The organism is Mesorhizobium sp. M7A.F.Ca.US.008.03.1.1, from assembly GCF_003997495.1.
Classification (GTDB): domain Bacteria; phylum Pseudomonadota; class Alphaproteobacteria; order Rhizobiales; family Rhizobiaceae; genus Mesorhizobium.
Window position 1 is genome coordinate 1 of record NZ_RZRU01000026.1, and the last position, 53,922, is coordinate 53,922.

At 62.9% G+C, this 53,922-nt stretch carries 59 protein-coding genes and 1 pseudogene (1 of these 60 only partly in view); 25 read left to right on the forward strand and 35 right to left on the reverse strand.

From position 1 onward, the window contains the following. Positions 1–137, forward strand: a pseudogene (locus EOA16_RS33380) (peptidase); the annotation flags it as partial. On the opposite strand, the gene EOA16_RS27235 reads toward EOA16_RS33380, so the two are convergent. The 5 genes from EOA16_RS27235 to EOA16_RS27250 all read right to left on the reverse strand — a co-directional run bounded on the left by EOA16_RS27235 (position 107) and on the right by EOA16_RS27250 (position 1,609). After that, on the reverse strand, positions 107–433 hold the full coding sequence (locus EOA16_RS27235) for a hypothetical protein (protein ID WP_245456036.1): 327 nt from the start codon (positions 431–433) through the stop codon (positions 107–109). The pseudogene EOA16_RS33380 and the gene EOA16_RS27235 sit on opposite strands and share 31 nt — an antisense overlap. Before the next feature lie 98 nt (positions 434–531). Further along, entirely contained in the window at positions 532–669 is a 138-nt protein-coding gene (locus EOA16_RS32765) for a hypothetical protein (protein ID WP_164482279.1), read from the reverse strand. 38 nt (positions 670–707) lie between these two features. Continuing rightward, a complete protein-coding gene (locus tag EOA16_RS27240) occupies positions 708–989 on the reverse strand; it encodes a hypothetical protein (protein ID WP_127260894.1) in 282 nt (93 codons plus the stop codon). Further along, entirely contained in the window at positions 986–1,255 is a 270-nt protein-coding gene (locus tag EOA16_RS27245) for a hypothetical protein (protein ID WP_127260895.1), read from the reverse strand. Before EOA16_RS27245 ends, EOA16_RS27240 begins: the two co-directional genes overlap by 4 nt. Positions 1,256–1,399: 144 nt before the next feature. After that, positions 1,400–1,609 (reverse strand): cold-shock protein, encoded by a 210-nt coding sequence (locus tag EOA16_RS27250; protein ID WP_127260896.1) that lies wholly within the window; start codon positions 1,607–1,609, stop codon positions 1,400–1,402. Between the two features lie 624 nt (positions 1,610–2,233). Between EOA16_RS27250 and EOA16_RS27260 the strand changes: the two genes are divergently transcribed. After that, complete coding sequence (locus tag EOA16_RS27260; protein ID WP_245456037.1) at positions 2,234–3,850, forward strand: sulfotransferase; 1,617 nt, start codon at positions 2,234–2,236, stop codon at positions 3,848–3,850. A gap of 134 nt (positions 3,851–3,984) precedes the next feature. On the opposite strand, the gene EOA16_RS27265 is transcribed toward EOA16_RS27260, so the two are convergent. Then, positions 3,985–4,338: a DUF1428 domain-containing protein gene (locus EOA16_RS27265; RefSeq protein WP_127260899.1), complete on the reverse strand. Its 354-nt coding sequence runs from the start codon at positions 4,336–4,338 to the stop codon at positions 3,985–3,987. Positions 4,339–4,412: 74 nt separating this feature from the next. After that, entirely contained in the window at positions 4,413–4,841 is a 429-nt protein-coding gene (locus tag EOA16_RS27270; RefSeq protein ID WP_127260900.1) for a glyoxalase/bleomycin resistance/extradiol dioxygenase family protein, read from the reverse strand. A gap of 236 nt (positions 4,842–5,077) precedes the next feature. Here EOA16_RS27270 and EOA16_RS27275 point away from each other — a divergent pair, with 236 nt between their 5' ends. Beyond that, positions 5,078–5,692 (forward strand): glutathione S-transferase, encoded by a 615-nt coding sequence (locus EOA16_RS27275; protein ID WP_127260901.1) that lies wholly within the window; start codon positions 5,078–5,080, stop codon positions 5,690–5,692. A 56-nt stretch (positions 5,693–5,748) separates the two neighbouring features. Here the strand turns inward: EOA16_RS27275 and EOA16_RS32770 are convergent, their stop codons facing one another. From EOA16_RS32770 to EOA16_RS27305, 7 genes are all read right to left on the reverse strand, one after another. After that, entirely contained in the window at positions 5,749–5,922 is a 174-nt protein-coding gene (locus EOA16_RS32770) for a hypothetical protein (RefSeq protein ID WP_164754406.1), read from the reverse strand. Between the two features lie 143 nt (positions 5,923–6,065). Continuing rightward, entirely contained in the window at positions 6,066–6,365 is a 300-nt protein-coding gene (locus EOA16_RS27280; protein ID WP_127260902.1) for a HigA family addiction module antitoxin, read from the reverse strand. Positions 6,366–6,376: 11 nt separating this feature from the next. After that, positions 6,377–6,658 carry a type II toxin-antitoxin system RelE/ParE family toxin gene (locus tag EOA16_RS27285; protein WP_127260903.1) on the reverse strand — a complete coding sequence of 94 codons (282 nt, stop codon included), beginning with the start codon at positions 6,656–6,658 and terminating at the stop codon, positions 6,377–6,379. A 125-nt stretch (positions 6,659–6,783) separates the two neighbouring features. After that, positions 6,784–8,310 carry an ABC-F family ATP-binding cassette domain-containing protein gene (locus tag EOA16_RS27290; protein WP_127260904.1) on the reverse strand — a complete coding sequence of 509 codons (1,527 nt, stop codon included), beginning with the start codon at positions 8,308–8,310 and terminating at the stop codon, positions 6,784–6,786. 335 nt (positions 8,311–8,645) lie between these two features. Then, positions 8,646–11,732 (reverse strand): excinuclease ABC subunit UvrB, encoded by a 3,087-nt coding sequence (gene uvrB / locus EOA16_RS27295; protein ID WP_127260905.1) that lies wholly within the window; start codon positions 11,730–11,732, stop codon positions 8,646–8,648. 128 nt (positions 11,733–11,860) lie between these two features. Further along, positions 11,861–13,465 carry a tlde1 domain-containing protein gene (locus EOA16_RS27300; RefSeq protein ID WP_127260906.1) on the reverse strand — a complete coding sequence of 535 codons (1,605 nt, stop codon included), beginning with the start codon at positions 13,463–13,465 and terminating at the stop codon, positions 11,861–11,863. A 432-nt stretch (positions 13,466–13,897) separates the two neighbouring features. After that, entirely contained in the window at positions 13,898–15,163 is a 1,266-nt protein-coding gene (locus EOA16_RS27305) for a hypothetical protein (RefSeq protein WP_127260907.1), read from the reverse strand. Between the two features lie 107 nt (positions 15,164–15,270). Here EOA16_RS27305 and EOA16_RS27310 point away from each other — a divergent pair, with 107 nt between their 5' ends. From EOA16_RS27310 to EOA16_RS27335, 6 genes are all read left to right on the forward strand, one after another. Then, positions 15,271–16,329 carry a CapA family protein gene (locus tag EOA16_RS27310; RefSeq protein WP_127260908.1) on the forward strand — a complete coding sequence of 353 codons (1,059 nt, stop codon included), beginning with the start codon at positions 15,271–15,273 and terminating at the stop codon, positions 16,327–16,329. Positions 16,330–16,412: 83 nt separating this feature from the next. Next, complete coding sequence (locus EOA16_RS27315; RefSeq protein WP_245456038.1) at positions 16,413–17,363, forward strand: hypothetical protein; 951 nt, start codon at positions 16,413–16,415, stop codon at positions 17,361–17,363. A gap of 385 nt (positions 17,364–17,748) precedes the next feature. Next, the gene (locus EOA16_RS27320) at positions 17,749–17,991 is read left to right on the forward strand and encodes a DUF1344 domain-containing protein (RefSeq protein WP_127260910.1); all 243 of its coding nucleotides are present in this window, start codon (positions 17,749–17,751) and stop codon (positions 17,989–17,991) included. Between the two features lie 233 nt (positions 17,992–18,224). Further along, entirely contained in the window at positions 18,225–19,847 is a 1,623-nt protein-coding gene (locus EOA16_RS27325; RefSeq protein WP_127260911.1) for an FAD-binding oxidoreductase, read from the forward strand. A gap of 15 nt (positions 19,848–19,862) precedes the next feature. Next, positions 19,863–20,495 carry a hypothetical protein gene (locus EOA16_RS27330; protein WP_127260912.1) on the forward strand — a complete coding sequence of 211 codons (633 nt, stop codon included), beginning with the start codon at positions 19,863–19,865 and terminating at the stop codon, positions 20,493–20,495. 95 nt (positions 20,496–20,590) lie between these two features. Beyond that, positions 20,591–21,121 (forward strand): dihydrofolate reductase family protein, encoded by a 531-nt coding sequence (locus EOA16_RS27335; protein ID WP_127260913.1) that lies wholly within the window; start codon positions 20,591–20,593, stop codon positions 21,119–21,121. A gap of 33 nt (positions 21,122–21,154) precedes the next feature. On the opposite strand, the gene EOA16_RS27340 is transcribed toward EOA16_RS27335, so the two are convergent. The 3 genes from EOA16_RS27340 to EOA16_RS27350 all read right to left on the reverse strand — a co-directional run bounded on the left by EOA16_RS27340 (position 21,155) and on the right by EOA16_RS27350 (position 23,466). Continuing rightward, on the reverse strand, positions 21,155–21,676 hold the full coding sequence (locus EOA16_RS27340) for a hypothetical protein (protein ID WP_127260914.1): 522 nt from the start codon (positions 21,674–21,676) through the stop codon (positions 21,155–21,157). 218 nt (positions 21,677–21,894) lie between these two features. Then, the gene (locus tag EOA16_RS27345; RefSeq protein ID WP_127260915.1) at positions 21,895–23,025 is read right to left on the reverse strand and encodes a hypothetical protein; all 1,131 of its coding nucleotides are present in this window, start codon (positions 23,023–23,025) and stop codon (positions 21,895–21,897) included. A gap of 6 nt (positions 23,026–23,031) precedes the next feature. Next, on the reverse strand, positions 23,032–23,466 hold the full coding sequence (locus EOA16_RS27350; RefSeq protein WP_127260916.1) for a hypothetical protein: 435 nt from the start codon (positions 23,464–23,466) through the stop codon (positions 23,032–23,034). Positions 23,467–24,205: 739 nt separating this feature from the next. On the opposite strand from EOA16_RS27350, the gene EOA16_RS27355 reads away from it, so the two are divergent. Then, complete coding sequence (locus tag EOA16_RS27355; RefSeq protein ID WP_127260984.1) at positions 24,206–25,144, forward strand: diacylglycerol kinase family protein; 939 nt, start codon at positions 24,206–24,208, stop codon at positions 25,142–25,144. 79 nt (positions 25,145–25,223) lie between these two features. On the opposite strand, the gene EOA16_RS27360 is transcribed toward EOA16_RS27355, so the two are convergent. The 3 genes from EOA16_RS27360 to EOA16_RS27370 are packed head-to-tail and all read right to left on the reverse strand — an operon-like array spanning position 25,224 to position 28,962. Then, a complete protein-coding gene (locus EOA16_RS27360) occupies positions 25,224–26,141 on the reverse strand; it encodes an NAD(P)-dependent oxidoreductase (protein WP_127260917.1) in 918 nt (305 codons plus the stop codon). After that, positions 26,138–27,349, reverse strand: coding sequence for a mandelate racemase/muconate lactonizing enzyme family protein (locus tag EOA16_RS27365; protein WP_127260918.1), 1,212 nt, complete (start codon positions 27,347–27,349; stop codon positions 26,138–26,140). Before EOA16_RS27365 ends, EOA16_RS27360 begins: the two co-directional genes overlap by 4 nt. Next, complete coding sequence (locus EOA16_RS27370) at positions 27,346–28,962, reverse strand: GMC family oxidoreductase N-terminal domain-containing protein (protein ID WP_127260919.1); 1,617 nt, start codon at positions 28,960–28,962, stop codon at positions 27,346–27,348. Before EOA16_RS27370 ends, EOA16_RS27365 begins: the two co-directional genes overlap by 4 nt. A gap of 258 nt (positions 28,963–29,220) precedes the next feature. Here EOA16_RS27370 and EOA16_RS27375 point away from each other — a divergent pair, with 258 nt between their 5' ends. The 3 genes from EOA16_RS27375 to EOA16_RS27385 all read left to right on the forward strand — a co-directional run bounded on the left by EOA16_RS27375 (position 29,221) and on the right by EOA16_RS27385 (position 31,119). After that, the gene (locus EOA16_RS27375) at positions 29,221–30,162 is read left to right on the forward strand and encodes a phosphoribosylaminoimidazolesuccinocarboxamide synthase (RefSeq protein ID WP_127260920.1); all 942 of its coding nucleotides are present in this window, start codon (positions 29,221–29,223) and stop codon (positions 30,160–30,162) included. Positions 30,163–30,403: 241 nt separating this feature from the next. Next, on the forward strand, positions 30,404–30,799 hold the full coding sequence (locus tag EOA16_RS27380; RefSeq protein ID WP_024504171.1) for an acyl-CoA thioesterase: 396 nt from the start codon (positions 30,404–30,406) through the stop codon (positions 30,797–30,799). A gap of 116 nt (positions 30,800–30,915) precedes the next feature. After that, the gene (locus EOA16_RS27385) at positions 30,916–31,119 is read left to right on the forward strand and encodes a hypothetical protein (RefSeq protein ID WP_127260921.1); all 204 of its coding nucleotides are present in this window, start codon (positions 30,916–30,918) and stop codon (positions 31,117–31,119) included. Positions 31,120–31,269: 150 nt separating this feature from the next. Here EOA16_RS27385 and EOA16_RS27390 read toward each other — a convergent pair whose 3' ends face one another. After that, complete coding sequence (locus tag EOA16_RS27390) at positions 31,270–31,638, reverse strand: helix-turn-helix domain-containing protein (protein ID WP_164754407.1); 369 nt, start codon at positions 31,636–31,638, stop codon at positions 31,270–31,272. 89 nt (positions 31,639–31,727) lie between these two features. Here EOA16_RS27390 and EOA16_RS27395 point away from each other — a divergent pair, with 89 nt between their 5' ends. Next, entirely contained in the window at positions 31,728–32,333 is a 606-nt protein-coding gene (locus EOA16_RS27395) for an NADPH-dependent FMN reductase (RefSeq protein WP_127260923.1), read from the forward strand. Between the two features lie 59 nt (positions 32,334–32,392). Here EOA16_RS27395 and EOA16_RS27400 read toward each other — a convergent pair whose 3' ends face one another. Continuing rightward, on the reverse strand, positions 32,393–33,376 hold the full coding sequence (locus EOA16_RS27400) for an MBL fold metallo-hydrolase (protein ID WP_348630372.1): 984 nt from the start codon (positions 33,374–33,376) through the stop codon (positions 32,393–32,395). Continuing rightward, entirely contained in the window at positions 33,280–33,672 is a 393-nt protein-coding gene (locus EOA16_RS27405) for a helix-turn-helix domain-containing protein (RefSeq protein ID WP_127260925.1), read from the reverse strand. Before EOA16_RS27405 ends, EOA16_RS27400 begins: the two co-directional genes overlap by 97 nt. A gap of 97 nt (positions 33,673–33,769) precedes the next feature. Between EOA16_RS27405 and EOA16_RS27410 the strand changes: the two genes are divergently transcribed. Further along, positions 33,770–34,750, forward strand: a complete 981-nt coding sequence (locus EOA16_RS27410; protein ID WP_127260926.1) for a zinc-binding dehydrogenase — start codon at positions 33,770–33,772, stop codon at positions 34,748–34,750. Between the two features lie 108 nt (positions 34,751–34,858). Further along, positions 34,859–35,785: a DMT family transporter gene (locus EOA16_RS27415; RefSeq protein ID WP_127260927.1), complete on the forward strand. Its 927-nt coding sequence runs from the start codon at positions 34,859–34,861 to the stop codon at positions 35,783–35,785. Between the two features lie 10 nt (positions 35,786–35,795). Here EOA16_RS27415 and EOA16_RS27420 read toward each other — a convergent pair whose 3' ends face one another. Next, on the reverse strand, positions 35,796–36,704 hold the full coding sequence (locus EOA16_RS27420; protein WP_127260928.1) for an alpha/beta hydrolase: 909 nt from the start codon (positions 36,702–36,704) through the stop codon (positions 35,796–35,798). Between the two features lie 175 nt (positions 36,705–36,879). Between EOA16_RS27420 and EOA16_RS27425 the strand changes: the two genes are divergently transcribed. After that, positions 36,880–37,419, forward strand: a complete 540-nt coding sequence (locus tag EOA16_RS27425; RefSeq protein ID WP_245456040.1) for a CGNR zinc finger domain-containing protein — start codon at positions 36,880–36,882, stop codon at positions 37,417–37,419. 37 nt (positions 37,420–37,456) lie between these two features. Here EOA16_RS27425 and EOA16_RS27430 read toward each other — a convergent pair whose 3' ends face one another. Continuing rightward, a complete protein-coding gene (locus EOA16_RS27430; RefSeq protein ID WP_127260930.1) occupies positions 37,457–38,965 on the reverse strand; it encodes a winged helix-turn-helix domain-containing tetratricopeptide repeat protein in 1,509 nt (502 codons plus the stop codon). 128 nt (positions 38,966–39,093) lie between these two features. Here EOA16_RS27430 and EOA16_RS27435 point away from each other — a divergent pair, with 128 nt between their 5' ends. Then, positions 39,094–39,336 carry a DUF1127 domain-containing protein gene (locus tag EOA16_RS27435; RefSeq protein WP_127260931.1) on the forward strand — a complete coding sequence of 81 codons (243 nt, stop codon included), beginning with the start codon at positions 39,094–39,096 and terminating at the stop codon, positions 39,334–39,336. 27 nt (positions 39,337–39,363) lie between these two features. On the opposite strand, the gene EOA16_RS27440 is transcribed toward EOA16_RS27435, so the two are convergent. Together EOA16_RS27440 and EOA16_RS27445 are read right to left on the reverse strand one after the other, a co-directional pair. After that, positions 39,364–40,674: a hemolysin family protein gene (locus EOA16_RS27440; RefSeq protein ID WP_127260932.1), complete on the reverse strand. Its 1,311-nt coding sequence runs from the start codon at positions 40,672–40,674 to the stop codon at positions 39,364–39,366. 75 nt (positions 40,675–40,749) lie between these two features. Next, a complete protein-coding gene (locus EOA16_RS27445) occupies positions 40,750–41,664 on the reverse strand; it encodes a LysR family transcriptional regulator (protein WP_127260933.1) in 915 nt (304 codons plus the stop codon). 126 nt (positions 41,665–41,790) lie between these two features. On the opposite strand from EOA16_RS27445, the gene EOA16_RS27450 reads away from it, so the two are divergent. Continuing rightward, entirely contained in the window at positions 41,791–42,813 is a 1,023-nt protein-coding gene (locus EOA16_RS27450) for an NAD(P)-dependent alcohol dehydrogenase (RefSeq protein ID WP_127260934.1), read from the forward strand. A 13-nt stretch (positions 42,814–42,826) separates the two neighbouring features. Here the strand turns inward: EOA16_RS27450 and EOA16_RS27455 are convergent, their stop codons facing one another. Then, positions 42,827–43,534: an LssY C-terminal domain-containing protein gene (locus EOA16_RS27455; RefSeq protein WP_127260935.1), complete on the reverse strand. Its 708-nt coding sequence runs from the start codon at positions 43,532–43,534 to the stop codon at positions 42,827–42,829. Positions 43,535–43,644: 110 nt separating this feature from the next. Between EOA16_RS27455 and EOA16_RS27460 the strand changes: the two genes are divergently transcribed. Then, the gene (locus EOA16_RS27460; protein ID WP_127260936.1) at positions 43,645–44,358 is read left to right on the forward strand and encodes a gamma-glutamylcyclotransferase; all 714 of its coding nucleotides are present in this window, start codon (positions 43,645–43,647) and stop codon (positions 44,356–44,358) included. 12 nt (positions 44,359–44,370) lie between these two features. On the opposite strand, the gene EOA16_RS27465 is transcribed toward EOA16_RS27460, so the two are convergent. The 3 genes from EOA16_RS27465 to EOA16_RS27475 form a co-directional block, all read right to left on the reverse strand. Beyond that, positions 44,371–45,177: an extensin family protein gene (locus EOA16_RS27465; protein WP_127260937.1), complete on the reverse strand. Its 807-nt coding sequence runs from the start codon at positions 45,175–45,177 to the stop codon at positions 44,371–44,373. A 116-nt stretch (positions 45,178–45,293) separates the two neighbouring features. Then, positions 45,294–46,385 carry an extensin family protein gene (locus tag EOA16_RS27470; protein ID WP_164754412.1) on the reverse strand — a complete coding sequence of 364 codons (1,092 nt, stop codon included), beginning with the start codon at positions 46,383–46,385 and terminating at the stop codon, positions 45,294–45,296. A 132-nt stretch (positions 46,386–46,517) separates the two neighbouring features. Then, on the reverse strand, positions 46,518–46,943 hold the full coding sequence (locus tag EOA16_RS27475; protein ID WP_127260939.1) for a DUF3775 domain-containing protein: 426 nt from the start codon (positions 46,941–46,943) through the stop codon (positions 46,518–46,520). A gap of 143 nt (positions 46,944–47,086) precedes the next feature. Between EOA16_RS27475 and EOA16_RS27480 the strand changes: the two genes are divergently transcribed. Next, the gene (locus EOA16_RS27480) at positions 47,087–47,626 is read left to right on the forward strand and encodes a tetratricopeptide repeat protein (protein ID WP_127260940.1); all 540 of its coding nucleotides are present in this window, start codon (positions 47,087–47,089) and stop codon (positions 47,624–47,626) included. On the opposite strand, the gene EOA16_RS27485 is transcribed toward EOA16_RS27480, so the two are convergent. Beyond that, positions 47,613–47,900, reverse strand: coding sequence for a hypothetical protein (locus EOA16_RS27485; RefSeq protein ID WP_127260941.1), 288 nt, complete (start codon positions 47,898–47,900; stop codon positions 47,613–47,615). The genes EOA16_RS27480 and EOA16_RS27485 overlap by 14 nt on opposite strands. Between EOA16_RS27485 and greA the strand changes: the two genes are divergently transcribed. Then, a complete protein-coding gene (gene greA / locus EOA16_RS27490) occupies positions 47,899–48,372 on the forward strand; it encodes a transcription elongation factor GreA (protein WP_127260942.1) in 474 nt (157 codons plus the stop codon). The genes EOA16_RS27485 and greA overlap by 2 nt on opposite strands. A gap of 71 nt (positions 48,373–48,443) precedes the next feature. Here greA and waaC read toward each other — a convergent pair whose 3' ends face one another. Genes waaC through rfaD form a run of 3 tightly spaced genes read right to left on the reverse strand, consistent with a single transcriptional unit; the run spans position 48,444 to position 51,366 of the window. Further along, the gene (gene waaC, locus EOA16_RS27495) at positions 48,444–49,421 is read right to left on the reverse strand and encodes a lipopolysaccharide heptosyltransferase I (RefSeq protein WP_127260943.1); all 978 of its coding nucleotides are present in this window, start codon (positions 49,419–49,421) and stop codon (positions 48,444–48,446) included. Then, positions 49,418–50,425, reverse strand: coding sequence for a lipopolysaccharide heptosyltransferase II (waaF, locus tag EOA16_RS27500; RefSeq protein ID WP_127260944.1), 1,008 nt, complete (start codon positions 50,423–50,425; stop codon positions 49,418–49,420). The genes waaC and waaF overlap by 4 nt, the downstream gene beginning before the upstream one ends. Further along, a complete protein-coding gene (gene rfaD / locus EOA16_RS27505; protein WP_127260945.1) occupies positions 50,398–51,366 on the reverse strand; it encodes an ADP-glyceromanno-heptose 6-epimerase in 969 nt (322 codons plus the stop codon). The genes waaF and rfaD overlap by 28 nt, the downstream gene beginning before the upstream one ends. A gap of 162 nt (positions 51,367–51,528) precedes the next feature. Here rfaD and EOA16_RS27510 point away from each other — a divergent pair, with 162 nt between their 5' ends. The 3 genes from EOA16_RS27510 to EOA16_RS27520 all read left to right on the forward strand — a co-directional run. After that, complete coding sequence (locus EOA16_RS27510) at positions 51,529–52,161, forward strand: LysE family translocator (RefSeq protein WP_027039329.1); 633 nt, start codon at positions 51,529–51,531, stop codon at positions 52,159–52,161. 140 nt (positions 52,162–52,301) lie between these two features. Beyond that, complete coding sequence (gene rfaE1, locus EOA16_RS27515; protein WP_127260946.1) at positions 52,302–53,795, forward strand: D-glycero-beta-D-manno-heptose-7-phosphate kinase; 1,494 nt, start codon at positions 52,302–52,304, stop codon at positions 53,793–53,795. A gap of 7 nt (positions 53,796–53,802) precedes the next feature. Next, positions 53,803–53,922, forward strand: partial view of an SIS domain-containing protein gene (locus tag EOA16_RS27520; protein ID WP_013530074.1) — the 5' end (the start) only. The gene runs 453 nt beyond the window's last position; only the first 120 of its 573 coding nucleotides appear in the window; its start codon is at positions 53,803–53,805; the stop codon falls past the right edge of the window.

Sequence of the window (53,922 nt, forward strand, 5' to 3'; positions counted from 1 at the left end):
GCGGTGAAGAGCAGACGTTCTGCACCCGCGAATATGCGCCGGTGTGCGCTCGTCGGCATGGCGAGATGCGCACCTTCCCCAATTCCTGCGAAGCCCGCGCCGCGGACTATCGCGTCGTTGGCGACGGGCCGTGCTGAGGGGCAGAGCGATATCCGCAGGACATGATCAGATCGGCAAAGGCAGCGCGTGAGGATTGAAGCTCGCGCTGCCGGTCATGGTGCCGGATACGCCCCGTCGGCCGGGCCGGCGTAAAGCTCGCTGCCGGTGTCGTCACAAATGCGCAGGCGATCGGGATTTGCGGCATGGCCAGCGTGTGGAACAGTGCCGTGGTACCCTGCAGCGCGGCGCGCAAATTCGGCGCTTCCAGCGACACCTTGTCGAGCGTGGCTTCGTCGGTGTCGCGCGACCGGTAGAACTCGATGACGAAATTCAAGCGCGCCTCCGTGGCAGAGCATTGCGCGGGCCTGTTCTGTCAATTCGCCGCCTCATACAGGGACGACCGAGAGGGCGCACGAGGCGCCCTCCAGTTTGTCAGCCCTTCGACTTCGGCTTCAGGCTGCTCTCCGCCTGCTTGACCGACGAGCCGAACGGGGAGGCGGGCTTGGCCACGACCTTGTCCTTCTTCGGCTTGCGCGTCTCGCGATTGCTTCGCTGTTGACCTTTGGACATGTCGTGCTCCTGCTTTAGTGTTGGCTTGGCGGTGGGGCTCAGATGAGCGGGTTGCTGGCAACAACCGGGTTGTCGGTAACAACCGGATCTGCCGGTTCGAGATTGTCTTCGGTGGTGACCCGCTCATAGGTCTCCTGCTCACTGCGGATGCGGTATTGCGGCGAACCATCCTTGACCGGCAGCCTGCTCTTGATCTGGAACAGTTCGGCGGTCTTCTGGACGAGGCCGGTGCGGCTCTTCATGCGCACGGTCTGACCGATCGCAAACTGATGCGCGGGCGTGTCGGTGCGCGGGCGCGCATTCTGCTGGAAACGGATCATGCTGCATTCTCCCTGTCGCGCTTCAGCGCTGTTTCGAGTTCGAGGTGATCGATGGCGACAAGCTGGCTGGTGGGCGGGTTTTTCGCTGCCCTTGCCGGCAGATGGATGAAAGTGGCGACGCGGCGCCAGGCAAGCCGCGACATGCCCTCGATCAGTTCTTCGTCGTGGTCGATGTCGTAGTCGCCGGCCGGCAGCTGCCCTTCCAGTCCGCCGAGCACGAAAGGTGCCGCGAAATGCGCGATGGAGTGGGTGGTGCGGTCCGGCATTGTCCTACCTGTGCAAAGCAGCGGTCCTGAAAACAAAAAAGCGGGGACGAGCCCCGCTTTCCTATTTCCGGCAGTCGCTGGAAATAAGCCGCTTTCGAGAGGTGCCAGTACATCCGTGGTCAGCGTTCATCGAATTCGGCCGGATCAGATCAATTGCAAATTGGCGGCCGACTCGCGGCCCTTGGTGTCACGCTCCAACTCGAACTGCAGCTTCTGGCCTTCGGCGAGGCTGGGGAAGCCGGCGCGCTCCAGTGCGCTGACATGGACGAAAACGTCCTTGCCGCCATCGGTCGGCTGAATGAAGCCGAAGCCCTTCTGGCCATTGTGGCGGGTCGAGAACCTCTGACGCCGCAAGATGCCAATTCTGGCCCAAAGCGATCTTGTACAGATAGGCCTTTGTCGCAATTTAATCAAGGCGTTTTAAAATAAAATTGGACCGCACTCAAAAAATTGCGCGCTGTAATTATTAGAAAGATGATGATACAAATCCATACAATTCAGAAAATTGTTTGAAACTTTGCGGGAACAATTCTCCCAGTATCTTAAATTTTATTTTAAATTCAAGAATAAGATCTCGTGATTTCCGTAATGACGCCAACAGGAACCCCCGTAACGGTCAACCCGATCGCAAAACCGCTAATGGCAAAGCCGACCGATATCCAGTCGCCCCGGCTGACCGTCAGGAGTGACGAGGCGGTAAAGCGAAGGATCGCCGACACCGATGGAACGGTCCGGCGTGCCAGGCACGTTGCCGAGACCAATCGCCTGATTTGATCTTTCCGCACCGACGAAAGGACGAGACAGCAAGCGAAGCCTTGAACCTGCGGCCCCGATGGCCTAGATCGCCACAGGCGGATAAAACACGGCAGGTTTCCCATCAACAGAGATCAGAGACGAGCGGCGGGTGCGGGAGCCAGGTCTGGCGCGGGCGGACAGCCGCCGCTGGGCCTCGACCAGTATGTGCAGCAGGCGTTGCAATTGCATCAGGCCGGGCGCCGGCAAGAGGCTGAGACGATCTACCGGCAGGTGCTGGCGCGTCAGCCCAGGCACGCGGCCGCGGCGCATTTCCTGGGACTGCTGCTGCACCAGACCGGGCGCAGCGAAGAAGGGCTGGATCTCATCGAACTGTCGGTGAGCCTGCAGCCGACGAATCCCGATTTCCTCAACAATTTCGGTACGGTGATGCGCGACCTCGGCCGCCCTGCTGCGGCCATCGATTTCTTTCGCGGCGCGGTGGATCTGCGGCCGGACCAGCTCGCGGCGCGCGACAATCTCGGCTCATCGCTGAAACAGGTCGGTCAGTTCGAAGAGGCCGAAGAGATTTATCGCGGCACGGTTGCACGCAATCCATTTCATGTGCGCGCCCGTATTGGGCTTGCCGAAACCCTGCAGGAAGCCGGGCGGCTGGATGAGGCGCTGGCTGCCTTCCGCGAAGCGCTGACGATCCGGCCCAAGGATGCCGACCTGTTGCACGGGCTCGGCGTCGGGTTGATGGAAAAGGGCAAGCTCGACGAGGCGGCCGACCTGTTCCGGCAGGCGTTGGCGATCAACCCCGCCATGGCCACAGCCTGGCTGATGCTGACGCAGGTCAAGCGCCAGAAGGAGCGCGACAGCGAGCTTGGGGGCATGGAAGCCCAGCATGCCAAGGCGCCGCAGGATAGCCTGGCACGCATGCAGCTGTCCTTCGGACTCGGCAAGGCGAATGACGATCTCAGGGATTATGGCCGGGCTTTCGACTATTTCGCCGAAGGCAATGCGATCCGCCGCAAAGGCATCGACTACGACCAGGCCAGGACGCGGGCCGAGTTCGAGGCAATGAAGGCCACCTTCGATGCCGGCTTCTTCGAGAAGCACAGGCCCAGCTCGATCAGCGACGACACGCCGATCTTCGTCGTCGGCATGCCGCGTTCGGGCACGACGCTGGTCGAGCAGATCATTGCCAGCCATCCGCAGGTCTATGGCGCAGGCGAGCTCAGCATCTTGAAGAAGGCGGTCGGCAGGCAGTTCCCGGCGACCATGCCGGGTGGCTTCCCATGGGGCGTATCGGATACGAGCGATTCGGATTTTGCCGAGGCAGGCCAAGCCTATCTCGACATGCTGCATGCCCGCTATCCGAACATGCGCCACGTCACCGACAAAATGCCGGGCAACTTCCTGCTTGTCGGCTTCATCCACATGATGATGCCGAAGGCCAGGATCATCCACTGCGCGCGCGATGCGGCGGCCACCTGCCTGTCGATCTACAAGGTGCATTTCCGCGGTGACAGCCATCGCTATGGCTACGATCTCGGCGAGCTCGCCGACTTCCACAATCTCTACACCGACATCATGAAGCATTGGCACACGGTGCTGCCGGGCGTCGTGCACGATGTACGCTACGAGGATTTTGTCGCCGACCAGGAAGGTCAGACGCGGGCCCTGATCGCCCATCTCGGCCTGCCCTGGGACGACGCGGCTCTATCGTTCCACGAGACCGACCGGCCAGTGCGCACGGCGTCGGCCGCACAGGTGCGCCAGCCGATGTATCAGGGGTCGGTCGATCTCTGGAAGCGCTATGGAGACCGGCTCAAGCCGCTGCTGGACAGGCTGGATTAGCGCAACGCTATCTAGCTGATCGTGGCCTCAGAGATTGGCCTAAGCACCCGCGTCGTCATCCTAGGGTCTTTGCGACGGAGCTTCGCCCTAGGATGACGAAGCTGAGAGGCTTCTGCTAATCTGCTACCGGCTGCTCAAAGCTCCATGAATGGCTTAAAGCCGCCGAAGATCATGCGCTTCATATCGAACGGCATGGCCCCCCAATCGGGCGTCAAGCGCGGGTCGGCCATCACCTTGGCCATGACGGCATCGCGGCTCTCACGCGATTCGTAGACGGCCCAGGAGAAGACGACGATCTCGTCGTCCTTGGCCTGCACCGCGCGCGGGAACGAAGTGACCTCGCCATAAGGCACGTCGTCGCCGATACATTCGACATAGGCGAGCGCGCCGTGTTCCATCCATATAGGGCCTGCGAGGTTGGCCAGCCTCTTGTAATCATCGAGATTTGCCTTGGGAACGGCAAGCACGAAGCCATCGACATAGGACATTTCGGGTTTCCTCCTGAAGTTCAAAGGACCTCACCGGCGCCAACAGGTGAGGGGCTTGGGCCATTGGCGGCAGATCAGGCTTTCTTCACCGGCGCGTTCATCGCCCACTCGACGCCGAACGGGTCGCGCATATTGCCCCACTGGTCACCCCAGAACATGATTTGGAGCGGCACGGCGACTTCGCAGCCGGCATCGACGGCGCGCTTCCACCAGGCATCGATGTCGTCGCTGCCGAGGTGAAGCTGCATGGTGTAGCCCTGCGGCTTGACGGCGGGCATGCCGTTTTCGGGATAGAAATCGGAGAGCATCAGCGTCGAGCCGTTGATGTGGAGGTGGATGTGCATGGTGCGGCCTTTTTCGTCCGCCGGATAGGCAAAGACCTGCTCGGCACCAAAGGCCTTCTTGTAGAATTCGGCAGCCTTGAAGGCGCCATCCAGCTGCAGATAGGGGGTCAATCCGCCGAGCACTTTGGCCGCGGGCTGAACGGGGGTCTGATCAGTCATTTGTTGTTCCTCTTTGCGTTTGGCCTTGCGAGCCATAGGACGGATGAGGTGACGGCCATCCTACATGGCCGAGGAGATTTTTTTGGCCCACCGGCGCTGGATAGGCCACGCGGCCGGCAGCTGAACGAGGCGCGAAACGAACTTGCGTCGGCCGCCCCCAATCAGAGCGCAATTCTCGCTGCTCGCAGGCTAGAAGAGATGGATCACCCGAACGCCTCTTCAACTCCGGGACGACAATGATCCTCTACTATCAGACCCATTCGCCCTTCGCGCGCAAGGCGCTCGTCTTCGCCCATGAGGTTGGCATTGCCGATCGGCTGGAGGTCATTCATCACGAGACCAGTCCGACCTTGCGCAATGCTCGCGTCTACGCCGAAAATCCGCTTGGCAAAGTGCCGGTGCTGGTGCGGCCCGACGCGTCGCCGATCTTCGATTCCGATGTCATCTGCGCCTATCTCGACACGCTGCATGACGGTCGCAAGCTGCTGCCGCAGGACGGCGAGGCGCGCTGGCAGGCATTGCGGCTGCAGGCGGTCGCCCAGGGCCTGGCGCAGACAGGCATAGCCTTGCGCTGGGAGGCAGAAAGGAGACCCGAACAGCTGCGTTTCAGTGCTCTCGCCGACGGATGCCGGGAAAAGATCGAGGCGACCTACGACTGGATCGAAAGCACGCTGGACGACGAGGCGCCGCTCCATATCGGCCACATTGCCTTGGCCACCACGCTGTCCTGGATGGCGTTTCGTCACCTTCCGCCTTTTCGCTCACGGGCGCGGCTGACGCGCTGGTTCGAGGCTTTCGAAAAACGCGTATCGATGCAGGCGACGCCGCTTTCAGGCGATACACGTGACTGACTGGCGGTCGCCAGGTGGCGGCCGGCATTGATGGCCTGGTACCCCGGCTGCATGGGTCAGGGAGCCCTGCGGATCCGTGGGCCATTTTGCGCGTCGGTCACGATTTCCGGCCAGCCGATGTCCTTGCGCAATTCGATCGGCAGCGAAAGCAGAGCGCGTTCGCTGCGATGGCGGGCGCGAGCTTGCATGTAGCGGGTGGTTATGCGGCCTATGGATGACAGGGTGAACATGATGCTTTGTCCTCGGTTGAAGCCGGCATCATCGTGTCGGCATCCCAAGGACGTGGCAGATTCAGCCGATCCGACAGACCGCTGAAAATTTTGTCGCAGCCACTACAGGCGGCTCGATGCGGACTGCTGTGGAGCAGCTTGTATCAAGCAGCGGTTTCCAATCGCCCGATCGTTTCAAGGTCGGCTTTCTTGGCCTCTCCCTCCACGGCAAGGTCGTAGCTCGCCTGCATGTTCATCCAGAACTGCGGCGTGGTTCCGAAAAATTTCGCAAGGCGTAGTGCTGTGTCGGGCGTCACCGGTGTCGTCTCGCTGGCGAGGCGCTCGATGCGTGTGCGCGGCACATGCAGCTTTTTGGCCAGTGTGTAAGGCTTTAGATTGAGCGGAACGAGATACTCCTCGCGGAGGATTTCTCCGGGATGAATCGGTGGTTTGATGTTCAGCATTTTGAACCTCTTCAATGATAGTCGGTGATTTCAACATCCTCCGCTTGCCCTTCCACCCACCGAAAGCAGACGCGGAATTGATCGTTGATGCGGATCGAATGCTGACCGACACGGTTGCCTTTCAGCGGCTCAAGCCTGTTGCCGGGAGGTGTCTTCAGATCCGACAGTTCGGCGGCGTTGTCGATCATGAACAGCTTCCGTTGAGCTGGGCGGACAAGGTCAGATGGGAAGCCCTTCGGAGCCTTGCCGTTCGAAACGGCTTCGCTGGTCTTGTCTTTGAACGAGCGTATCATCTGCCGATCCGACTAGCGTACCATCGTATGATACGTTTCGGAAGTCAAGAAGACGTCTCATAAAATGATACGAAACTCCGGCCTGCCCTCGACAGGCCGGAGCCTTATAGGCACAGCATTCTTGCTTAGCCAGCCTCCTCGGCCACCGAGCGGAAGAAATCCTCCGGGCCTTCGACTTCGGTGAGCTTCCGCTTCTCTATCAGCCAGAAGCGGTTGCCGATGGCGCGGATGAAGGAGCGATCGTGCGAGGCGAGAACGCAGCTTGCCTGATGCGCCAGCAGTTCCGCTTCCAGCGCTTCCTGACCGTCGATGTCGAGATGGTTGGTCGGCTCGTCCAGCAGATAGAAGTTGGGATTGGCGAGCCGGAGCGCCAGCATCATCAGCCGCGCCTTCTGGCCGCCGGACAGCACGCCGATCTTCTTCTCCTGCATCTCGATGACCACACCGGCGCCAGCGAGCAGCGAGCGGGCGCGCTGCTCGCTGACATCGTAACGGCGTGAGATCAGCGCCAACGGCGTGTCATTGCCGCTGATGCCCGACAGCGCCTGGTCGCTGTAGCCGAGCACGGTCGAAGGCGTCACCTTCACATTCTGCACCGTGTCCGGTTCGATGATGGCATTGCGGATCAGGGTGACGAAGCGCGACTTGCCGACGCCGTTGCGGCCGAGCAGGACGATGCGGTCGCCCTGGCGGATATGGCGCTTGCCGGTTCGAAACAGCAGCGTGCCGTCGGGCGTTTCGACAGCCGCGTCGTCGAGCGTGATCAGCACCTTGGCGTGGGTGCCGCGGTTGGCCAGTTTTATGGCTCCCGCCGACTTCTCGCGATGCGCCGGGTTCGCCGCTTCCTCCAGTTTTTCGGCCCGCTGGGTGAGTTGCTTGGTCTTGACCGTCAGCAGATCGCTGCCTGAATTGATGCCGATGTTGTTGAGCTTGGCCGCCTGCCGGCGCAATTGCTGCGCCACCTTCATGTCGCGCTGGAACTTGCGCTCCGTCGAAGCATCGACGTCGTCGAGCGCCTGCCTGGCGCGGGAGTAGGGGAGCGCAAACACCGGCGACTGCTCCGGGCGCAGGAACAGCGTCCGGTTGGTGGTGGCGTCGAGGAAGGCGCGGTCGTGGCTGGCGATGACGACGGGCACCTCGCGCGGCAGCGTGTTCAGCCAGGTTTCGAGCTGGCTGATGCGGGCAAGGTCGAGATGGTTGGTCGGCTCGTCGAGCAGCAGCACGTCCGGATCGGTGACCCAGACGCGGGCGATCAGCGCCAGCCGCTGCCAGCCGCCGCTCAGCGCCTGCATTTGCCGCTCGCGCATCGGCCCCGGCACGTCGAGTGAATCGAGAACCACATCGACGCGCCACATCTCGCTGTCGGCCTGCTCGGCCGGCAAGGCATCAGCCACCACCTGGTGGAACGTATGGCTGAGAAGGGCCGGGGCGACGGATTGTTCGACGTGACCGACGCGCAGGCCGCGCGTGCGGGTGATGTCACCGGAGGTCGGTTCCATCTCGCCGGTCAGGCATTTCAGCAAGGTCGACTTGCCGCGGCCATTGGCGGCGACAATGCCGAGCCGGTCGCCGGTGCCGATGGTGAGGTCGAGATTGGCAAACAGCGGCGCACTCATGGTGACGCCGAGGGATTTGAGGCTGATCAGGGCCATTTTTGATTTCTCTGGTCTTGCCGGAGACAACTCCGGGTGCACTTTGACGGTGCGCGTGCTGGCCATCAGGCTCGGCGATGTGCACCACGAAGGGCAGACCAAAAAAATCGAAGCGGGAAAACCCGGACCGTCCCTGGTCAGCCCTGCAAGCTAGCTCGCAGGGCAGAAATCGGGCCACGCTGACGATGGTGACGAAAAAACGTAAACACGTGAGCCCTCCTTTCAAGACAAGACGTTGAGTGTGCGGAGTGGTTACACCAAAGGCTGGGGAGATGGCAAGTGGAGCGCTGACAGTGGAGTACCTCCCTTCTCCCACAAGGGGAGAAGGGAACGCTCTACTTCCCGGGCCGTCCCGTCTTGCCAGGCCGCCGCTTTTCGCGACGCGCATCGCTCGGATCCTCGTAGGAACCAATACCGGCACGCTCGCGCTTGACCGGCTTGTCGCCCTCGACCGGCTTTTCGGTCCGCCGCACGGTCATCTCATCAAGCGAGTTCTTCTTGAACAGCGGCTTGACCGGCTCGCCGGGAATGCCGAAATCGGAGCCATGTGCCTCTTCGGCCGACTGTTTCTTGAACAGCGAGCGCGACACCGCGCCGGCCGGCGTCGGCATGTCGGTGCCTGGGCCCATATCGTCAATCGAGGGTTTCGAAAACAGCGGCTTTTTCACCGGGACAGTGCCATCGGCGCCCATCTCGTCAAGATCAGGCTTGCGGAAGAGGTTGGGCCGGGCAGCCCTGGCCGCCTCTTCGGCGGCACGGGCTGCGTCGAGCTTGCGAAAACGCTCCTGTTCCTCTGATGTACGATGTTTGGCCACGCCCTTGTTGTGCTTGCCCTTTTCGCGGCCGGAGGCCGGGCTTTCCATGTCGGCGTATTTGGCCAGCGGGTCTTCGGAGATGGACAGTTCCATCTCACGCAGGCGCTTGATCTCGTCGCGGATGCGGGCCGCCTTCTCGAAGTCGAGATTGGCCGCGGCATCGCGCATCTGCTTTTCCATCGCGTCGAGATGGGCCTTGAGGTTGTTGCCCATCATGGCGCCGGCACTGTCGGTGAACTGCGAGATGTCGGCGCGGACGTGGTCCTTCTCGTAGACCGAATCCAGAATGTCGGAGATGCGCGACTTGACCGATTCCGGGGTGATGCCGTTGGCCTCGTTCCACTCCACCTGCTTTTCGCGGCGGCGGTTGGTTTCGGTCATCGCCCGTTCCATCGAGCCGGTCACCTGGTCGGCATAGAGGATGACCTTGCCGTCGACGTTTCTGGCGGCGCGGCCGATGGTCTGGATCAGCGAGGTTTCCGAGCGCAGAAAACCTTCCTTGTCAGCATCGAGAATGGCGACGAAGCCGCATTCGGGAATGTCGAGGCCTTCGCGCAGAAGATTGATCCCGACCAGCACGTCGAAGGCGCCGAGGCGCAAATCGCGGAGGATCTCGATGCGCTCCAGCGTGTCGATGTCGGAGTGCATGTAGCGGACCCGGATGCCTTGCTCGTGCAGATACTCGGTCAGGTCCTCGGCCATACGTTTGGTCAACACCGTGACCAGCGTGCGGTAGCCGGCCTTGGTGGTGTCGCGGATCTCGCCGACGACATCGTCGACCTGGTTCTTGGCCGGCCGCACTTCGACCGGCGGGTCGATCAGGCCGGTCGGACGGATGACCTGCTCGGCGAAGACGCCGCCGGCCTGTTCCATCTCCCAGGCGCCAGGGGTCGCCGAGACCGCGACCGAAAGCGGACGCATGGCATCCCATTCTTCGAAGCGCAACGGCCGGTTGTCCATGCAGGACGGCAGACGGAAGCCGTATTCGGCCAGCGTCGCCTTGCGGCGAAAGTCGCCTCGATACATGCCGCCGATCTGCGGCACGGTGACATGGCTTTCGTCGATGAACACCAGCGCGTTGTCGGGAATGTACTCAAACAGCGTCGGTGGCGGATCACCCGGCTGGCGGCCGGTGAGATAACGCGAATAGTTCTCGATGCCGGCGCAGGAGCCGGTGGCCTCCAGCATTTCGAGGTCGAAGCGGCAGCGCTGTTCCAGCCGCTGCGCTTCAAGCAGGCGGCCGGCGCGTTCGAGTTCGACCAGCCGGTGCTTGAGCTCTTCCTTGATCGACTTGATCGCCTGGTTCAGCGTCGGTCGCGGCGTCACATAGTGCGAATTGGCGTAGATCTTGACGCTTTTCAGCTCGCCGGTCTTCTGGCCGGTCAGCGGATCGAACTCGGTGATCTGCTCGATCTCGTCGCCGAACATCGAAATGCGCCAGGCGCGGTCTTCCAGGTGGGCGGGGAAGATCTCGATCGTGTCGCCGCGCACGCGAAACGAGCCGCGGACGAAGTTGATGTCCTGCCGCTTGTACTGCTGGGCGACGAGATCGGCGAGCAGCGCGCGCTGGTCGAGCCGGTCGCCGATCTGCATCTGAAAAGTCATCGCCGTGTAGGTTTCGACCGAGCCGATGCCGTAGATGCAGGACACCGAGGCGACGATGATGACGTCGTCGCGCTCGAGCAGCGAACGCGTCGCCGAGTGGCGCATGCGGTCGATCTGCTCGTTGATCGAGGATTCCTTCTCGATGAAGGTGTCGGTGCGCGGGACGTAGGCTTCCGGCTGGTAATAGTCGTAATAGGAGACGAAATACTCGACAGCGTTTTCCGGAAAGAATTTCTTGAACTCGGAATAGAGCTGCGCGGCAAGCGTCTTGTTCGGCGCCAGGATCAAGGCAGGGCGCTGCGTCTCCTCGATCACCTTGGCCATGGTAAAGGTTTTTCCGGAGCCGGTGACGCCGAGCAGCACCTGGGTGCGGTCGTTGTTGTCGACGCCTTCGACCAGATCCTTGATGGCGGTCGGCTGATCGCCGGCCGGCTCGAAATCCGACACCATCTTGATGGCAATGCCGCCTTCGGATTTTTCGGGGCGGGCAGGGCGGTGCGGTGTCCACAGCACGCCGTCCTTGTGCAGCGGATTGCCGGATTCGATCAGCGCCGACAGTGCCGCCACCGTCGCGGTGACGCTGCCCGAAGCCATGGTCTCGGCGTCTTCCAGCGAGATGTCGAGGCCGGCGACCGGATTGAGGCCGGCGGCGGTGCGCTCCCTGGCTGACGCCGCGCCACCCATCGAGGTGCCGCGCGAACTGCGGCCCGGCGAGCTTGAGCGCTCGGGTATCTTCTTCGACGGCTTCGGCGATTTGCCACCGTCGCCCTTGCCGACAAGACGTCCTTCGTTTTCGGCTTCCTGCTCGATCTGCTCGGCCCAATCCGCGATCGAACCGGTCAGCGGCGTGCCAGAGAGCTCCGGCTGGGGCATCTCGGCGAAGCCGCCTTTGTGCAGCGGCTCCGAAGCGTCCAGGAAATCGGTCAGCGGGCTGCGCCGCTTCGGCGCGGCGCGGTCGTCATTCGCCGTCGGCGGCGTTTTCTGATCGGGAGATTTGGCCATGTCCCGAATATGGGATTTCCTGGCCAAAATGGAAAGAGCGCGGTGGGGAGAGGCGTGCCGGACAGCGCTGCTCCTGACAGCAGGCTGTCAGGAGCAGGCGGGAAGGTACGCCCGAAGGCCTCTTGTCGCTACACGCCCCTGGCGGCTGATGCGACCTGCGTCGCCGACCCGTTCAGGCGCGGCACCACGACGAGGCGTTTGATCTTGCCCTTCTTGAAGGCGGCGAGGAAACGCGCATAGTCCTTGAAGGCGACGCAGCCGCTCGACTGGGCGTAGCGGCCCCGAAGCAGGTAGGTATGGGCCAGAAAGCCGTCGCGATTGTATTTGTTGCGGCCATCGACCGGTGTCAGGCGCAAGGCCTCCACACCGTGAAAGCGCGACTCGCGCAGCGACAGATTATAAGTGTTGGGCGGTGTCGGTCCGCGATTCTTCTGGTCGGCATAACGCGGCTGGTCAGCCATGGCGCCAACGCCTGAATGCGCCTCGAGCCTCGAGCCGTCAGGCATGTAGACGGTCGCGCTGCTGATGTCGTACACGGCGACGCCATTGCCGGCGCCGCTCCTGGCGCCTGGCGAGTTGAACAGGTTCCTGAACGCCTTGCCAAGGCCGCCCGAAGGCGTGTCGGGCTTGGCATAGGCCAAAACGTCACCGCCATCGGCCGGCCGGCCTTGCCGCGTCGGTTTTGCCGGCTGGGCCTGCTGGACCGTCTCGCGCGCCGGCTTCGGCTGCTGAACGGATTTGGGCTGCTGAACGGACTTAGGCTCCTGCTGGACGATTTTGGGCTGCGGCGCGTCGAATTGCGGGCGGCGGGTCGGCAACGGCACGTCGTCGGTCAGCGCGTCCGGCAGCGAGGCGGTATCGCCGGGTTGATCCTGCTGGGTTTCGACGGGTGAAACCGCGACATCGGCTGACGATTCCTCGATCGGCAGCGGTGAGGCGAACGCCTCGTCGTCGGCCGGCAGCGACTGCACCAGAGCAAGCGCCAACTGCGAATTGTCTGGCGTATCGGATTGGGCAAAACCCATCGGCTGCGGTGCGGTCTGCACGGCCGCCGAGCCGGTATCCAGCCGGGCGAAACGTTCGGCCGCCGGCGCCGGCATGTCATCTGACAGGCTGGCCATGACCTGGACGGATGGCACCAGCGACGCCTCGGCAATTCGCGGTGCGACGGTGGGGATCATCGGGTGAGTGTTGGCACTGGCGGCAGGCTTTCCGGCGTCGGCAAAGGCTGCGGCCAGCTTCATCGGCGAAAGCGACGCTTCCATGCGTTCGAAGCGCTCCTGCGCCTTCGACTTCACAGGGGCAGGCATCGGCTTTACCTGCGCTACAAGGCGCTCGGATTTTTCCGCCTGCGAGCTTACCCTGGCCAGCTTGAAACAGCTGGCACCGCACTGCACCGAATGATCATGCAGGGCCTGAGCGCCGCCATTGGCATTGGCCAGCACGAAGGGTGCTTTCAAGAAGTGCTGTTTCAGCGGATCGGTAAGTGCGAGCGATCCCGGCACGGACAGCGTCTGGGGCAGGCCAACCGAAGTCGCCGACAGCGAGGCGCCGACGGAACTGAGGCCGACCATGGTGCCGATCAGCCAAAGGCCGATGGCGGTGCTGGCGCAGGGCAGCGCGACCCAGCGGATCACCCGGCCAGCATTGAAGGAAGAGGAACGCCGAGCATCGACCAACTCGCCGCCCTCACGCAGTTCCCGGATTTTTTTTTGTGTACTCAACAACGCCATGCAACCAATCTCGCTTCAATCGGTTTCCCCGTACGTGGCCTTGAAAGCCGCGACGACCATTCTGTGAGTGATCCCAGGTGGTCCCCGACGCGTTTGCCGCGTCTGTAGTTGGTTGCCGATTGCTTCAAAATATGGACAAAGTTGGTTAATCAATCCCTCTCAAAACCAACGACGAGACATGAATTTGGGCCAAATCAGGCTTCGTTCACGGTCAGGAAAGTGGTGTTGTCGCCCTTCCGACGTCGTTTTGCTGCCCGTTTTTAACGGCCGAGTCAAGCAAAACAGCCATTGCTAATTTCTACGCGGCGCCTTCCCGCGGCATATTCAGCGAACCGCTGCCGGCAGAACTGCCTAAAAAGGCGCGCGTTTCCGGTAAAATTGTTGCCTGCCGTGCTGCGATTCTCGGGGAAGGCGGTCTCAAACAGCCCACCCTCAATTGAACCAAAGCGCAAACGTCAAAAACCCGCCGCCGCCGAACTGGCGCTGGATCTGGTCGAACTCGTCGCTGGTCGCGAGCTCGCCGCTTTCGAGGTAGGGCGCGATGGCCGGGCCGGTGATCGACAGCACGAGATCGAAGTTTTTCGGGTCATCGAAGAAGCGCTTCATGTTGATGCCTAAGCCAGTGCTGGCGGTGATGCGGAAATGCGGCAGCAGTTTGCGGCCTTCCAGGAGATCCTCGGCCATGGTCAGGGCGGCGAGCCAAGCCTGGACCTGCTCCTCGCCGACTTCGAGGCCGGTGAGCGGGTTCTCGCCCTTCTGCTGCGGTCCAGGCAGCCATTCGCGGTCATTGTCGGTCTCGGCGCGGATCGCCTTCCAGTCCTCGCGTGACAGCTGGATCATTTCCAGCAGGTGGCGGCGCGCTGCTTGCCGGCGCTCCGGCTCGACCACCGGCCAGTTGATGAGATGCACCATCGAGATGAAATCGGCGATGCGCCATTCCGAGGAGAAGATGCTCGAGCCCATCTCGCCGGCCGGCGGCACCAGAATATCCTGCAGCGGCAATTTGGCGCGCGGGAACAGCATGTGGAAGGAACCGTCGAAGGTGCCCCTGAAATCATGTGCCAGCCAGAAATCGGCCTGCGCCATCAGGAATTCGGCATAGCCCTGCAGCCAGTAGCCGTCAGCGCGGTCGAAACGGAAGGTGAGCGTGGGGACGGCGTCGTCCGATGTAATGCCGCCGCGTGACAACGCGGCGATGATCGCCGCCATGCTCTCGTCCGGCGCGATGGTGCCGTCCTCGTTGAGGTCGATGCCGGTATGGGTGAGGTCGATGACCATGCCGATATCGGCGTCTGCCGGCACCGACGCAAACGTGGCGGCGGATTTTTCCAGCCGGTCGCGGAAGCCGACCAGGATGGCGCGGAACTGCTCATAGGTCAGCGGCTCGGGGTTGGGATTGTCAGGCACCGGCAGCCGCATCAGCGGCAGCATGAAGGATTGCGGGCTCTCGAAGCCATGGCGGTGCAGGCCGCTGGCCAGGATCTCCAATGCGGTGAAGAACTCGCCGGCGCCGGCGGCATAGGCTGATGCCGGGTCTTTTGGCGCTGCGGCCTCCAGCGTCGACAGGGCGCTGTCGCGCGCGGCCACGGTCTTAGCCTCGAACAGAGCGGATGCCGCTTCCGGCATTGCCGCCGAAGTGGATGACAGCGGCACAATCAGCATGAAAGCGGATGTCAGCAGGCCTGCCAGTCGTCTCATCTCTTCCCCCCAATATTTGTCGCACAGAGCAAATATACACCATTTGCAGCGCCGCGCTTCAACCCGCCCCGAGGACGGTCTACACAGGGCAAACAATTGGGCATCGCGTGTCGAATTATCCGTTTTCCTACAAGCTGTCCTGGCTGCCGCGTTTCCTGAAGCCGTCGCTCGTCGGCGACGCACGAGACTTTGCGCCGATGGCGGGAACGCTGATGGATCCGCCGCCGAAGCGGACAGTGCGGCTTGCCTTTGTCGGCGACATCTCGGCAGTGGCCAACCGCAGCGCGCCGGACTGCGCCCCGGCGATCAAGGCGCTGCTCGGCGCTGCCGATCTGGTGATCGGCAATTGCGAAAGCCCTGTTGTGGACAGACCAAGCGCGGCGCTGGGCACAAGGCTCGGTACGCATCATGCCATGAGCGAGCCGTTTCTGGCCGAGGCGCTGGCGGCGGTCGGTATCGCGCGCGAAAAGCTCGTGCTGTCGCTGGCCAACAACCATATGCTGGATCAGGGCATCGCCGGTTTCGACGAGACAATCGCGGCGCTGCTGCGGCTCGGCATCCGCATGATCGGCCTGGCCGCCGATGGTCCTGTGGTGCCGGCCCAGGTTGGACCGCTTGATATCGGCTTCGCCGCCTTCACGCTGTGGCGCAACGCCGATGAAAAACTGTTTGCCGGGCGCGTTTCGATGGGCAGCGATCCGGCGGGCTGGCCGCGCCCTGGCTTGGACCTTCTCTGCGCCGTGCCGCATTGGGACTGGGAGTTCCGACATTTTCCGCGCGACGGGACGCGAGCACTGGCCAGGCGGCTGGCCGGGGAGGGCGTCGGGCTGATCGCCGGCCATCACGCCCATGTCGTTCAACCGGTGGAAAAGATCGACGGGACGATCGTCGCCTATGGGCTCGGCGATTTCCTCGGTACCGCCTTTGCCCGCCAGCCATGGCCGGGCCGCATCGGTTCTATCCTCATTGTCGATGTCAGTGCCGATACCGGTACGCGCGGCACGATCTCGTTTTACCGGATGCATCCCTTCATGCGCCTGCGCGCCGGCAACCACGAGCGGCTGGTGTTGGTGGAGGCATTGGAGGGCCGAATGCGAGACAAGGTCGAAGGGCGACTGAAAGCGGTCTTCCCTTCTCCACCAACCGATGAAGAGGTCCCCGCTTAAACGTCTGGCGACCCTTGCAAAACCAACTATCATGCTGCCGCAGAGGCAGGTTGCGGGGGGTAGCGGTGGAAACAGCGGATTTCATGCCGAGCGAAACGGTCATCGCCGGCATCCGGAAAGACATCGAGGCCTATGAAGCGGCAAGAGCGTCGGCGGTCCGGCAGGTGCGCTGGCGGGTGCCGGTGTTCGTCGGCCTGGTGCTGGTGGCCGTGGTGCTGGTCGCCTGGCTGTTCAACAAGGTTGCCGACCCCAACGAGCAATGGGTCTCTACGCCGCATGTATTTCTCTATGTGATCGGCTTCGCGGCGTCGATCCTGCTCTATTTCCAAGCCAGGAAACCGGCGACGCGGCTGCAGCAATCGTTCCGCGAGACGCTGCTGCCGATCATATTCGGCTTCATCGCCGACATGCGCTACCAGCATGGCGTGACGCCGAATTCCTTCGACCGGTTGCCGCGCACGGCGGTTGGTCCGTTCAACCGGCAGGCGTTCGACGACATCGTCGCAGGCCGCTACGAAGGGTTTCCGTTCGAGCTGTACGAGGCGCATCTGCGGGAAGGCTCGGGCAAGGGCTCGTCGACCGCCTTCCAGGGCGTCATCGTCGCTTTCGAGACCATCGCGCCGTTTCCCGGCATATTGGTGGCGACGCGGCGGACCAACGCGGTGATCAGCTTCTTTCGCGGCATGTTCGCCAACAAGCTGCAAGAGCTATCCAGCGGCGATGCGTTGCTGGATGCCGCCTACGAGTTCCGCACCGACAATCTCGGAGCGGCACAGCCACTGGTGAGCGGCCGGCTGGCGCAGGCACTGAAATGGCTTGGCGAAACCTGGCCGGACGATCCGGCCCGTGTCGCGCTCAATGGCAGCGATGGGTTCCTGCTGTTGCCGCAGACGAAGAACTTCTTCGAGCTGCCGGATATTTCGGTGCCGCTAGACTACACCAGGCATGTCGCGCCGATGATATCAGACATGGGCGCGATGTTGGCGACGGCGGCACTTGTGCGCAAGGTTGGGGCAAAGGACGAGGCGGGCTGAGCCGTCAGCCGTCGAAGCCGTATTTGTCGTTCCTATAGTCCGCCTCTGACTCATGAAACAAAACTTGTATCGACGATCGGTCAGTAGGCTGTTTCGTGATGCCGCCCGAGATGGATTGCAGCGGCCGCGTGGCAATCCAAAGCCGCCGTCACAATCGGCTAAGCGACTCTTTTGGCGGACAGAAGTGCGCTCGTGGGAGCCGAAGCGGCTTGAAATGATGTCGGTAGTAAGCAATATGTCGGAATTAAGCCTATGATATTGTTTGCGAAAATTCACCCAACGTGATTTGCGGAGGAGAGCTTTCCGTTCCAGTTTCAGGCCGTCCGGTGCTGTCGTTTCCCAAGGCGGCGGTCCGGAAAAGTGAAACAGCACGGAGTGCTTACCAATGAAGAAGACCCTCGCAACCACCGCCGCTCTGCTCGCCTTTCTCGGCACGGCCTATGCCGCGACCGTTCAGGGCACCATCCAGGCCGTGGACCCGACGACCAAGTCGATCACCCTCGACGACGGCAAGATCTACCAGCTGTCGCCGGAAGCGACGGTCGGGAAACTGAAGGTCGGCGCCAAGGTGGCGGTGACGGTCGATGACAAGACCGGCATCGTGACGTCGATCAAGAAGGCTTCGTAGGGCGAGAGCATCGAGCGTCGGCAGGCCTGCCGACCGGATTTTTCAAACCCTGTTCCACTCATGGCCGGTCCCTCCGGGGATCGGCCATTTTCATCCGTCGCCTCTCGATGCCGGGCGACCTGGACAAGGTCTCCCTGCTGGACCCCAGAGCCGGCCGGCGGAACGCTGTCCGGCGGCATCGCTATGGTTTTTGCCAAAAAGCCGCGCTATCCCTTGGCCAACGGGGGATATTCATGGCCGACGAACGAAAAGGGTTTCGCCTGTCGCGGCGATTGCTGCTGGGTGCGGCTGTCGTCGGCGGCGCGGTGCTGTGGGGCGGCACCACCGTGGCGCGGCTGGCGCGCGGGCCCTTGGGACCAAAGAACGCCGGACGGATTGCCGATATCGACGGCATCGCGCTGCCGTTGAAGCCGCTGGACAATGCGCCGGCCTTCGATGCATCGCTGCCCTGGTCGGCAAAAGGCGGCGACATCAACGATGCCAGCGGCCTGTCGAAGACGCCGGTCTACGGCGTGGTCGAGGTCAGCGAGGAAGAGCACATCGACAATGCGCTGGCCTTCGCGCGTGCAAATGGCGTGAAAGTCTCGCTGGCCGCCATTCGCCATTCGATGGGCGGGCATGCCTTCGACGACAACGCGCTGGTGCTCGACCTCAGAAAGTTCAACAAGGTCACCGTGGATGCGGCGGCGAAGACCATGACCTTGCAGCCGGGCGCGCGCTGGCACGACATCCAGAACCTTCTGCATCCGCACTTCGCGGTGAAGGCGATGCAATCGACCGACATCTTCTCGGTCGGCGGCTCGCTGTCGGTCAACGCGCACGGTATGGACCATCAGGCGGGTTCGGTGGCGGGCTCGATCCGCTCGATGCGGGTGATGCTGGCCGACGGTTCGGTGACGACCTGCTCGCCAACCGAAAACACCGATCTGTTCCGGCACGTTGTCGGCGGTTACGGCCTGTTCGGCGTGGTGCTGGAGGCGACGCTCGATATCGTCGACAACGCCGTCTACCGCACCTCGCGCGAAATCATCAGATCGGACGATTTTCCGAAGTTCTTCGCCGAGGTGCTGGAGCCGAACAAGGATATCGGCCTGTTCTACGGCCATCTGTCGACGGCGCCGGGCAATTTCCTCGAAGACATGATCGTCTACCGTTACGACAAGGTGGCGGAGCAGCCGCCGGCTGATCAGCCAGCGATTGGTGAGCCGGGATCGGTCGGATTGAAGCGGGTGATCATCAACCTGGCGAAATGGGGCAGCCTGTTCCAGGAACTGAAGTGGTTCACCGAAAAGACGCTGGAGCCGAAATTCGAAAGCTGCACGGTGGCGCGCACCTCGGCCATGGCCGAGGGCGAGGCCTGTCTCGTCACCCGCAACAACCCGATGCACGATTCGGTGCCCTATCTCTTCAACGATCAGATGGAAGAGACCGACATCCTGCACGAATATTTCATTCCACGTGCCGCCTATGTCGAATTCATCGCGGAAGCGCGCGAGATCCTGCGCAACCAGACGCTGCCGGTGCTCAACGCCTCGGTGCGCATCGTCCACAAGGAGGATGTGGCGCTGACCTACGCGCCGGAGCCGGCCTATTCGCTGGTGCTCTACATCAACCAGCCGACCGATGCCGACGGCAATGCCAGGATGCGGGCGCTGACGCGGGCGCTGATCGACGTGACGATCAAGCATGGCGGCCGCTTCTTCCTGCCTTACCAGCTGCATTATACGGCCAAGGAGTTGCTGGCCTCCTATCCCGAACTGCCGGCCTTCCTGGCGGCGAAGCGGCAGTATGACCCTACGGAACTGTTTTCCTCGACCTTCTACCGTGCCATCAAGGCGCTGAGCGGGGTGGCGTAGACGTTAGGAGACTTCATGCGCAAGGTATCAGCCGCGGCACTCATCCTCATCGGGCTGTGCGCTGGTCCTGCGGGAGCCGAGGATCTCAAGGCCTTCAAGCTGACCATCGACGGTGTGACGGTCGATATCGATCCCGGCGAGAGCGCTGACGTGACGTTGCCCGGCGGCAAGCAGAGCACGGTGACGCTCGAGCGCAACGACTTCGCTACCTTTTCCGGCAGCGTTTTTTCCTTCGTTCACCCCAGCAGCATTTCGGTGACCAAGACCGATCTCGGCGATGATATCACGCAGTATCTGATGGCGTCGGCTCTCGGCACGATCGTCGTCGTGCAGGAATATGGCACGATGAATCCGGTGTCGCTCAACCAGTTGATGCTGCAGGAGATGACCAAGGAATCGGTGCAGGCCGGCGCCAAGCTGACGCAGGAGCCGACGACGCGCAAACTCGCCGACGGCAAGGAATTGACCGGCATCCGCGCCGAGGTGAAGACACGCACCGACACCGCCGATTTCGAGATCGTCGGCTTCGGCCTGGCCGATCGGGGGCTGCTGTTCATCACCCGCGTTGCCGGCGAGGATGCAGCGACCGAAAAGCCGCTTATCGACAAGTTCTGGCAGAGCCTGAAAGTCAAGTTGCAGCGGGACTAGGGTCGTGTCCCGGTTTGGATTTCGGTTGGGTTCCACACTTTTGCGTAACGGCGGCTCAAGTTATTTAGACGATCCTGAATTGGAGGTCCTGCAGCATGGCGAAGCTCATTTTCAGAATGAACCAGTCACTCGACGGCTATGTCGACCACCAGAGAATGCCATCAGGCCCGACGATCTTTCGTCACTGGATAGAGCAAGTGCGCAATTTGAGCGGCAGTGTTTACGGTCGCGGCATGTACGAGGTCATGCGTTATTGGGACGAAGACAGTCCTGAGTGGAGCGCGGAGGCACACGAATTCGCGGCGGCGTGGCGGAGCCAACCGAAATGGGTTGTGTCGCGCTCGCTGAAGTCGGTCGGCCCCAACGCCACACTTGTCGGGGACGACGTCGAGGCGGTGATAGGTGGGTTGAAGGCTGAGCTCGTCGGGGAGATTTCAGTTTCTGGACCAAACCTGGCACGAAGCCTGACCGACCTTGGTCTTGTCGATGCGTACCAGCTCTACCTCCATCCGTTCGTGCTTGGTCATGGCAAGCCATTCTTCGCCGGCCCCCGGCCGCCGCTTCGCTTTGTGGCCAGCGATTTGATTGGCGACGACGTGATCAGGTTGACCTATGTGCCTGCCTGATCACGCGGTCGTCAAACCGAGACGCCAGCGGGCCTACAGCCCCTTTGGCATCAATCCGGCCAGCCAGTTTACGGAGCGCTTCGCAACGTCGGCGGTCGCCGAGGCGGCGCGGCCAAGATCGGTCTTGACCACGGCGTAGCCGTTTTTCGTGCGATAAAGCACACCGGTTCCGCCATCGACCACCTGTTCATAGGCGACGGGCCGGGCGGCATCGGCTTCCATGGCCGTCGTCGGCGAACCGACCGAGACGCTCGGCCGGTGGCTCAATTCCGGCGGCAGCGGGCTTTCGGTTCTGACGACCCGGCTGACGGGCTTCAATTCCGGGCGCGATGCGGTCGCGGCCAGTTGCGAGGAGGACGACGAACCCTTCGTGCGGCAAATGCCGGAGACGAGCGGATAGTTGAAATTGCGCTCGTGCAGCATCTGGCTTTTCATCGCGGCTTCGCACTCGGCGACGGTCGACCATTTGGCCGGCGTCTCGCCGATATATTCGCAAAGCTTGGCGTCGCAGTCGCAACCGACAATGGTCATGGCGACAAGGGCGGTCTTGATCACGGTCTGGTCCCTTCGAGATGCCCCCCGGCAGCCCATTCAGGTGCATGTCGTTGTCCCAAAACCGGTTTCCACCCTCGGGTCGAGCCCGTGGGCATGCTTTTGGGCGACGTGCAAATATTCTTTCGCGCGCGAACAAGGCGGGATTTGGCCGCGATTGTGGAATGCGCGTGGCGGAGCGCTCGAAATGCATAATCCTGGCCGGGCGTGGCCGAAAGGCCTCAGTAATCGTAGAGGTGTTCGAGCCTGGCGCCTGACTTGATCAGCGCCGGCAGGACGAGGTGCAGCTTGCGCACGGCGACGACCATGCCGGTGCGGCGCGTCGCGGGCTCTGCCGGCAGCGGATAGCTGAACAGGATGCGCATGCCTTCGGGGACGGCGATCGTGTCGGTGGAGAGCACGGTGGCCATGATTTCGTCATTGCCGCCGATTTCGACGAAAGAGACGCCCTTGTCGATCAGGCGCGGGATCATTTCGGTGAAGACCTGATAGCGCCTGGTGACGAAGATGGCCCCATCGGCGCCCATGTCGCGTTCGAGCAACGTGTCGGGCTCGTTGCGGGTGGCTTCTCCGACTGGCCCCTTGGCCCAGACATGGATGTCGAGCAAGGCAGGGTCCATCGTGGCGGCGAGGGCCTTTTTGATCAGGTCGGCATAGCCCTGCTTGATGGTGTCGGCGAGGCCGAACGCCAGCTTGCGTTCGCTGGTGCGGATCGAGCTGTCGCCCGGCGCCGGCTGCACCGCAAACAGGCCGGCGCGCTTTTCGGCATAGGGGAACTGATACCACGGCACCTGGTCGAGAAACCCTGCATAGTCCGCCGCCACCTTGGCCTGATAGATGTCGGCGGCGGTGCGCTTGCCTGCGGCGGCCTCGGTGATGCGGCCGACCGTGTTCTCATAGGCCCACTGCAGGATGTGCTCGATCGAGTGGCTGGTGCCGATGATGACCAGCATCTGGTGGTTGGCGTAGTTGAACTTGTAGGGAGAGCTGGCGCGGATCACCATGGCGTAGTCCTGCCAGAAGCGGCCGACATAGGACCAGTAGGGGAAGCCGCTCGGCTGGTCCTTGTCGACGAAGCCGGCATATTCGCGCGCGGCGTAGACGATCGCCCATTCCGGATAGGTGAGAAAGGTCGATTCCTCCGGCCGCTGGTAGCCTGGAATCTCGGCGCGGACCTTGTCGGCCAGTGCCTTGGGCGGGGCGCCGTCGGCAATGCCGGGCAACGGCGCCTTGTCGAGTGACGAGGTCGTCAGGAAGCCGTAGCTCAGCCCGGCGATCGGGATGAGGATGACGATGACGACCAGCCAGAGGATCGTCTTGATGATGCGCTTCAGCCAGCGGAACAGGAACATGCCCGATCAGGCCGTGGCGAAGTGGTCTTGTGCGCGCTTCGCCAGCCAGAAGCCGACATAGACGGCGAAGCCGCCAATGACGATGTGCGGCAGGTTGGCGAAGAAGCGAGCCGGGAATTCGATGTCGTTGAGAGAGCGGAAGCCGTTGATGAAGATGCCGGCATCGAGGCAGCCGGAACCGGTGATCAGCCCGAGCACGCCGTCGAACAGGTAGACCGAACCGAACAGCTTGAAATAGAACACCGCCTGGCGGTGCGAAATGAAGGCGGCGGCCAGTGCCCAGACGCCGGAGAAGGCGTGCAGCAGGTCGTCATACCATTGCAGAGAGAACAGGCCGAACAGATTGCCGTCGGCATCGTTGAATGCCGGTATATAGCCGATAGCGACGACGCTGAAAAACAGGAAAGCATAGGCAACGGCAAGCTTCTGGATGAGCGTCATGAAGTATCCCCCTTCTACGACCCCATTTGCAAACAGACTCTGACGACGCAGCGATACTAACCGATTTTAGCGCGTGGTGAAGCGGCGCTCGCAAGATCGCCGGCAAGGGGCATCGAGGGGAGAAAAGACAGTCGGCGCCGGGATTTCTCCCAGCGCCTCCCTGTCAGATCAGGACACGTTCGCGGCAGCAACTTCCGTAAAGTCGTCGCGCCTTGCCGGCCTTGATTTTGACGGTCCTGCCAGTCCGCCGCCCGAGAGCAGCGTCCGTTCGGGACCACGCCGGTCTCCACCCTTGCGAGCTTTGCCCTGCGCACCATCGAAGGTTTTTGCCGTCCTTCATGGCAGCATCGGTCCGCCGTCGGCGTTGGCACGCTTTCCGCGGCCCCGTAGGTCTCGGCTCCGTCCCTCGAAACAGGCAAGCCTGCTCTCGCTTCGGGCCGTACGGGCCTCAGGAAATCCGCCTTTCACTTCGCCTTTCGGCTTGATGATCGGTAGCCGCCTGAGATGGGTTTAACCTATGCCGGGTAAGGGTCCTGGGGAATGGCCTGAGGCCTGTGGATAGCGGGATTATCGGGGATCGTTTGCCCCAAACCTGGGAATTCGAGCGCCGGCTGCTTTAGACAGACCGCCCGCTTTTATGCGTACGAGCCGACAGCGCCCCTTGCTCCGCCGGTGGGCACGGGCTTCAATGCCGGCAAAGGATCGGACCTGCATGTCCGGCGCCGGGGAGGGCGGGTATTTGAAAGTCGGGGTGGTTCTCAATCCGATTGCCGGTGGCGGCCGGCTGAAACGGCATTGGCCTGATGTCGCCGCGTCGCTGAAGAAGCACTTCGGCGAATTCGAGCTGCGCGAGACGCAGGCCGAAGGTGATGCCGAAAGGCTGGCGATCGATCTTGCCGCGAGCGGTTTCGATCTGGTGATTGCGGCCGGCGGTGACGGCACTGCCAGCGAAGTGGCGGACGGCCTGCTGCAGGCATTCCAGGAGACTGGCCGGACCACCGAGCTCGGCCTCTTGCCGTGCGGCACCGGCATCGATTTCGCGCGCGGGCTCGGCCTGCCGAAAGAGGTGGACGCGACGCTGAAGCGGATCGCCGAGGCCAAGGCTCGCAAGGTCGATGCCGGGCGCATCTGCTACATCGACGATCACGGCGCGCTGGCCAGCCGGCACTTCGTCAACATCGCCAGTCTGGGGCTTTCCGGCGCCACCGACCGCGCCGTCAATGCCGACAAGCGCAAAGGCAGGATGTCGGCCAAGGCACTGTTCCTGTGGCGCACCGTGGTCGAGTTCATCCGCTACCGCTTCCAGGACGTCAGGATCACCGTCGACGACGGCCCGCCCGTCGAAGCGCGCATGGCGCTGGTGGCGGTGGCCAATGGAAAGTTCTTCGGCGGCGGCATGATGATCGCGCCAGACGCCGAACTCACCGACGGGCAGTTCGACATCGTCATCCTGCGCGCGGCCGGCAAGCTGAAGCTGATCTGGGATATACGGCTGCTCTATGGCGGCCGGCACCGCAACCACCCTGACATCACCATCCTGCGCGGCCGGAAAGTGGTGGTCGAACCGCTCGGCGATGTCGAAAAGAACGGCGCGCTGGTCGACATAGACGGCGAGTCGCCGGGACGCATACCGGCGACCTTCGAGATCCTGCGGGGTGCATTGACGCTCAGATACTGAATCAAGCCGTTGACAGATTGATTCAGATGAATCCGCCGATCAATCCAACGTCCTGAAAACGCTTGATATCTGGCTGGCGTCAGAGTTCCAGCTTGGCCGGGAAACCAGGCGCGCGCAGGTCGGTATCGACGGCATCCTCGAGCAATTTAACGATCTGGGTGGACCATGCGCTGCCGCCATATTCCTGTTTGCCCATCTGAAAAATCTCACTCACAAGCGGCGCCAGTTGGAGTGGCAGTCTGAATTCCCTGCCCATCGCCAGCGCGAAGCCGAGGTCCTTTAGCGCCAGGTCCATGGTGAAGCCGATGTCGTAGGAGCCGTTGAGAATGAGTTGGCTTTCGGTCTCGTGGACGAAGCTGTTGCCCGAGGACGCAACGATGGCGTGGTAGGATTGGGCGAGGTCAAGACCGCCCTGTTTGGCCAGCATCAGCGCCTCGCCGGCGGCGACGAGATGAATGAAGGCGAGCATGTTGGTGATCACCTTGATCACCGCCGCCGAGCCGACCGGACCCATCAGGAACGACTTCGCGCACATCGCTTCGATTGCTGGGCGATGACGCGCGTAGAGCGCTGGATCGCCGCCGACCAGTGCGGTGATTTTTCCGACCGCCGCCAGATGCACGCCACCGGTGACCGGGCATTCAAGTGTTTCGACGCCCTTGGCCGAGGCGAGGGCCGCGAGGCGGAGAATCTCGTCGCGTCCGTTGGTCGACATCTCGATCCAGCTGCCGCCCTGGGGCAGGCCCTCAAGCAATCCGCCGGGGCCGGCCAGCACCGCTTCGCTGACCTTGGGCGAGGGCAGGCACGTGATGGCGTTGCCGGCCCGCGCGGCGGCGTCGGCGGCGCTCTTCACTGCCGTGGCGCCGAGCGCCACAAGGCGCTCGACGGCGGCGGGGTCGCGGTCGAAGACGGTGACGGCAAAGCCGTTGCGGATCAGGCTGACGGCAAGGTTGCCGCCGAGATGGCCAAGGCCGATGAAGGCGTAGCTTTTACTCACGGCATCAACGGCGTCTGCATCATCTGCAGATGCAGGTCCTTGCCCGTATAGGGGTGCGCGTCGCAGACCGCCTCATTGAGTTCGACGCCGAGGCCCGGCTCCTTTGAGGGGATGACGTTGCCGTCCTGCCACTCGATCTTCTTCTTCAGCAGCGTGGCGTGAAAACCGTCCCACTGCTTCAGCGATTCCAGGATGAGGAAATTGGGCAGCGTCACCGCCAGCTGGATGTTGGCCGCACCCACGATCGGTCCGCAATAGCAGTGCGGTGCGATCTGGATGTGGTAGGCCTCGGCCATGGCGGCGATCTTCTTGGTTTCGAGGATGCCGCCCGAGCGGCCGAGGTCCGGCTGCAGGATGGTCGCGGCGCGGTTCTCGATGACGCGGGCGAATTCGAATTTGGTCGTCAGCCGTTCGCCGGTGGCGATCGGGATCGACGTACCGCGAGCGACCTGCGCCATCACTTCGGGCATGTCAGGCGGCACCGGCTCCTCGAACCACAGCGGATCATAGGGCTCGATGGCGCGCGCCATGCGCAGCGCGCCGGAGGCAGTGAACTGGCCATGCGTGCCAAACAGGATGTCGGCGCGGGTGCCGACCGCCTCGCGAATCGCCTTGACCATGCGGGTGGACAGATCGATGTCGACAAGACGCGGCTGGTGGCCGTCGAAGGCGGTGTAGGGGCCGGCCGGATCGAGCTTGACGGCGTTGAAACCCTGCTCGACATATTCTAGCGCGCAGGCGGCGGCGAGATCGGGGTCGTTGTAGACGTTCTTGCCGTGCGCATCCTCGGAATGGACGCTGCCGGTGTGCGGATAGAGATAGGTGTAGGCGCGCAGCGTCTCGTGCACCTGGCCGCCGAGCAATTTGTAGACCGGCTTGTTGGCCTCCTTGCCGATGATGTCCCAGCAGGCCATTTCCAGCGCCGAGAAGCAGCCCATGCCGGACACGTCGGGGCGCTGGGTGAAGCCAGACGAATAGGCGCGGCGGAAGAAGGTCTCGATGTCGTGCGGATCGCGGCCGACGAGATAGCGCTCGGCCATGTCCTCGACCATCTTCGCCGTGACATGGGCGGAGAAGGTGGCGTTGTAGGCCTCGCCATAGCCGACCACGCCGCCATCGGTGGTCAGCTTGACGAAGATGAAATACTTGCCGCCGATGCCGGGCGGCGGGTTGCCGACAACCCAGGTCTTGACGTCGGTGATCTTCATTCTTGGTCCTCCAGAACCAGTTCGGCGCCCTTCCAACCGGTCATGATCGAGGCGGCGTTGGTGTTGCCGGTGATGTTGTCGGGAAAGATCGAGGCATCGATGACGCGCAAGCCTTCGAGACCATGCACCCTGAGACGCGGATCGACGACGGCGCGCGCGGGATCAGGTCCCATGCGGCAGGTCGAGACCGGATGATAGACGGTGCCCGAGCGTTTCCGGAAATCCTGGATCAGATCGGCGTCTGAAGTGATTGAAGGACCGGGCAAAACCTCTTCCTCGATGATCTCGGCCATTGCAGGCATCGAGGCGATCTGGCGCACGAACTTCACCGCGCCAAGCATTTCGGCGACATCGGCCTCGGTCGAATAGGCATTGGCTGTTATTTTGGGGTAGTCGCGCGGGTTGCTGGAGCGGATCATGATCTCGCCGCGGCTCGACGGGCGGCAGTTGGACAGGCCGATGGAAAAGCCCGGCCATGGATCCGGCGTCAGGATCGGGCGCTCGCCGCTTTTGGGAATGACGGTCGAGAAGGCCTGGAAATAGAGCTGCATGTTGGGGCGGCTGGCCGCAGGGTCGGTGCGGAAGAAGCCGCCGGCATTGTTCATCGACAGCGATAGCGGGCCGGAGCGGGTCAGGATGTATTGCATGCCGACCAGCAGCTTGCCCCACCAGGGACGCAGCGTCTGGTTGAGCGTCGGCAGCTTGCCCTTGAAGGTGTAGTTGATGCCGACATGGTCCTGCAGATGCGCGCCGACATTCTCGTTGGCTTGGACGATCGGGATGCCCAGGCCTTTGAGCAGGGCGGATGGGCCGACGCCGGACAGCTGCAGCAATTGCGGCGAGTTGACCGAGCCGCCCGACAGGATGATTTCGCGGCCGGCACGCGCCGTCTTCGTCTCGCCGTTCTGCTGATATTCGACGCCGACGGCGCGCTTGCCCTCGAACAGCACCCTGGTCGCCAGCGCCTTCATCTCGACGCGGACGTTGGCGCGCTTCATTGCCGGGCGCAGGAAAGCGCGCGCCGCCGACATGCGGCGGCCGTTGCGGGTCGAGATCTGGTAGACGCCGACGCCTTCCTGGGCGGCGCCGTTGAAATCCGGATTGAGCGGCAGCCCGGCCTGCTGGCCGGCGGCCAGATAGCGCCTGGTCAGCGGGTGGACGGCGTCCGAACAGTCGGTGACATGCAGCGGGCCGCCGACGCCGCGCCATGCGTCGGCGCCGGCCTGGTTGTCCTCGATCGCCTTGAAGGCGGGCAAGAGGTCATCATAACCCCAGCCGGGATTGCCGGCAGCGGCCCAAGCGTCGAAATCCTCGCGCGCGCCCCTGATCCAGACCATGGCGTTGATCGAGCTCGAACCCCCGAGCAGCTTGCCGCGCGGCCAGTGGTCGGCATTGCCGGCGAGGCCGGGATCCGGCTCGGTCTTGTAGTTCCAGTTGACGTCAGGATCGAAGAAGGTCTTGCCGTAGCCGAGCGGCATCTGCACGTAGAAACGGCGGTCGGTGCCGCCGGCTTCCAGCACCAGCACCGAGAAGCGCCCCGAGGCCGACAGCCTGTCGGCCAGGACCGAGCCGGCCGAGCCGGAGCCGACGATAATGAAATCATAGGTCTGCATGATGAGATGGGAGGCTCCGGAAATCTGGCTGCAGCCTAGACGCGACGGGTTGATCGCGTCGCCGCGCCATCCGGCATCAGTTGTGAAAAAAGCGACCGTCGAACTGGTCGGGTTTGCGTGGATTCCCGACAATCGCGCTTGATATCTACCTTCTCGACAGCCTATGCGATGGTATTATCTTGGCGCATGATTTTTCCCAAAAGTCTGCAACTTTTCGGGATCATGCTCAGGCCACACTGCGGAAGGCAGGAAAATCATATGCGGACCCTGTCGGATGCGTTCATCCCCGAACTGCCGGGCCACTACAGCGGCAAGGTCCGCGAAAATTACGACCTTGCGGATGGCCGGCGCATCATTATCGCCACCGACCGCCTCAGTGCCTTCGACGCCATCCTGACTTCGATCCCGTTCAAGGGCGAGATCCTCACCCAGACGGCGCGGTACTGGTTCGAGGAAACCGCCGACATCTGCCCGAACCATGTTCTGGAATACCCCGACCCGAACGTCGTCGTCGGCACAAGGCTCGACATCCTGCCGGTCGAGATCGTCGTGCGTGGCTATCTGGCGGGAACCACCAGCACCTCGATCCTGACGCGCTACAAGCGCGGTGACCGTGACATGTACGGCATCCGCCTGCCGGAGGGCCTGCGCGACAATCAGAAGCTGGCAGAGCCGATCATCACTCCGACCAGCAAGGCCGCGCATGGTGGCCACGACGAACCGCTGTCCAAAGCCGAGATCCTCGAACAGGGCCTGCTTACGCCAGCGCAGTGGGAGATGGTATCGGATTACGCCTTGCGGCTGTTCGGCCGCGGCCAGCAGCGTGCCGCCGAACGCGGCCTCATCCTCGCCGACACGAAGTACGAATTCGGCACCGACAGGGACGGGACCATCATTCTTGCCGACGAAATCCACACGCCCGACAGCAGCCGGTACTGGATCGCAGCGAGCTACGAACAGGCGCTCGCTAGCGGCAGCCGGCCGGAGAGCTTCGACAAGGATTTCATCCGCTCCTGGGTCTCGGCGCGCTGCGATCCCTACAGCGACCCGATCCCCAAAATACCCGACGAGATCGTCGAACAGGCTTCTGGGGTCTACGCGCAGGCCTATGAGGCGATCACGGGCAAGGACTTTTCTCCGGACCTTTCCGGGGACAGCGTGCTCGATCGCATTCGCAGGAACCTCAGGCGCTATTTCTAGGCCTGATCAAATTTCGCGGGGCGTTGGCTGACGGTGCATTAAACGAAAACCCGCCTCTGCGGCGGGTCACTGGCGCAAACCAGCACCATGAGCGAATATCTACCATAGCTGAGGGCACCGAGTCAAGAAAAAATTCCTATCGCGAAAAGCTTCGGAGCCCGTGGCCATGCCGTGGCGCGTTGACCTTCGGGCGCCGTGACGATACGGGATCGAGGGCAGCCGGTCTCGAAGGATTTCTCGCATGGTGCACTACGCTGAAGGACGGCCGCTTGGCGATCTGACGTTGCGCACTCTGGCCATGCCTTCGGACGCCAATGCGGCGGGCGACATTTTCGGCGGCTGGGTGATGGCGCAGATGGACCTGGCCTGCGGCATCCGCGCCGCCGAGCGCGCCAAGGGCCGCGTGGTCACCGCGGCGGTGAAGGAGATGTCCTTCGCCAAGGCGATGAAGATCGGCGACACCCTGTGCATCTACACCCATGTCGAGCGTGTCGGCCGCACCTCGATGACGCTCAAGGTCGAGGCCTGGGCGCAGCGCTACCTCTCCGACCTGATGGAAAAGGTCACCCACGCCGATTTCGTCATGGTGGCGCTGGACGGCGAAGGCAAGCCAAAGGCGGTCCCTGCCGAAGGCTGACGGAAGCCGTGTCTCCCAAGCTTGGCCATTTGTAACAGCGCCCGTGCGGGAGGCGCTTTTCGCGACATTCAATGGTTGCCTCCAGGCCCGATTGTGCGGGCTTCGGAGGAGAGACAATGCGTCAACATCTGCTGAACGGTTGGCTCGTGGCAGCCCTGGTCGCGACGACCTGCCTGCTCGGCGTGACCGCTTACGCGGAGGTGAAGGAAGACATCTCGCGCATTGCCTGCACGCATGATGACAAGGCTCCCGGCGAGCGGGGGGCACGGTGTGATACCTGTGCCGTCGCGCGATGCGATGTCCGCACATCAGGAGCCTGAGCGGCAGCCGTCAGGGGACGGCATGAGCGGCAATCCGCCAGCCAAAACGGCGCGTGCATTCGGGCAACGATCCACGCAGCCGAGACAGAATCTCCGATCAGACAAGCCGGAAGTTGCGTGCGGGGCTGAATCCCTTGCAACGCAAGGGTTTCAGGCGTGCGTGCCGTCGAATTTTTCGCGCGCCGCCTTGACGCGCATGGTGTTCGCGCGCGCCCATTCGCTCAGCGCGCTGACGGGGATCAGCAGCTCGTGGCCAAGCTCGGTCAGCTCATAATCGACGCGCGGCGGAATGGTTGGAAACACGGTGCGGGTGACGAAGCCGTCACGCTCCAGCCCGCGCAAGGTGGTGGTCAGCATCTTCTGCGAGATGCCGCCGACAGCTGCGCGCAATTCGTTGAAACGCAGCGGTCCGTCGCCCAGCTTGCCGACGACCAGAACGGTCCATTTGTCGCCGACGCGCTGCAGGATTTCCGAGATGGCGCGGCAGTCCTCGGTGCGGTGTGGGTGCCTCGGTAACAAAAAAGTGCCTTCTTGCGCGTCGCGTTTGCAGTATCTCATATAGCGCAGGTATCCAAATGATACCAGTACTTCGTGCAAGGAGAGCCCTTATGTCCAAACCCAAGATTGCCATCGTCGTCGGATCGACGCGCGCCGCTCGTTTCGCCGATGTGCCGACCCAGTGGATCGCCAAGATTGCCAAGTCGCATGCCGACATCGACGTCGAGATCGTCGACCTGCGCGACTTCCCGCTGCCGTTCTTCGACGAGGTCGCTTCCTCCGCCTGGGCGCCGTCGCAGAACGAAGTGGCACAGCGCTGGCAGAAGAAGGTCGCCAGCTTCGACGGCTTCATCTTCACCGCAGCCGAATACAATCACGGCCCGACCGCCGTGCTGAAGAACGCCATCGACTACGCAGCCAACGAATGGAACAAGAAGCCGGCGGGCTTTGTCGGTTATGGCAGCGTCGGCGGCTCGCGTGCCGTCGAACAGCTTAGACTGTATGCCGTCGAATTGCAGATGGCGCCGGTCAAGTCGGCCGTCCATATCGCCTGGGGCGATTTCCTTGCCGTGCGCCAGGGCGAGAAGAAGCTGGAAGACCTAGAGCATCTGAACCAGGCCGCCACGGCGCTGGTCAACGATGTTGCGTGGTGGGCCAAGGTGCTCAAGGCAGCGCGTCAGGCCGACGCCGTCGCCGAGGAAGTCAAGGCGGCCTGAGCGCCGGTTCGAATTATCCTCCCAAGGAACCGGGGCGGCGCTTGCGCCGCCCTTTTCAATTATAGCGGCTCGAATCGAAAGCTGGCGCCGGATCGGACGACGCGGCCAACACCGGGCGAATCCAGATGCGCGCCGGCAACGAAACAATGATCGTCGGCAGCAAGCGCCAGCAACCGCAACCGGCTTTCGCGCGCCTGGTCCTGATCGGCATCGAATTCCCAGGTCACCTCAGGTCGATCGAACTGAAGCGATGGGACGTGAACGGTGTCGCCCCAAATCAAAATGCGTTCGCCGCCGCCAGAAACACGAAAGCAGCTGTGTCCTGCTTCATGGCCATGAGCGTCGACAATGTCGACATGTGTCCCGATACGGTCTCCGGCTTCGAATGGTTCCACCATGCCGTGAAATCGTTCGAGCCGCGCTTCGGCGCGAAAAAAGCCGAGTTCTTCCCTGGGAACAAGCAAGCGCGCCAGGCGCGGGAAAGCGTCCCGGCTGTCGGCAAGCACAAGACCATGGATGTGGTCGAGATGCGTGTGGGTGAAGCAGACGGTACGAACTCGTCCGGCATCGATGCCAGCTTCGTCCAGCGCCTCGGGAAGTCGGCCCATGGTGGGATGCCAGGCGTTCGAGGCACCGGTATCGATCAAGATGATCCCGTTTCCATCGTCAACCGCAAAGGCATTGACGGAAAGCCTGAGTTGACCACCGACCAAAGCGACTTGTTGCGGCAATTCATCGCCAAAAGGCTTGTCGCCGGTTTGCCGAAGCCGTCCGATCGGCATGTCGACGTAGCCATCGCGCAAGGAGGTGATGCGCAAGTCACCAAGATCGTAGGTCTGATAAAGGTCGCCTGAAGCTATGCGGTGCATTTTTTCCGATCCGTCTGTAGACAATCGACAACCTGCGACGGGCCAGCCGTGTCGGCAACCCGCCCCGTCAATTCGATCTATGCCATGTGTGCGTGCATCGCCTGCCGTGGCCGGATGATGCAGTCGGCGAGGCGGTCCGTCTCGTTCAACTCGTCGGCGTGGTGCTGGCCCCATTGGCAGAGCGCCAGCAGGATCGGCTCGAGGCTGAGGCCGAGGCGCGTCGCCGAATATTCGACGCGCGAGGGCACTTCGGCGAAGATCTCGCGGCTGACGAGGCCGTGCTCTTCCATTTCGCGCAGCTGCTGGATCAGCACTTTCTGGGTGATGCCCGGCATCAGCGCCTTGAGTGCCGATAGCCGCCGGGGCCCATCGAAGAGATGGTAGAGGATGACCGCCTTCCAGCGGCCCGCGATCACTTTCAGCGCCCGTTCCGCCGGCAGCATAGGCAGTCTTTTGATCAGTGCAGCCATGGTCACCTCCTGGTCAGCAGGGGACAAATGAGTGTGTAGTCGAGGTTCCGCAGATAGTGGCAAACCGCTGCCGATGCCAGTGCGATCGGAGTTTGCCATGAAAGCCATTCAACTCAACCGCTTCGGTGGTCCCGAGGTGCTGGAGGCGGTCGATCTGCCGACCCCGGTGCCGCAGGCCGGCGAGGTGCTGATCCGTGTCCATGCCGCCGGGATCAATTTCTTCGAAGTGCTGATGCGCGCGAACCGCTACGCGGTGACGCCGCAACTGCCGATGATTCCGGGTGTCGAGGCGGCGGGTGTCGTCGAGGCCGTCGGGCAAGGCGTGGATGCACAATTGCTGGGTCGCCGCGTGGCCGCGCCGCTGTGTATCTCGCAGCGTCCCCACAGCGGCTATGCGGAGCAGGTGACGATGTCAGCCGATCTCGTCGTGCCGCTGCCGGATTCGCTGTCGTTCGAGGCTGCGACGGCGCTCATGGTGCAGGGGCTGACGGCACTTCATCTGCTTCGGCAAAGCCCTCCCGATGGCAAGGCAGTGCTGGTGCCGGCCGCATCGGGCGGTGTGGGATCGCTGCTTGTCCAACTGGCCGGGCTAAAGGGCGCACGCTACGTAACCGCGGCCGCCGGCGGCAAGGCCAAGCTCGATCTTTGCCTCTCGCGGGGAGCCGATGCCGCAGTCGATTACACCAATCCGGATTGGCCCGCCCAGGTCCGTAACGTTACGGACGGGAAGGGCGTCGACATCATCTATGATACGGTCGGCGGCGCGCTGACGGCTGCGTCGCTGCAGGCCTTGGCGCCTGGCGGCGAACTGGTGTTTGCGGCGCTCGGGCGCTTTGGCCTCGCTGCGTCCGACCTGGAGGCGATGATCGGCCGCAACCAGTCGCTCAGGGGCTTCGCGCTGCTGCCGCTGCTGTCTGCCGATGTGCTGAAAGCCAGCCTGTCCGAGCTGTTCCAAATGGCGGCAAGCGGCCGGCTGCAGGTCACGATCGGCGGCCGATTCCCGCTCGACCAGGCCGGCGAAGCGCACCGATTGCTGGATGAACGCCGGTCGACCGGGAAGGTGGTGCTGATACCCTGATATCGATAGTCGCGAACACGACGCCGATCGGGGTTGGACTGCTACATCGACGGGGCTGCCATCTGGTCGCGCACTTTTGCCCTGATATATCCGGCGGCAATCCGTCACATGAGTGAAGCCGTGAAGACATCCAGCCTGACTGGCGCCGTTTCCCCGATGATCCCGGTGCTCGTATGCGCCCTTGCGATCTTCCTGCTGTCGGGGATGGATGCAGCGATGAAGATCCTGGTCATCGCGGTCGGCGTCTACAACACCTTGCTGTGGCGCAGCATGGTCGCGACCGTGGTCGCGGGCGCGGCCTGGTTGGCGGGACCGCGCTTAAAGCCAACCATTCCGGTGCTGAGGCTGCATGCGCTGCGTGCCGCGATTGTCGGCGTCGTCCTGATATCGTTCTTCTGGGGCTTGGCCAGGCTGCCGCTCGCGGAGGCGATCGGGCTCAGCTTCGTGGCGCCCTTGTTTGCCCTGTTTCTCGCCGCGCTGCTGCTGGGCGAGCGGATCCGGCGCCAGGCTGTCTGGGCATCGTTGGCCGGCATCACCGGCGTCGCCATCATCATGGCCGGCCAGTTCGGGCAGGCAGACTATTCGCAAGACGCCATACTCGGCACGGCAGCGGTGCTCGTATCGACGGTGTTCTACGGCTACAATCTGATCCTCGCCAGGCAACAGGCGCAGTTGGCCAAGCCGATCGAGATCATGCTGTTCCAGAACCTTTGCGTTGCCATCCTCCTCGGCCTCGCGGCACCCTGGCTCGCCGTCGCCCTGCCGAGCAATCTTTGGCTTCCTTTGGCCGGGGTGACGGTGCTGTCGCTTGCCGGGCAATTCCTGATGAGCTGGTCCTACGCCCGCGCCGAAGCGCAATATCTGATCCCGACGGAATACTCGGCCTTCATCTGGGCGGTAGCACTTGGCTGGTTCTTCTTCGGCGAGGAGGCGACCTGGACCACCTTGACGGGAGCGTGCCTGATCGTTGCCGGCTGCTTGATCGCCGCGCGGGCCAATCCCAAGCTTGCCGAGCCCATCGAAGTGGCGGTTTGAGCGCCGATAGTCAGCGCCCTGCAGGATCGCGAAATACCCCAGCCTCCACCTCGTGCATGAAATGAGCGATGAGGGCCGCGCATTGGCGATGATGCGTTTCGAGAAGCATGTGTCCGCTCTCAAAGACATGGATTTCGATGGCGTCGAGGTCGCGGCTGTAGGCCATGATCTCATCCAGCGCGAAGAAGGCGTCGTGCCGCCCCCACAGCACAAGGCATGCTGGCTGTTGGTCGCGGAGATAGGCCTGGATGACCGGGAAGCGCGCGATGTGCGAGCCATAATCGGTGAAGATTTCGAACTGAATGTCGGTGTTGCCGGGCCTGGCCAGGCGCTCCGTATCGAGATACCAACCCTCGGGTGGAAACAACACCTTCAGACGCTCGGGGAGACCGCCGATATATTGGTTTCGGGTCCCCTCGAAATTCATCCAGTCCGGCAGTTTGGCGCGGTTTTCTTCAGTCGGTTCGGCGAAGAACGCCTTCGGCGCGTCCCATTCCGGTCCCAGCCCTTCGTCATGGGCATTGCTGTCCTGCGCGATCAGGCCGAGGATTCGATCCGGCCGCCGTGTGGCGAGATGATAGCCGACGGGCGTGCCGAAGTCAGTGATGTAGAGGAAGAATCGCTGGAGGCCGAGGGCCTCGATGAAGGCTTCGATCGTGTTGGCCAGGTTCTCGAACGTGTAGTCATAGGCATCGATGGAAGGGGCGGACGAAAAGCCGAAACCGGGCAGATCCGGCGCCACCACATAGGCTGTCTCCGCCAGCGGTTCGATGACATTGCGATAGACGTGCGACGAAGTCGGATATCCGTGCAGCAGCAGGATTGCCGGTCTGCCGGGATCGCCGGCATGACGGTAGAAGATGTCGAGGCCGTCGACATCTATGGTTTCGTGGCGGGTCTTGTAACGATTGCTTCGCATCCGCTCTCTCCCAGGGGTTCCGCGCCTATCTGGCGGTGCTATGGCTTTGACACCACATATCTGCATGATCACGGTTACATCATGTAACCGTATAATCCGGCTAATGAGGTTATGTTCCATGGGCGATGCATACACCGAATGGGTGCCGGATCACTTCATAGGCGGACATCCCGCCTTGGACCTGTCGAACGCCGTGTTCGACCGGCGGGCGCCGGCAGCTGACAATGAACTGTTCAAGTCCGTCTGGGATGTTGCGAACTGGTTCAGCGCCTCAGGGCTTGCCGACGATCGCCAGGCGCAGGCCGTCGCCGAGATAGCGGATGGGCGGTTCGTGGAATGGGTCCGCGAAATGCGGGAGGCGTCATTTCAGGTTTTCGAGCCAATCGCCGCGGGCAAACCGTCTGCGGTCGAACCGCTCGGCGTGTTGTTCTCGCGCACGGCAAGCTCGCTTGCCGCCGGCTCTATCGAGCTGGATCGCACCAGGCCGGAGCTTGCCCTCGCCCGGTGGCGTGACCCGGAGGCCGTCACCGCGTTGCTGGCCATGCTGTCCATCGAAGCGTTCTTCACCCTGCCGCGCGACAGGCTGCATTCCTGCCCTCGCTGTGGCTGGCTTTTCCTCGATACGTCGCGAGGCGGGAAGCGGCGCTGGTGCAGCATGCGCACCTGCGGCAACCGCGAGAAGGTCTCGCGCCACCGACATCATACCGACGTCTAGACCTGGGTTAGCTGTGGGTAGGCCGGATGCCGGCGCGTCACTCGGGAAGACCGGCCTTGCGAAAGCCAACAACGAAATGCTCAAGCACAGCTGCGTCACGGAATGGCTCGGTCGTCGCCCAGTGATGGGTTGTGAAATGCGGGTTGCCGACGAGGAACAGTTCAGCCTCCGCGCGCGCCTCGTCGAGCCGGCCGAGTTGGGCCAGGCTTGCCGCCAGGAAACGGCGTGAACTTGTGCGATAGGTCTCGTCACGGCGCAACGTCTGGATAGCGGCTTGGTAGTCGCGCGCCGCATATTGCGCCTGGCCGAGCGTCAGATAGTACCAACTCGCCGGAAACGGGTTCAGCCGGAACGCCTTGCTGATGTGCTCGAGGCCTTCTTCGACCCATCCGGCCAGGACCGCGATGTCGGACAATGCCGCCCAAGTGTCGGCCTCGTTCGGGTCGAGCTCGATCGCCTTGGCGAATTCCGCATCCGCTTCAATGAAGCTGCGCTCATAGGCAAGCAGATAAGCCAGGATCCAGCGACAGCCGGCATCGTTGGGATCGATCGCCACGGCCTTGCGCGCCAGCTCCAAGGCAACGCTGCGGGCAGCCTCGGTTGGTCCGCCCCAATGCACCTGTCCCATCCAGTGGTTCATGGCGAGCCAGCGATAGGGCTCGGCATAATCAGGATCGAGCGACACCGCGCGCGTCAGCATCAGATGCGCTTCCTGCGCCATCTGCGGCGAGTCGTCGATCAGCTTGCGCGCCCGCACGCAGAGGTCATAGGCCTCCAGATTTCGCGGCCGATTGCGCGGTGGCGGCGCGCGCAGCCGGCCAAGCAGCGCTTCCACGATCTTGGCCGTCACCTCGTCCTGAACGGCAAAGATATCTTCCAGGCCGCGATCGAAGCGTTCCGCCCACAGATGATCGCCACTCACCGCGTCGACCAGCTGTGCGTTGATGCGCACGCGTCCCGCAGCGCGTCTTGCACTGCCTTCCAGGAGGTAGCGCACGCCAAGATCCCCGGCGATCTCGCGCACGTCCATCGCTTTTCCCTTGTAGGCAAAGGTCGAGTTGCGGGCGATGACGAACAGGCCGGATATCCTGGACAGGTCGGTGATCAGGTCTTCCGTCAACCCATCCACGAAGGAATCCTGCTCGGGATCGTTGCTGAAATTGATGAAGGGCAGCACGGCTATCGATGGTTTGTCGGGCAGCGGCAAGGGTTTTCGCTTGGCCTGGCCGAGCTGTTCGACGGCCCCCGTGAAACGGTAGCCGACGCGCGGAACGGTGGATATCCATTCGCCGTTATCGCCGACAGGACCAAGCAGCTTGCGCAACTGCGCGATCTGGACGGTGAGATTGCCTTCCTCGACGGCCGTGCCCGGCCACGCCGCGTCCATCAGCTCGGCCTTTCCGAGGATTTCGCCGGGCCGTCCAACGAATGCAGCAAGCAAACTTAGCCCACGGTAGCCAACGGCAACGGGGACATCGTTCCGAAGCAGCGTTCCCGCACCCGGATCAAGCACGAACGGACCAAAGGCAAAACGCGATCCCTGCATAGGCGCATCTATAGCTCGTTTGGAAGTTTTGAGAACTATTTGGGAGGGCTTAATTACGGCGCCGTCCGTATCCTGCAGAATTCAACCTCATAGAGAGCCCTAGGCCCTCAAACCATATGGAGGTTGCCATGACCAATGCCCTCATTTGTACAGCGCGGCCGGGAACGCCCGTGCGGCCGGCATCACGCCGGCTCCTGAAAACCCTGCGAAGCATCATCGCGAGCTGGCACGATCGAACCTGGCGCGAGCGGATACGCTTTCGCTGGCAACTCAGGCAAATGTCGAAGGACAATCCGCATCTGATCGACGATATCGGCCTGACGATAGAGCAGGTCGAAGGAGAGATCGCCAAGTCCTTCTGGGAACGATAGAGCGAATTCTGCACATCGCGATGACCGTCAGCGCACCGCCTCGCGGTGAGCGCCGGGCAGACGGGTGGCGATCAGCTTGTCGATGCGGCGGCCGTCGAGATCGACCACCTCGAAGCGCCAGCCCTGCGCGTCGACGCATTCGCCAGTCGCCGGCAGATGATGCATGTGCGACAGCACATAACCGGCGACGGTTTCGTAATCGCGGTTCTCCGGCAGGTCGATGCCGAGAATGTCGGCCATCTCGTCGGCCTGCATGTAGCCGGCGAGCAGCCACGAACCGTCCTCGCGCTTGACCGCATTTTCCTCATCGCCGGCGTCGGTGTCCGCGCGGAACACGCCGGTGATGGCTTCCAGAATGTCGGCCGGGGTGACGATGCCTTCGAAATGGCCGTATTCGTCATGCACCAGCGCCATCGGCACGTCGGATTCCTTTAGTTTCTGCAGCACATCCAGCGCGTCGGCCTGGTCGTAGACGATAGGGGCTGCGCGCACATGCCTGCGCGGGTCGAGCACGCGGCCGGCAAGCAGTGCGGCCAGCACGTCACGCGTCTGGACGACGCCGACCATGACGTCGACGCCGCCGTCGCCTGCCGGCAGGCGTGAATGCTGCGTTTCCATGAGCAGCTTGCGGATGGCCGCCTCGTCGGATTGCAGATTGATCCAGTCGACCTCGGTGCGCGGCGTCATCACCGCGCGCACGGCGCGGTCGCCAAGCCGCATGACGCCGGCGATCATGCGCCGCTCGTCGGATTCGATGGTGCCGTGATGCTCGGCCTCGGCGACCAGCATCTTGATTTCTTCGTCGGTGACCTTCTCCTCGCTTTCGCCGCGCTGGCCGAGCAGCCACAGGATGGTGCGGCCGGAGAAGTCGAGCAGGAAGACCAGCGGCGCCGATACAGTGGCGAGGATGGTCATTGCCGGAGCGACCCTGGCGGCGACCCGCTCGGGGTCACGCAACGCGATCTGCTTGGGCACCAGCTCGCCGACGATCAGCGAGAAATAGGTGATGATGGCGACGACGATGCCGACGCCGAGCGGATCGGCAACGGTCTCACGCATGCCGGTGGAGGCGAGGAACTGCGCCAGCCGCTCGCCGAGCGTGGCGCCGGAAAAGGCGCCGGAGAGGACGCCGACCAGGGTGATGCCGATCTGCACCGAGGAGAGGAACTTGCCGGGATTCGAACCAAGCTCAAGCGCGCGGCCGGCGCCATTGATGCCGCGGTCGATCATCGCTTTCAGCCGGGCCGGTCGCGACGAGACGATGGCAAGTTCGGACATCGACAGAAGGCCGTTCACGCAGATGAGGACGACCACGATAGCGATTTCGACGTATAACATGAGCGGTCAATAGCATTGCGGCGCCGTCTTCGAAAATAGTCCGGCGTGATTTTTGAGAAATGACCGGTATTTCGGTCACGCGGCATCCCAGGGCGGCGCCGAAAAATGTTCGACGAGAGCGTCGACGACAACCCGCACCTTTGGCGTGAGCGCGCGCGTCACCGGCCAGACGGCATGCACGACGATGTTCTCGACCAGGCAGTCCGACAGCACCATTTCGAGATCGCCGCTTTTGAGGCTGTCGGCGGCCAGCCATGTCGGCAGGAAGGCGATGCCGCAGCCGGCGAGCGCTGCATCCAGCATCGGTTCGCCATGGCCGAGAACGAGCCGCGCCTTGGGCACGAAGGTTGCGAGATGGCCGTCGGAATGCCTGATCACCCAGGGACGGACGATGCCCTCGCGACCGTAGCCAATGACGCTGTGACCCGCGAGATCCTCGACCGATGGCGGCCGGCCATGCCTGTCGAGATAGTCGGGAGCCGCGCATATGGCCGAGCGCTGGGCATAGAGGCGCCTGGCCGCAAGCGACAGGCTGTCGTCGAGTTCGCCCATGCGGATCGCCAGGTCGATGCCCTCCTCGATCAGGTCGACGCGGCGGTCATTGAAGGAGACTTCCACCGTCAGGTCCGGAAATTTCCTCGAAATCTCGAACAGCACGGGGGCGACGCAGCGTCGGCCGAAGGCCAGCGGCACGTCGATCCGAAGCCGGCCAGACGGGACCTGCCGGCGCGAGGCGAGCAGCGACTGTGCGGCTTCGATCTCGGCCAGGGCCCGGATGCAGGCTTCATAGTAGCTGACGCCTTCGCTGGTCGGGCTGAGACTGCGGGTGGTGCGGTTCAGCAAGCGAACGCCGAGCCTCTGCTCCAGTTGCGCGATCGATTTGCCGATCGCCGACTTCGTCACATGCAGCCGCTCGCCGGCGCTGGTGAAGCTGCCGGCCTCCACCGCCTGAACAAACGCGACGATGCCTTGCAGGTCGGCCGTTTCCATGGTGATTTCCTATTGTCGACTTCTAGTCCGCAATCAGTCTCAAATTATACCGCACCGAAGCACTATTTTCTATAGTTGAAAGGCATAAATGTCTCGCTTGGTATCACTCCCGGAGCGCGAGACGACATGAGCACCCAAATCAACAGATCCTGGCAGATGAGCGGTTTTGGCCTGTCGAGGCTAAGCCAGGTGGAAGGCAAGGTTCCCGAGCCAGGGCCGCACGATCTGCTGGTGCGGACCAAGGCCGTATCGCTCAATTACAAGGACAAGATGATCGTAGACGGCGTGCTGATCCCCGACCTTGCCTTTCCGTTCGTGCCGACATCCGATGCCGTGGGTGAAGTGGTGGCCGTCGGCAGTGCGGTCAGCCGCTTTCAGGTCGGGCAGCGCGTGCTCGGCCAGGTGATCGCCGATTGGCCGGATGGCGACGCGCCGCCGGTGCTTCATAAGCACACGCTGGGGTCGTCGCTGTCGGGCATGCTTTCCGATCATGTTATCTTCGGCGAGGACGCCGCGGTGCTGGCGCCGCAGTCGCTCGGCGATATCGAGGCCGCGACATTGCCGATCGCGGCGCTGACGGCCTGGTTCGCCATGGCCGAAGCGACCAGACCGGTGCCGGGCCAGACCATTCTGATCCAGGGCACCGGCGGCGTGTCGCTGTTTGCGCTGCAGTTCGCCACCGCGTTCGGGCTGCGCGCCGTCGTCGCCTCAAGCAGCGATGAAAAGCTTGAGCGGGCGAGAAAGCTTGGCGCCTGGCAAGGGATCAACTACCGCACGCAACCGGCCTGGGACGAGGCCGCGCGTGTGCTGACGAACGGGCTGGGCGTGAACCACGTTCTGGAAATGGTCGGCGGCGAGAATGCTCGGCGATCGCTGAACGCGCTGGCCGCCGACGGCCGGCTGTCGATCATCGGCGTGCTGGGCGCGATGGAGCTCACCTTCCCTATCATGCCCTTCATGCGCAACCGCATCACCGTGCAGGGCTTGTCGGTCGGCCATCGCCGTGCCTTCGAGCGCATGAATCAGGCGATCGAGGCGTTGGCGATCAAGCCGGTCATCGACAAGGTCTTTGGCTTCGACGAGGTGCCGCAGGCCTTGCAGCATCTGGAGAAAGGACCGTTCGGCAAGATCGTGATCACCACGACCTGACTTCTGCGATGTGTCATGGCAGCTGCTTCAACACGCCGACAATTGCCTCGCCGTCCGTGAAATAGGGATCGCCGCCGCCATTGCGTCCGGTACTGGTGGCGCCGACGCCCGATATGTCGCTGGTCGAGATCAGCGTGCCGGCGGTGGCCAGGTCGCGCATCAGGAAGTCGCGCTCGGCGTCGATGTCGGGGCCGATATGGTGGGTGACGGCGCCGGTATCGTGGCTGAGGCCGACGCCGCGATCGAAGCTGGCCGAGCCCAGCCACAGCGGCCGGCCATCGTCGCCGCTTGCATCGGTCTGCCAGAAGCGGACATGATGCCGGCGGTCGGCGCTGAGGCCCTCCGGCTTTTCGAAGGCGAGATCCTGGGCGCGGCCATCGAACAGCAGCCTGCTGACCGGCGCATCGGGATAGGGGTGGTCGAACAGCACGCTTTCACCGATCTCGATCGCGGTCTTCAGGGTCACGGCGTCGGCGGTGTCCCAGCCGGCGACCGCGACGGCGTGGACCACCTCCTTCCGCGTACCGACAAGGCCGACATTGATCGGGTCGCCCGGAATGCCTTGCGGCGTGTGCGTCAGCATCTCGAAGCGCTGCGTGCGAAAACCGCGATCGTGAAACGTCCAGAATTCCGGTGCGGCGAAATAGGCGAGCGCCAGATAGGCGGCCAGCAAGGTCGCCACCCAGATTGCAACGCGTCGCCGAAAACTTCGCTGGCTCATGAACGCCGCCCGATCCGTGCGATATCTGTTGCCTGACGGACCCTGGAAATCAATGGCCAGCAGCGCGCCGCCGATCTATGGTGGGCCATCGTTTCTTCGCGGGGGCTGCAATGGAGTGGAAGCTGGCAGGCCGCAAGCCCATGACGTTGACCGCCGAGCTTGTCGCGCAAGTTGAGCGTGTCGAGCCTGATCCCGGACCAGAGCCCGGAACCAGCGAGCACACCGATGCGGAGTTCGATGGCCTGGTCGAAAAGCTGCTTTCGCAGCATCATCCCGACACGCTTTGGGTTTTTGCCTACGGGTCGTTGATCTGGAACCCCGAATTCGCCCATGTCGAGCAGCGCCCGGCCACGGCGCCTGGATGGCACCGCTCGTTTTGCCTGAAGCTGACCCGCTGGCGCGGAACCCGCGATTTGCCGGCCCTGATGCTGGCGCTCGATCGAGGCGGCAGCTGCAACGGCATCGTCTATCGGCTGCCCGCGGAAGACCATTTCGGGCAGCTTGGTCAGTTGATGCGCCGCGAGATCGATGCCAACCCGCCAACCAACGTGCCATGCTGGATCAAGGTCAAGACCAAGGACGGCCCGCTGCGTGCCTTGGCCTTCGTCGCCGCGCCAGACGGCAGTGCCTATGCCGGCCGGTTGCCATTGGAGCAGGTTGCCGACACGCTGGCGCGGGCTGCCGGTCATTGGGGCTCTTCGGCGCAGTATTTGTTCAGGACCGTGAGCAAGCTTGAAGAGAGCGGCATCCGCGACCGGAATCTCTGGCGCATCCAGGACTTGGTTGCACGGCAAATCGCCGCTTTAACCGGTGGCGCCGATTAGGCTGATCTCTTCCTAACGGCAGGCGCGATAACCGTTCTTGCGGTTCTTGATGTCGAAATGGAAATGGTTGCGGTGGTCGTAATTGTAGCCGGGACCGAGCACGGTGGTGAAATACTGGCAGCCGTCGGCGCGCACATTGTTGAGGAAGCCACGGGTGCGGAAGGCAAACAGGCCGGGCTTGCGCACGTCGATGTCGTCGCCATTGTTGAGCTCGATGCTCATGACGTCGAGCGCATTGCCCTTGCCGTGCTCAGACAGGACACCTTCGCCGGCAATCCTGCGGCAGGAATAGCTGGAGCCCTGGTGGATGGTCTTGACGCCGGAGAAATAGCGCCAGCGGGCGGAGGGGACGAGTTCGTTCTTCGTCCAGCCGGCGAAGGTGGCGGCCATGTCGCAGGTCAGGGTCGCGGCGGGTTTCATCTGGATGTTGCCGATGGCCGAAACCTTGACCGGATAATCGATGCCGCACTGGCCTTCATGGATCGGCGCCAGGTCGGTGTAGGCGACATCGAGGCGCTTCAATTGCTGACGGCAGTCGGTTTCGCTGGCCGGCATCTGCTCGACGGGCGACATCGGCTCGTCCATGCGCGGATAAGCGGCCTGCGTCATGTATGGATTGGAAGGAACAAGCTTCTGCATGCCGGCATATTGCGGCACGGCAGCCGTCTGCGCGCCGACGTCGACGGCCGGCTGCAGCGACAGCACACTGCCGGTGTTGCAGGCGGAAAGCGCCGCCAGCGCCAGGCCGGCGGTCAGCACTGCTGCATATTTTGACTGGCGCGCGGTGGCGAAAAACACGGCCCGAAATTTGCCGGCCATTGGCGGAATCCCGTTGATGGATATCCGGCATTTTAACGATCAACGGTAAAGGAAACCTCAGCGCCCGCGTTCATGCCTGCGGCCGAATTGCGGCACGCGGCCTGGATCAGCAATGCTCACTGGCAGAACGTTCCGCCATGCCGGCGCGGTTCGAGATCGAGATGGAAATGCAGGGAATGGTCGGGGTCGGCGCCCGGTCCGAGCACGGTCTTGAACGGTCCGCAGGCCGCCTTGCGCACGGCATTGAGGAATTTAGCGTCTTTCTCCGGCGGCGCCGGGCCGACCTCGATCTTCTTGCCGTCCGACAGCGTGAAGCTGGCGATGTCGAGCGCGTTGCCGAACGCGTGTTCCGACAGTTTTCTGGTGCCGTTGCGTGGCCGGCAGACAAAAGCCGACGCCTGGCCGATCGATTGCAGGTCCGCACCGAATTCGGCTTTCGCCGCCGGCTGGATGACATTGGCGGCAAAACGCGCCGTTGCCTCCGCCATTTTGCAGTTGAGCTCGGTGCCGGGGGCAATCGCGACGGACTTTCCAAGGGTCTTCAGCACGATGGGATAGGGGATCGAACAGCCGATTTCGAACTGGCTTTCCGCCTTGTGTTCTTCGAATTCGACGCCGAGCGTTTTCAGCCGTTCGCGGCAGGCGACTTCCTCGGCCGGCATTTTTTCATCGGGCAGATCGGCCGAGCGCGGGTCTGGCAGCATCTTCTTGTCATCTGCATCGGCCGGCTTGTGCGGTGGCTGCGGGGCAACGGCCGGCGGCTGAGCCTCGGGCTCCGCGACGTCGGGTTTTGGTGTCGGCGTTGGCGCGACCGCGGGCGGCTCCGGCTCGCTTTCCGTATCGGTTGAGGGTTCGGGAGCCGATGGCTCCGGGAGTGCCTGCTTTTCCTGGCGGGATTTTTCTTCATCGGAACGGTCGGGCGCGCCGGCGGTGTTCGCAGCGTCCGCCGGGCGTGGTTCCGGCACCGGAATGGCGGGTCCGGACCCCGAAATACCGGGCCCGTGCACCGGAACATCGGCAGGCAAGGGCAGCGGAGGCAGAGTTTTCTGCTGTGCCTGCTTCGGCGTCACCGACCGGTGTCTTCGTGGTTTCAGGCGCTTTCCGCCTCGCGGTTTAAGGGACTGTTCGGCTCGTGGTGTCAACGGCTGCTCTACCCTCGGCGTCAACGGCTCGTGATGCCGATGGCGATGTCTCGCCTCGGCGGGCATCATCAGCAAGGCCGTGACGGCCATGACGAATGCGATCCTGAATGTTCGGGAAAAGACAAGCGACCCCATCGCCCTCAACGACGCCGACGCAAGGTGGTTGCCTTGGCCGCATCACGAACGGTAACCGCGTCGTTACGCACCGATCGCTTCCAGCCCTTCCTCCAGCCAGTCGGCGAGCAGCGGCATGCCAAGCAGGTATTTTGCGGTGCGCTTGTTGGCGCGTTCGCGCGCCGCGGCAAGTGCGTCCACCCATTCGGCGGCGTCGTAGTCGCCGCGACCGACCCAGGCCAGCGCGATCAATTCGGCTGCTTCATCGACATTGAGGTCGTTGATCAGCTCGCGCAGCTCTTCCTCGGTAAGGTTCTCGGAGCTTTCCTCGGCAAGGCCGTCATGGTGATGGTTGACATGGGACTCGCCATCGAGTTCGACCTCGTGCTCGGCGCCATCGGCATAGTCTTCATTGACGGCCGCACTCAGCGCCTTGGCCTTGAGGATGAACAGGCGCACCGTGTCAGGGCCGATCGAAAGCTCCCAGTCCTTTTCAAGCCGCCGCTGCAAGGGCCGTCTCCCTGAGGTCGTTTGCCGGATGATAGCGGATTCGCAGCATCCGTCACCTGATGTTCTCCCGCACGTAATTTTCCGGGATGAAACGCAAGCCGACCGGCGTTAGTGTTGCATTCTCACCCCTCAAGGAGGCTTCGATGCATAAAAGAATGCTGATCCAGGCTGCAACCGCGCTGGTCGCTCTGCAGTTCCTTGCCGTTCCGGTGTTTGCCGCCGGCGGCGACAGTGGTGGCAGCGATCAGACCGTCACCCAGTGCAAGAAGGGCCAGGTCTGGGACAAGAAGAAGAAAAAGTGCGTGGCACCCCAGGAAGGCATGCTGGACGACGACAGCATCTATGATGCCGGCCACGCGTTGGCTCTGGCCGGGCGCTATGACGAGGCGATTGCCGTGCTCAGCCTCGCCGCCAACAAGCAGGATCCGCGCATCCTCAATTATCTCGGCTATTCGCACCGTCATTCCGGCCGCGTCACCGTCGGCCTCGGCTATTACGAGGAAGCGCTGCGCATCGATCCGAACTACACGCTGGTGCGCGAATATCTCGGCGAAGCGCATCTGCAGATCGGCGATCTGGCCGGCGCCCAGCAGCAGTTGATGGAAATCGAGAAGCGGACCGGCAAGGGTTCGCGTGAATATGGCATGCTGGCCGAGCAGATCGACCATTTCATGAGAAGCTGAAAAGATCCCAGGGCTCTTTTAAGCGGCTGCGAGCGATCGCGGCCGCTTTTTTGTTGCCTTCGGTTTCATTCACCGCCCCTGACTGACGAATGCGGGGATGATTTTCACAAAACCGATTTTTGGGCGTGAAAAACCCGCTGACATTGCTATATTCAGGGAAATTGCGGTGAAACGGTTCCGTTAGCCCGAGGCTGCCGGACCCGTTTTCTTTTTGTACCCATCGACAAGGCTTTCCCCGATATGCGGGGGTGGCAGCAGGAAAGGCAGGCATCATGAACAAGGTCCCGATGACAGGCGAGGGGTTCGCGTCATTGAAGGAAGAACTGCGCTGGCGCCAGCAGGAAGAGCGGCCGCGCATCATCGAGGCGATCTCCGAGGCGCGCTCGCATGGCGACCTGTCCGAAAATGCCGAATATCATGCCGCCAAGGAGGCGCAGAGCCTCAACGAGGGCCGCGTCAACGAGCTTGAAGATTATATCGCGCGCGCCGAGGTGATCGACGTCAGCAAGCTCAGCGGCGACAAGATCAAGTTCGGCGCCACCGTGGTGCTGGTCGACGAGGACACCGAGGAAAAGAAGACCTACCGGATCGTCGGCGACCAGGAAGCGGACGTGAAGTCCGGCCGCATCTCGATCTCCTCGCCGATTGCGCGTGCGCTCATCGGCAAGGAAGTCGGCGACGCCATCGAGGTCAATGCGCCTGGCGGTGCCAGAGGATATGAGATCGTCGAGGTGCAGTTCATCTAGGGAAGTTGAGGCGGGCGCGGCTGCGGCTTCTAAGCTCAAGGCTGCGCTAGCCTTCCAATTCATTGAATAAATCAACCGGTGCTGGCGCCAACTTTAAGCGCCAGCAGCCTCTCAGCCTCCGCCACCACCTCCGCCGGCATCACACGCTCCCCAGGCGCAGCCAATAACGTCGACGCATATTGCCCGCGCGGACCGGTCAGACCCGGCTCGGTTGCCAGGAACACCGCAACCGTCGGCAGGCCGAAGGCGCTGGCGAGATGGGTCAGCCCGGTGTCGGCGCCGATGACCAGTTCCGAGCGGCCGATGAATGCAGCGATGTCGGCCAGCGGCGATTTCGGTACCACAACTGTCGACGGCACGGCGCCTGCGATCGCCTCGGCCACGGCCTTCTCGCGCTCGTTCGACCATGTGGTGACCGGCGTCATGCCTCGATCCAGGACGAGACAGGCGGTCTCGATCCAGTCCTGGACCGGCCATTTCTTGTCTTCGCGGCTGGTGCCGTGCAGCAGGAAGGCGGTTTTTCCAGAAGTACCCGCCAGAGTGCCGGCGGGCGGCACGATGCCGGAATCCAGGGTCGAAAGATCGGGCTGATAGCCGAGCGCCAGCCCGAACAGCCGCCGTGTCCGTTCGATGGCGTGCAGGTCGCGCGGCACGGGATAAGTGGCATCGTAGAACAGCGTCGCAGAAGATTCGCGCACGCTCGAACGGTTGAAGCCGGCAATGGGGGAGCCTGCCTGTCTTGCAACCAGAGCCGATTTCAGCAGGCCTTGCGCATCGATGACCAGGTCGTAGCGGCAATCTCGCAAGGTGCGGCGCAGGGCAGCCGCCTCGCGCCAGGTGGCGCCATCGAGCAGCGCCTTGCGCCAGCGGCGGATCGCCACCGTATGGGTCCTGCCGATCGCCGGGTGAAGCGCGACGATATCGGCAAATGCCTCTTCGACGCACCAGTCGAAGGTCAGGTCCGGGCGGTGGCGTCGGGCATCCTCGATGGCCGGAAAGGTGTGGATGACGTCGCCCATCGACGACGTCTTGACGATCAGCACCTTCATGCCGCGGCCGGGATGTCCAGCAGCCGGTCCGCCGCTGCCGCGACCTGGCCGATTTGCAGCGTCTTCAGGCAGTTGAGGTGGCCGAGCGGACAGACCTTCCGGTGGCAGGGCGAGCACGACAGGCCGAGCCAGACCAGCTCGCGGCGTTCCGCTAGCGGGGGGGTGTTCTCGGGCGAGGTCGAGCCGTAGACGGCGACGATCGGCGTGCCGACGGCGGCCGCGACATGCATCAGCCCGCTGTCGTTGGACACGGCCAGCCTTGCGGCGGATATCAGGTCGATGGCGTCCTCCAGCCGCGTCTGTCCGGCGAGATCGACGACGCCGGGGGCCAGGGCTGCGATCTCCGCCGTCACGTCGTGGTCGTTCTTCGAGCCGAACAGCGCAACCTTCAAGCCTTTGCCCATGAAATCGCGGGCAAGCCCGGCATAGCTTTCGCTGGGCCAGCGCTTGGCCGGGCCGAATTCGGCGCCGGGCATCAGGGCCACGAATTTCCGCGGCGCCAGCCCGAAACGGTCGAGCAGGTCGACCTGGTTTTTCGTGTCCACGCTAAGCCGTGGCGCCCGGAAACTGCCGCCTTGGGCAAGGCCGAAATAGGCCTGCGCGGTGCGTCGCTTGATGCTGTCGGGCAATGGCACGATGTCGGTCAACAGGCCATAGCGCATCTCGCGCAGATTGCCGACACGGCGCGGGATGCGGGCAAAGAACGGGATCAGCGCCGACTTCCAGCTGCCCGGCAGGATATAGGCCATGTCGTAGCGGCCGCGCAGCAGGCGGCCGAAGCGGCGGCGATGGGTGAATTCGAGCGCGCCGGGTTTGAGCGGAAAGTCGATCTGCTGGCGGATTTCGGGCATGCGCTTGACCAGCGGCGCGGCCCAGGCCGGCGCCAGCACATCGATGACGGCGTTGGGATGCAGCTCCTTCAGCGCCGAAAACAGGCACTGCGCCATTACCATGTCGCCCACCCAGCGTGGGCCGATCACGAGGATCGTTGGGCTTTCAGCCATTCGACATAGTCTCTGACACCGGTTTCCACTGTCCGGAATTGGCCATTGTAACCGGCCGCGCGCAAACGGGACATATCAGCTTGCGTAAAGCTCTGGTAGCTGCCCTTGAGATGGTCGGGAAAGGGGATGAATTCAATCTCCCCTTTCCCCAACGTGTCGATCACCGTTTCGGCGATGGCGCGGAAGGGCTGGGCACGGCCGGTGCCGCAATTGAAGATGCCGCTTGAACCCCGTTTCCACAGCCACAGATTGACGTCGGCGACATCGCCGACATGGATGAAGTCACGGCTTTGTTCGCCGGGTCCGAACCCGTCATAGGCGCCGAACAGTTTCGGGTTCTCGCCTCGCTCGACCTGGTTGAACAGATGGAAGGCGACCGAGGCCATGGCGCCCTTGTGCGCTTCGCGCGGGCCATAGACGTTGAAGTAACGCAAGCCCACGACCTGTGAATGGTCGGTATCGAAACCAGTGCGCCCGGCGAACACCGTTCGCCTGATGTAGTCGTCGAACAGCTTCTTGGAATAGGCGTATACGTTGAGCGGCCACTCGAGCGCGGGATCCTCGCGGAACTCCGAGCCGCCGCCATAGACGGAAGCCGAGGAAGCGTAGAGGAAGGGCACGCGCAGTGCCTGGCTTGCATGCAGCAGCCGTTTCGAGAAGGCGTAATTCACCTCCATCATGAATTTTCCGTTCCACTCGGTGGTGGTCGAGCAGGCGCCCTGATGGAAGACGGCCTCGATGCGGCCGAGCGAGCCGGCCTCCATGCGGGGCAGGAAATCGTCCTTGTCGAGATAGTCGGCGATCTTGAGATCGGCGAGATTGGCGATCTTGTGGCCGTCGGTGAGGTCGTCGACGACAAGGATGTCGTCATGCCCTTCGGCATTCAGCGCAGCGACGATGTTGGAGCCGATCATGCCGGCGCCGCCCGTGACGATGATCATGTTGTTAGCCCTGATATTCGTTTCGCTTGCCGATTCCGGTCCTTATAAGGGAGGCAGGCTGGGCTGTCGATAAAGCAGGCAACGAAGCGGATGTCACAGTGACGCCGCAAAGCTTCCGCTTCAGTCGGTTTGTGCCGCCCGGCATGATTTGAGGGACAACAAATGCCGTCGACCGAACTGCTCATCGCGTTTTTCGCCACCACGGCGATCTTCGCCTACATTCCCGGCCCGGCCATGCTCTACGCCGCCGCGCAGACGATGGCGCGTGGCCGCTGGTCGGGCCTGACGGCGGCACTTGGCATTCATCTTGGCGGTTACGTACATGTTTTCGCCGCCGCTGCCGGGCTGTCGGTGCTGTTTCATGCCGTGCCGACGCTCTACCTGGCGGTCAAGCTGGTCGGCGCGCTCTATCTGATCTGGCTTGGCGTCTCGCTGTTTCGCAAGCGCGCGGACGGCGATGCGGCGCTGCCAGCGATCGAACGGAAATCGGCACGACGTGCCTTTTTCGAGAGCATCACCGTCGAGGTGCTGAATCCAAAGACAGCGATCTTCTTCATGGCGTTCCTGCCGCAGTTCATCGATGCCTCAGCGGCGTTTCCGGTTTGGCTGCAGTTCGTCGTGTTGGGAACGATCGTCAATCTGATGTTCTCCTCGGCCGATGTCGTCTGCGTATTCTTGGCGGGCGCCGTGATCGGCCGCTTGCGGCGTTCGAGCCGCGCACAGCGGCTGATGCAGCGGGCCGGCGGCGCGGTGCTGGTCGGGCTTGGCGTCCACGTTGCCCTGCAGAAGAGCTGACGCATCGGACAGTCGCGGGTCATGTCCTGACGTTGCGCTGCGTGGATTTGCGGTATATCGGCAGGCATGAACGATCCGGCCCGTAAATTGACAATTTTCAGCACGATTGAGATTTGCCTTACCCTCGCGTTGCCAGTGACATGATCAAGCACAATCCGCCTTCCCCCGAACCCCTGCACCGCGCCATTGCGCGGTTCGGCCAGGCCACCGTGCTGGTGGTCGGCGACTTCATCCTCGATCGTTTCGTCAACGGCGTCATTGAGCGGATCTCGCCGGAGGCGCCGATCCCGGTGCTGCATGGGCGCGGCGAGACCTCGACCATGGGCGGCGCCGGCAATGTCGTGGCCAACATCGTTTCGCTCGGCGCGTCCGTCGTTCCCGTGTCGGTGATCGGCGCTGATTCAGCCGGTGACAATCTGGTGCGCATGCTGCGGGAACTCGGCGCCGATACGGCGGGCCTCTCGCAAGAGCGTGGCCGCATGACCTCGTCGAAGAGCCGCTTCAGCGCGCTCAACCAGCAGGTGCTGCGCTTCGACGAGGAAGAGATCAAGCCGCTGGGTGCTGCGGAGCGCGCTGGCCTGATCCGGCATTTCCGCGATGCGCTGCCGCGCGCCGACATCGTCATCCTGTCCGATTACGGCAAGGGCATCCTGCTCGACGGTGTTGCCGCTGATCTGATCGCCATCTGCCGCGAGGCGGGAAAGCCGGTGCTGGTCGACCCGAAGGGCCGCGACTACGCGCGCTATGCCAGGGCGACCGCCATTACCCCCAACCGCAAGGAACTCGGCGAGGCCGTCGGCCATGCGGTGTTCGCCGATGACGAGATCGTGGCTGCGGCACGCCAGCTGATTTCGGCACATGGCTTCGACTTCGTCGTTGCGACGCGCAGCGAAAAGGGCATGAGCGTGGTCGGCCCCGACGAGGCGCGCCACATCGCCACCCAGGCGCGCGAAGTGTTCGACGTTTCGGGCGCCGGCGACACGGTGATCGCGAGCTTCGCGCTGGCGCTGGCCGTAGGCGCCGATACGGTCATGGCGGCTTCGATCGCCAATGCCGCTGGTGGCGTCGTGGTGGGAAAACGCGGCACCGCGCGGCTGACGGTCGAGGAACTCACCGGCGCGCTGTTCCGCTCGCATGGACCGACGGCCCACAAGGACGCCATCCTCGATGCCACGTCGGCTGCGCGCATGGTCGCGGCGTGGAAGGAAGAGGGCCTGAGCGTCGGCTTCACCAATGGCTGCTTCGACATCCTGCATGCCGGCCATGTCAGCTTGCTGCACGCGGCGCGCAGCCAGTGCGACCGGCTGGTGCTCGGCCTCAACAGCGATGCCTCGGTGCGGCGACTGAAGGGCGCCGGCCGGCCGGTCAACGACCAGCACGACCGCGCCTGTGTGCTGGCAGCACTTGCCTCGGTCGACGCGGTCGTGGTGTTCGAGGAAGATACGCCGCTGGCGCTGATCGAAGCGCTGCTGCCCGACATACTGGTCAAGGGCGCCGATTACACGGTCGACACCGTGGTCGGCGCCGATGCGGTGCAGAAAGCCGGCGGCCGCGTCGTGCTGGTCGATCTCGTCGCCGGTAAAAGCACCACCAACACCATTGGCAAATTGCGCGCCGGCGGCACCACAAACTGAGGGTTTCATGTCCGACTTGAACGATTACCTTGTCCGCTCGGCGGCTGCCATATCAGCCATGGTCGAACGGGACCTGACCGGTGAGATGGAGCAGGCAGCGAGCGCGGTGGTGACGGCGCTTTCGTCG

Excerpts from the sequence above, each read along its gene's own strand:
- EOA16_RS27460 (WP_127260936.1), top strand. The coding sequence starts at position 43,645 with ATGGAGTGGAAGCTGGCAGGCCGCAAGCCCATGACGTTGACCGCCGAG.
- EOA16_RS27470 (WP_164754412.1), bottom strand. The coding sequence starts at position 46,385 with ATGCCCGCCGAGGCGAGACATCGCCATCGGCATCACGAGCCGTTGACG.
- EOA16_RS27300 (WP_127260906.1), bottom strand. The coding sequence starts at position 13,465 with ATGGCGTTGTTGAGTACACAAAAAAAAATCCGGGAACTGCGTGAGGGC.
- EOA16_RS27345 (WP_127260915.1), bottom strand. The coding sequence starts at position 23,025 with ATGTTCCTGTTCCGCTGGCTGAAGCGCATCATCAAGACGATCCTCTGG.
- EOA16_RS32765 (WP_164482279.1), bottom strand. The coding sequence starts at position 669 with ATGTCCAAAGGTCAACAGCGAAGCAATCGCGAGACGCGCAAGCCGAAG.
- EOA16_RS27240 (WP_127260894.1), bottom strand. The coding sequence starts at position 989 with ATGATCCGTTTCCAGCAGAATGCGCGCCCGCGCACCGACACGCCCGCG.
- EOA16_RS27315 (WP_245456038.1), top strand. The coding sequence starts at position 16,413 with ATGCCGAGCGAAACGGTCATCGCCGGCATCCGGAAAGACATCGAGGCC.
- waaF (WP_127260944.1), bottom strand. The coding sequence starts at position 50,425 with ATGGCTGAAAGCCCAACGATCCTCGTGATCGGCCCACGCTGGGTGGGC.
- EOA16_RS27510 (WP_027039329.1), top strand. The coding sequence starts at position 51,529 with ATGCCGTCGACCGAACTGCTCATCGCGTTTTTCGCCACCACGGCGATC.
- EOA16_RS27320 (WP_127260910.1), top strand. The coding sequence starts at position 17,749 with ATGAAGAAGACCCTCGCAACCACCGCCGCTCTGCTCGCCTTTCTCGGC.
- EOA16_RS27410 (WP_127260926.1), top strand. The coding sequence starts at position 33,770 with ATGAAAGCCATTCAACTCAACCGCTTCGGTGGTCCCGAGGTGCTGGAG.
- EOA16_RS27440 (WP_127260932.1), bottom strand. The coding sequence starts at position 40,674 with ATGTTATACGTCGAAATCGCTATCGTGGTCGTCCTCATCTGCGTGAAC.
- EOA16_RS27395 (WP_127260923.1), top strand. The coding sequence starts at position 31,728 with ATGTCCAAACCCAAGATTGCCATCGTCGTCGGATCGACGCGCGCCGCT.
- EOA16_RS27485 (WP_127260941.1), bottom strand. The coding sequence starts at position 47,900 with ATGATGCCTGCCTTTCCTGCTGCCACCCCCGCATATCGGGGAAAGCCT.
- EOA16_RS27330 (WP_127260912.1), top strand. The coding sequence starts at position 19,863 with ATGCGCAAGGTATCAGCCGCGGCACTCATCCTCATCGGGCTGTGCGCT.
- EOA16_RS27420 (WP_127260928.1), bottom strand. The coding sequence starts at position 36,704 with ATGCGAAGCAATCGTTACAAGACCCGCCACGAAACCATAGATGTCGAC.
- EOA16_RS27370 (WP_127260919.1), bottom strand. The coding sequence starts at position 28,962 with ATGCAGACCTATGATTTCATTATCGTCGGCTCCGGCTCGGCCGGCTCG.
- EOA16_RS27435 (WP_127260931.1), top strand. The coding sequence starts at position 39,094 with ATGACCAATGCCCTCATTTGTACAGCGCGGCCGGGAACGCCCGTGCGG.
- rfaE1 (WP_127260946.1), top strand. The coding sequence starts at position 52,302 with ATGATCAAGCACAATCCGCCTTCCCCCGAACCCCTGCACCGCGCCATT.
- EOA16_RS27365 (WP_127260918.1), bottom strand. The coding sequence starts at position 27,349 with ATGAAGATCACCGACGTCAAGACCTGGGTTGTCGGCAACCCGCCGCCC.
- EOA16_RS27415 (WP_127260927.1), top strand. The coding sequence starts at position 34,859 with ATGAGTGAAGCCGTGAAGACATCCAGCCTGACTGGCGCCGTTTCCCCG.
- greA (WP_127260942.1), top strand. The coding sequence starts at position 47,899 with ATGAACAAGGTCCCGATGACAGGCGAGGGGTTCGCGTCATTGAAGGAA.
- EOA16_RS27405 (WP_127260925.1), bottom strand. The coding sequence starts at position 33,672 with ATGGCTGCACTGATCAAAAGACTGCCTATGCTGCCGGCGGAACGGGCG.
- EOA16_RS27245 (WP_127260895.1), bottom strand. The coding sequence starts at position 1,255 with ATGCCGGACCGCACCACCCACTCCATCGCGCATTTCGCGGCACCTTTC.
- EOA16_RS27285 (WP_127260903.1), bottom strand. The coding sequence starts at position 6,658 with ATGATACGCTCGTTCAAAGACAAGACCAGCGAAGCCGTTTCGAACGGC.
- EOA16_RS27325 (WP_127260911.1), top strand. The coding sequence starts at position 18,225 with ATGGCCGACGAACGAAAAGGGTTTCGCCTGTCGCGGCGATTGCTGCTG.
- uvrB (WP_127260905.1), bottom strand. The coding sequence starts at position 11,732 with ATGGCCAAATCTCCCGATCAGAAAACGCCGCCGACGGCGAATGACGAC.
- EOA16_RS27450 (WP_127260934.1), top strand. The coding sequence starts at position 41,791 with ATGAGCACCCAAATCAACAGATCCTGGCAGATGAGCGGTTTTGGCCTG.
- rfaD (WP_127260945.1), bottom strand. The coding sequence starts at position 51,366 with ATGATCATCGTCACGGGCGGCGCCGGCATGATCGGCTCCAACATCGTC.
- EOA16_RS32770 (WP_164754406.1), bottom strand. The coding sequence starts at position 5,922 with ATGTTCACCCTGTCATCCATAGGCCGCATAACCACCCGCTACATGCAA.
- EOA16_RS27275 (WP_127260901.1), top strand. The coding sequence starts at position 5,078 with ATGATCCTCTACTATCAGACCCATTCGCCCTTCGCGCGCAAGGCGCTC.
- EOA16_RS27350 (WP_127260916.1), bottom strand. The coding sequence starts at position 23,466 with ATGACGCTCATCCAGAAGCTTGCCGTTGCCTATGCTTTCCTGTTTTTC.
- EOA16_RS27290 (WP_127260904.1), bottom strand. The coding sequence starts at position 8,310 with ATGGCCCTGATCAGCCTCAAATCCCTCGGCGTCACCATGAGTGCGCCG.
- EOA16_RS27455 (WP_127260935.1), bottom strand. The coding sequence starts at position 43,534 with ATGAGCCAGCGAAGTTTTCGGCGACGCGTTGCAATCTGGGTGGCGACC.
- EOA16_RS27480 (WP_127260940.1), top strand. The coding sequence starts at position 47,087 with ATGCATAAAAGAATGCTGATCCAGGCTGCAACCGCGCTGGTCGCTCTG.
- EOA16_RS27270 (WP_127260900.1), bottom strand. The coding sequence starts at position 4,841 with ATGACTGATCAGACCCCCGTTCAGCCCGCGGCCAAAGTGCTCGGCGGA.
- EOA16_RS27380 (WP_024504171.1), top strand. The coding sequence starts at position 30,404 with ATGGTGCACTACGCTGAAGGACGGCCGCTTGGCGATCTGACGTTGCGC.
- EOA16_RS27375 (WP_127260920.1), top strand. The coding sequence starts at position 29,221 with ATGCGGACCCTGTCGGATGCGTTCATCCCCGAACTGCCGGGCCACTAC.
- EOA16_RS27335 (WP_127260913.1), top strand. The coding sequence starts at position 20,591 with ATGGCGAAGCTCATTTTCAGAATGAACCAGTCACTCGACGGCTATGTC.
- EOA16_RS27430 (WP_127260930.1), bottom strand. The coding sequence starts at position 38,965 with ATGCAGGGATCGCGTTTTGCCTTTGGTCCGTTCGTGCTTGATCCGGGT.
- EOA16_RS27305 (WP_127260907.1), bottom strand. The coding sequence starts at position 15,163 with ATGAGACGACTGGCAGGCCTGCTGACATCCGCTTTCATGCTGATTGTG.
- EOA16_RS27400 (WP_348630372.1), bottom strand. The coding sequence starts at position 33,376 with ATGGGGCCAGCACCACGCCGACGAGTTGAACGAGACGGACCGCCTCGC.
- EOA16_RS27465 (WP_127260937.1), bottom strand. The coding sequence starts at position 45,177 with ATGGCCGGCAAATTTCGGGCCGTGTTTTTCGCCACCGCGCGCCAGTCA.
- waaC (WP_127260943.1), bottom strand. The coding sequence starts at position 49,421 with ATGAAGGTGCTGATCGTCAAGACGTCGTCGATGGGCGACGTCATCCAC.
- EOA16_RS27445 (WP_127260933.1), bottom strand. The coding sequence starts at position 41,664 with ATGGAAACGGCCGACCTGCAAGGCATCGTCGCGTTTGTTCAGGCGGTG.
- EOA16_RS27265 (WP_127260899.1), bottom strand. The coding sequence starts at position 4,338 with ATGTCCTATGTCGATGGCTTCGTGCTTGCCGTTCCCAAGGCAAATCTC.
- EOA16_RS27280 (WP_127260902.1), bottom strand. The coding sequence starts at position 6,365 with ATGCTGAACATCAAACCACCGATTCATCCCGGAGAAATCCTCCGCGAG.
- EOA16_RS27385 (WP_127260921.1), top strand. The coding sequence starts at position 30,916 with ATGCGTCAACATCTGCTGAACGGTTGGCTCGTGGCAGCCCTGGTCGCG.